Source organism: Roseobacter sp. GAI101 (assembly GCF_000156335.1).
Taxonomy (GTDB): Bacteria; Pseudomonadota; Alphaproteobacteria; order Rhodobacterales; family Rhodobacteraceae; genus Sulfitobacter.
The window spans coordinates 3,729,059-3,784,963 of the sequence record NZ_DS999213.1; the positions used below are offsets into that span (position 1 = coordinate 3,729,059).

Below are 55,905 nucleotides of genomic sequence, written 5' to 3' on the forward strand. Positions count from 1 at the left end.
GTGTCATCGGAATTCGCAAGCGGGCACAAGGATATGGGCGCGATCGTGACCTTTACCGGCATGGTGCGCGATTTGCCCGGTGATCCCCTTCAGGCCATGGAAATTGAACATTATCCCGGCATGAGGGAATAGGCGCCGCCCGTATTTCTTCATTGCGCGACACTTTACGCTACCTGACGATGCCTAACCTCGGGGGACGGTGCTGTTTGCGCAGGGGCAGCACGATCAATATCTTGCCATTCCAAATCGCCGACATAGCGTTGCGCCATATGGCCTTGGCCGTTCAGCAAGAACAGATGCAGCCAGCGGTTATCGAACAGGGCGCGCACCTGCGGGTGACGCGCAAGGATGTCCGTGACCGCATCGGCCGGAGCCTCCAGGCAGATTGACAGGCGCAACGGGTCATGGGCAAAATCCGTTCCGTCATGCACCGATTGCCACGGCAAACCCGTACGCAGGATGCCGCCGTTGCCTTCGACGACGCCGACACCGCCCGTCACGTTATGCAGCAGCTTGTTACCGGCCCCAAACGTGTCGGGGGCGACAACCGACCCATAATATTGCAGGCTGATCCAGCTGGCGACCACGACAGGGGCGGTCAGGATCAGCTCCAGCACACCAAAGCCTTCGTCCTTGGTCCAGTCGTAGTCATGCAAGAAAGCGCGCCCGTCCAAGGGCTTGCCACGGGTCCGATTGCGGGGTGCCGCGATAAAAGCACTACAGCCTGCCAACGCCCATTCGGGCCGCGTTTCGGCCCAGTCAATGCTGCGGGTCGCAATGGCCGCGCCTGCATCGGCACGCGGCAACCGCAATGCGCGTTCCGTCCGGGCGATCCTGCCTGCGGCCGCCAGCCAACCCCTGGCCTTGGCGATCAGCGCCTTGGGGGCCGCGCTGCCGGTATCGTTCTCGAAAAGGGTCACGTCGTCGGTGGTGGTATCGTGCAAACCGCCGATAAAAATCGTATCGTCCGGAATGGCGATCCCCAGCTGCGCCAGCCCTGGGCGCACATCGGCATCGTTCAGCATCCCTGCCAAAAGCCGGGCGTTGACGTCGCCTCTGTAGCCGCCACAAGCACCGCAGTGCAGGGTGCTGGCGTGGGGATTGTTCACGACACTGGCCCCGTGCCCGACCAGCAGCACGAGGGGCGCGAAGCTGTCGGTCAGCGACATCGCCCGCAGGATCGTCGCAGCCGCTATGATTTTATCCGCCGTGGCAAATCCATCGTCGAACCGCGGCTGCAATGCCGTTACCTTGGGCGCAGCCATCAGACTGAACGCATCGCGCAGCAGCTTGGTGGCATAGACCGGGCCGGTCGCCTCGACAAAGGCAAAGGACGATACGGCAGCCAGTTTGAACCGTCCCCACGCACGCTCCGCCCGCGCGCGCAGACGGGTGGACTGATCGGATTGCGCGTTTTCGGTGGTGGACACCGTGCTGTGCAATGCGGGTGTCAGCAGCACAGGCAGGCGTGCTTCGCCGATGTCGGATGCGAAATCGCGGTGTGACGTTGCCAGTCCGAAGAACCCGGCAAACCCAAGGGTCTGCACATCGGGATCAAGACTTTCCAGCGCCCGGCGAAACACTTCGGACCGCACGTCGATGCAAAACGCGGCTTGCAGGGCGGGGCGGCCTTGGGGGCTGGCATCGACGGGTGCGGATAGCGTGCGGCTCAGGGCGCGCTGCGCGGCTTGCTCTGCAGCGTCTTGCAATAGGCTGGCGGCGATCTGGGCGGCACTTGGTTCGGGGGCCGTTGCATGGATGGCACGAACCTCTGACCAACGCGTGGCGATCTGGGGGGCGTACTGCGCCAGCAACGCCTGTTCCCAGATCAAACGGATCGTCAGCATATCGGTCGTGGTTGCATCGGTCCCGCCGCGCAATTCTGCCTGCCACAAACGTTGGCGCGCCAGTTGCGACCAGCCGCCCATCCCCAACAACAGTTGGTGGAAATAGGTCGCCGAAGCGTCCGGCGTCAGGTGCAGCGCGTCACAGGCCAGCGACAGCGCCGCCCGCGACCACGCAGGTACATCGGCGACCGTGGCGGCAAAACCTGTAAGGCCGGTGATCTCTGGCGTGAGGTCGCGGCGCGCGAAAACCAGCCAGCTTTCAAAGGCATCGCGCCCCGGTGTCGCCTGCCACAACGCTTGCCCCGCATCGAAATACCCAACAGCCCATGTGCCGATGCGATCTTCGATCAGGCCGGGCCAGTCGATGCCGGAGGCCTCTTTTGCAAGCTCTGCGATGGTGGGCAACGCTATGGGGGCCTCATCAGGTGCTTTTGCTGCCGCTTTGAGCGCCGCAACGCTATCCGGCCCGCCCGCAGGGGCGCTGGCAAAGGCCTTCAGCAGATCCTCATCTGTGATCGTGCCGTCGGCGATGCGGGTCTGATACCAGCTGTTTGGCATCGTCACGCGGGTACCGGCAACGCGGGCCAGCACCGCCGAAACCTGCGCAAGGCTTTGATCGGTCTGACCCAGAAACGGATTGACTGCCACCGAAGACGACAGGGGCCAAAGCGGCGGAATAGTGCGGCTGGCCGCTTCGGACTGGGCGATGAATTCTAGATGGGTACCGGCAAACCCGGCGTGTGTATCCGCTTTCATGGTTTCGCTCCTGAATTGGTGGTGGTACGCGACCAGCCCCTCAGCAGGCGGTCTTCGATGGCGTTGATGTAAAATCCGTTGGTCAGATGAACGCGCAGCCCTTGGGCGGCCGGGTGATGCGACCACAGCGGCAAGGTGGATTGTGCCAAGGCGACGGCCCCGAAGCTGAACAGTGCGAGCAGGATCAGCGCCCATTCCAGCGGTCCGGCGATTGGCGCGGGCGGCAAGGCCCCGACCGTCAACCATTCCGCACCGCGTTGCAGGCCGATATAGGCCAGCGTTGCGATCACTGACATCAAGGCGGTTCTGCGGGTCAAGGCACGGGGGGCGGCATCGGCCAGCCCTTGCGCCAGCAAATAGGCAACCCCGAAGATCAGGATCGCCCCCAAGGCCACAGCCTGCGGGGATTTACTGCCAAAGCCGACCAGCGCGCCAGAACCCATATAGATCACCCCGTATATCGCAATCGCCATGGCAAAGGCGCGGGCAACGGCGCCAAGGTCGGGCACCGCCACAGGGCCGGGCTTGCGGCTGGCTGCGACCCGCTCAACGGCCCCGCCAGCGGACAGAAACGCATGGGCCTTGTAAAGGGAATGGGCAACGATGTGCAGCAGTGCCAGCGGAAACAGGGCCAGCCCGCATTGCAGGATCATGAACCCCATCTGCGATACGGTCGACCACGCCAAGGATACCTTGACCGTCGGTTGGGTCAGCATGACAACCCCGCCAAACAGCGCGGTAAATCCGCCAATCCCCACCAGAACCGCCAGCACAAGTGGTGACAATAGCACTACATCGGCAAAGCGGATCAGCAAAAAACCCCCGCCATTTACGACGCCCGCGTGCAGCAGGGCCGACACCGGGGTAGGGGCCTCCATCACCTCGGTCAGCCAGCCGTGGGTCGGGAACTGTGCGGATTTCAGCACGGCGGCAAGGGCCAGCAGGGCGGCGGCGGCGCTGGCTAGCCCGCCCCCGTCGCCATCTTGTGCCGCTGCCAGCATTTCCGAGATTTCGGTCGTGCCATAAGCTGCGATCAACAATGCCGTGGCGAGGATTAAGGCCGCATCGCCCGCGCGCGCCGTCACGAATTTCTTGTGGGCTGCCCGCTGCGCGGCTACGCGGGCGGGATAGAACAACAGAAGCTTGTGCAGGCACAGGCTGGTGGCGATCCACGCCCCGACGAACTGGAGGATATTGCCCGATTGCACCAATAGGACCACAGCGGCCAGTGTCGCCAGCAGCCAGATGGTGAAATTGATCTGGCCCGCCTCGCCATCAAGGTAGGTCCGGGCGTAGCGTACGACGATCCAGCCGATAAAGGTGACCAGCAACAGCATGGTCATGCTGACGACATCAACGCGCGCGGACAGGCCGACACCCGCCATTCCCAAAAGTGGACTGGTCCCGGCACCGTGAATGATCAGCATCCCCAGCGACAGGACTGCGATGAGCAGCGCACCAAGGGCTGACGCCTCGGCAAGGCGCGCGGCGGTTTGTGGCAGACTGACGGGTTTGTATTTTATCAATGCTGCCGTCCCCAGAAAGAGGGCAGCAGCAAGGAGCGGTAAAAGGTGGATCAGCATAAGGTCCTCCGACGGGGAAATTCAGTTGCGCTGTCTTACGCAGACCGTGATGAATAAAAAAATTCATTGTTCGCAATAAAAAGTTCGTCTAAAACGAACGATATGACAGAGATGAATTATAATCACCTGCGCTATTTCTGGGAGGTCGCCCATGACGGCAATCTGACCCGCACGGCTGCGCGCCTAAACCTGTCGCAATCGGCCGTCTCGGTGCAGATCCGCAAGCTTGAGGATCGCCTGGGCCAGCGCGTTTTCGAGCGTCGCAACAGGCAGTTGCATCTGACCGAAGCGGGCCGGATCACGCTGGACTATGCTGATACGATCTTTGGCGCGGGTCAGGAACTGATTGCCACGTTGCGCCGCACAGGTAATGCGCGGCAGGTGCTGCGCGTCGGCGCGCTGGCCACGTTGTCGCGCAACTTCCAGATTGAATTCCTGCGCCCTCTGCTGGGAAAGCCGCAGGTCGAACTGGTCTTGCGATCAGGCACCTCGATTGAGTTATTGCAGGGGCTTGAGACGCTCGGCCTTGATGTGGTGCTGACCAATCGCGCGCCTGCCGATGATGCGTTGACGTCGTTCATCGTGCATCCTGTGGCCCAACAACCGGTCAGCGTGATCGGCAAGCCGGAACGGATTGATGGCAATAAATCTCTGCTTGATCTGTTGGCGACGAACCCTGTTATCGTACCCACACTGGAAAGCCCGGTTCGGGCGGGGTTTGACGCACTATGCGCGCGCCTTGGTGTCCGGCCGGTTTTGGCGGCCGAGGTTGACGACATGGCGATGATGCGCCTGCTGGCCCGGGAGGACATCGGTCTGGCCGTGCTGCCGCCCATCGTGGTGAAAAACGAGTTGCAGACAGGTCTATTGAAGGAGGCCGATCATGATGTTGGCCTGTCCGAAAGCTTTTACGCGGTGACCGCGAAGCGCAAGTTTCCCAATCCGCTGTTGGCTGAAGTGCTTGAACCCGGTGGCGGGCCTTTTACCGGCTAGATTTCCGGCCCCGCCAAGGGCTACACCGCCAGATGCATCATGCGGCAAGGCCGCTGAGGGATATCGGGATGGCGCTTCCTTCCAATGTTTTTCCGCTTATATCACGCGCAAGCCAGGGAAGCGTTGGAAGCCAAAGCGATCACAGCGGCAGCCACACGAAGTGGCTGTAGGCGAGGGGCCTAGGCGCTTTTAGCGACCTGTTCCGAATGTTCGAAATCGGCCTCTGTCATGTGATCAATCAGATCGTCGGACCTGTGCATCGGCGCTTGGGAGGTGACGGATTTGGCCAGCCGGTATCCACGCCCCCGCTGCGTTTCGATGACATCCCGCGATGCCCCTGCATCGACCAGCCGCGACCGGATGTTCGAGAGGAACACATGGATGGCGACCGGTTCGCTGCCTTCCTCGACACCGTAAAGTTCGGCCATGATGACGTCCTTGCTGACCGCATAGGGCGCGGCAAGGCAGATGGTTTCAAAGATGTTGTATTGGGTCGGTGTCATCTCGACCCTTTGGTGCCCCCAATAGACGCGCCGGTCTTTGACGTTCATCTGCATCGGTCCAAAGTTGATTTTCACGCCTGAATGCCCGGCACGGCGCAGGGCGACCGCGCGGATACGGGCAGTGACCTCGCGGCCATCCATGTCCGGTGCGATGACGTCATCCGCGCCCAGGTTGAATGCTTTGGTCTGATCTGCAGCCGATTTATGACGGTTCAGGACAAGGATGCTCATGTTGCGGTTTTGTCGGCGCAGCTTGATGATACTGTTGGCCCAGTCCACATCCGGCAAATCGGTTTCCAGGATCACGATCGGGCGGCACATCAGGCTGAGCGATTCAAAAATGGCAGTGCCGTCTTTGGCGGCAGTGACCAGAAACCCGTCTTCTTGCAGATACTTCTGCACGAGGGTCGCATCCCAGCTGGTCACACTCATCAATACACGCATTGGTTTCACCCTATGAATGGGGTGTAAATCTGCGCGGGGGCCCCGAACAGGTCCACACACATGGCAGTCATTTCTATCGGTATCCGCCTTGGATACGGTGCCCTTGTAACATCGGATTTACCTATCTCAACGAAATCTCGAGATGAAGGTTAACAAGGGCAGCCGAAAGCCCCGTGGCAAGATGCGGGTATCAGCCCTGCAACAGCGCCTTTTGCACCGCATCATCCCAGCCCAGATAAAAGGCATCAGCGTCGCGGATGACGGGGCGGGCCATCACCTTGGGCTTGGCGGAAATCTGCGCTTCGGCCTCTGAGTTTTTCAGCCAGTCGTTCAGCGCGCGGTAGTCGTTTGACGTGCGGTCAACCAACCGATCGCCGAATTCCGCAATCAATTCAGCCAATTCCGCCTCGCTAAACGGATCTGCCCTGACATCACGGAAGTGCACGTCCTTGCCGTCTGCCTCCAACGCCTTGATGGCTTTTTGGCACAGCGAACAGGTGCTTAGTCCGTAGATGATCATGGCGCAGTCTCCTTTGGGCGCTGGTGATGCACCATCCGGCATTGCCCTGTGCAGGGCAAGCCGTTCCTGACGCTGCATCACCAAGCTTGGTTTCGGTCTTAAGCTTTAATCAGGTCCGGACGCCTGCGAATTTCTCTGCCCATTCCTCGCGTTGCTCGTCCGTGATCTTGGCAAACAGCACTTCGGGGACGTCAAAGGCATGACCGGGGGCCAGTTGCGCCAAGGCGGCGGGCACATCGTCGGGCCAGATAGGTTGGTCTACCCGGACGCATGACAACATACTGGCGGCGGCATCGGGGATAAACGGCGCGGACAGAACGGCGTAAAACGGGATCAGGTTCAGGGCCAGTCGTACTTGGGCGGCAGCCTTGTCCGGGTCGGTCTTGAACGTGGTCCACGGTGCTTCGGCTTGCAGGTATTCGTTGCCCGCAGCCCAGATCGCGCGCAATTCGGCGGCGGATTTGCGGACCTCCATCGCTTCCATCGCGGCTTGATAGCGGCTGACACGTTCGGACAGATCAGCGATCAGCGCATGTTCGGCAGGGCCATATTCGCCGGCTTCCGGCACGGCTTCGCTGAATTTCGAACGGCAGAATTTGGTGATCCTGCTGATGAAGTTGCCCAGAACGTCGGCCAAATCCTTGTTCACCGAGGCCTGGAAATTCTCCCAGGTGAACTCGGCGTCCGACGTTTCCGGCGCATGGCTAAGCAGCCACCAGCGCCATGTATCGGCAGGCAGGATTTCCAGCGCCTGATCCATGAACACGCCGCGCCCGCGCGAGGTCGAGAACTGCCCGCCATCATAGGTCAGGTAGTTGAAAGACTTGATGTAATCGACCAGCTTCCACGGCTCGTTTGATCCCATGATCGTTGCGGGAAAGCTGAGCGTGTGGAAGGGCACGTTATCCTTGCCCATGAACTGGGTATAGCGCACGTCGTCGGCACCTTTGTCGGTACGCCACCACCTTTCCCAGTCAGAGCCCTTGCCTGCGTCGACCCATTCCTGCGCGCAGGCGATATATTCGATGGGGGCGTCGAACCAGACATAGAACACCTTGCCCTCCATCCCCGGCCAGTCTTCGTCGCCGCGTTTGACGGGGACGCCCCAGCTAAGGTCGCGGGTGATGCCACGGTCCTGAAGGCCGTCACCGTCGTGCAACCATTTCTTGGCGATGGACGTGGTCAGAACGGGCCAGTCGGTTTTCGAATTGATCCAGTCGTCCAGCCGGTCCTTCATCTTGGACTGCTTCAGGAACAGATGCTTGGTCGCGCGCATTTCCAGGTCGGTGGCACCCGACACGGTCGAGCGCGGGTTGATCAGGTCTTCGGGGTCCAACTGCTTGGTGCAATTGTCGCATTGATCACCGCGCGCGTCCTCGAAACCGCAGTTGGGGCATGTGCCTTCGACATAGCGGTCGGGCAGGAAGCGGCCATCGGTCTCGGAATAGATCTGGCGCTGTTCGACCTCTTCGATCAGGCCCTCGTTGTACAACGCGCCCGCAAAATGCTGGGTCAGCCTTTGGTTCTGGATGCTGGAAGACCGTCCGAAATGGTCGAAGGACAGACCGAAACCGTCTGCAATCCGCGCCTGAACCTCGTGCATCTCGGCACAGTAGTCTTCGACCGGTTTTCCCGCCTTGGCAGCGGCGAGTTCGGCGGGGGTGCCGTGTTCATCCGTGGCGCATAAAAACAGCACCTCGTGACCGCGTGCGCGCAGGTAGCGGGCGTAAAGATCGGCGGGCAACTGGCTGCCGACCAGATTTCCCAGGTGTTTGATGCCGTTGATGTACGGAATGGCAGAGGTGATAAGGTGGCGTGTCATGGTAAATGGCCCCGTAAATGCTTTGGCATGTCTCTAGCGCAGGGACAGGCGAAGGGCTAGGGGGTGTGGTTGCCGTCGCGGTCGCGTTGGCGGCGCATCAGGCGGCCGATGGTGAAAGACGTGCGTGGCGCATAGACATAGGGTGTGCGCTTGCGTGCTGTGGGGCGGGCGCGCATGCGGGTCAGGCCAAAGATCAGCAGCACGCCGTGTCCGACCGATATCATGGTAAACAGCGCCGCTGGGCCATAGGTTTCGATCAGCACAGAGGCAAGGTACGGCGCAAAGATCGCGCCGACGGCAAACCAGAACATCAGCGCGGCTGACAGTTCGATCCGTTCTTCGCTGGTGGCGAAGTCATGGGCATGGGCGGCGGCGACGGAGTAGATCGGGAATGTCGTCAGCCCGAAAAGCGTCGCGGCCAGAAAGATCGCCTGCGTGCCAAGACCTGCCGACATGACGGTGACGGCACAACTGACGATGGATGCGCCCGACAACCAGATCAGCACCCAGCGGCGGTCGAATTTATCCGCCAGCCAGCCAATCGGGAACTGTGCCAGCGCGCCGCCCAGGACAAAAGCCGACAGGAACCACGCGATTTGACCGGCGGTCAGGCCGACCTCTTCGCCATAGATGGGGCCGACCATGCGAAACGATGCGCTGGACAGCGCCGCGATCACCACGGCGGCGGCGGCCAGCGGCGACCGGTCAACTGCCAACCGGGGCCGCAGACGCGGTTGCGCCGGGGTTTCGGGTTGCGGCAGCCGTGTCAGGGTCAGCGGGATCAGGGCCGCACAGCACAGGATCGCCAGCAGGTTGTAGGACACATAGGATGCGGGGCTGAGCACGCCGATGATCATCTGTGCGGCCAGTGATCCGCTCATGTCGACAACGCGGTAGGCCCCCATGGTGCGACCGCGGGTTTCATTGGTGACTTTTGCGTTCAACCATGCCTCGACCACGGTGTAGCAGCCTGCCACGCATAGGCCCGACGCGACCCGCATCAGCGCCCAGGCGTAAGGGTCCAGCACCAGCATGTGGGACATCAACCCGATGGATCCGGCGGCGGTAAAGGCGGCAAAGGCGCGGCTGTGCCCGACGCTGCCCATCAGGCGCGGGGCCCACCAGCAGCCGATGAAAAAGCCGACGAAATGCGCTGACCCTAATAGGCCGATTTCCTGATTGGAAAACCCAAGCTGGATGCCTGACAGCACGTCCAGCGGCCCCACACCGCCCGAAGACAGTTGCAGGAAGATCACGGAGAGGAACAGGGCGGCAAAGGAGATGAGCAAACGCATGAAAAATACTCTGTCGGGTTTGCGGGGCGAAACCAATGTGCAAAGCGACAGACGCTGAAAAAAACAGCGCAAGCCGGCTTTTGCGATGCCGCATGGAAAACCGCTTGCGATGGCGCGGGCGCTGCGAGAGTGTGGGCGCAAATCAAGCCGGAGAGACGCGATGAAGATGAATAAGCTGGGCCGTACCGATATCGAGGTGACGGATTTTTGTTTGGGGTCAATGACTTGGGGTACGCAAAACACGCCTGAGGAAGGCCATGCACAGATCGACCGCGCGTTGGAGGCGGGGATCAATTTCATCGACACGGCGGAAATGTATCCCGTCAATCCGATCAAGGCCGAGACCGTCGGGCTGACCGAACAGATCATCGGCCAGTGGATTGCAAAAAGCGGGCGGCGCAAGGATTTCGTGCTGGCCTCCAAGCATTCGGGCGAAGGGGCGGCAGTCCGCGACGGGGCGGGAATATCGTCAAAGACCATCCGCGATACGGTCGAAGGATCGTTGAAGCGGTTGCAGACGGATTACATCGATCTGTACCAGTTCCACTGGCCCAATCGCGGCAGCTACATGTTCCGCAAGAACTGGACCTACGACCCATCCTCGCAGAACCGCAGCGAGACGATCGCCCACATGGAAGACTGCATGGGCGCGCTGCAGGATGAGGTAAAGCGCGGCACGATCCGCAGCTTTGGCCTGAGCAACGAAAGCGCGTGGGGGCTGACACAATGGGCCGAGGCGGCAGAACGCACGGGCGGGCCGCGCCCCGTATCGGTGCAGAATGAATATTCGCTGCTGTGCCGTCTGGCCGATACCGATCTGGCAGAAACGTGCCACAACGAAGACATCGGATTGCTGTCGTTTTCGCCGCTTGCGGCGGGCATGTTGACCGGGAAATACCAGAACGGTGCGCTGCCGGACGGGTCGCGCATGGCGATCAACGGTGATTTGGGCGGGCGCAAGACCGACCGCGTATTTGACGCCACCGCCGCCTATCTGGACATCGCGCAGAAACACGGGCTGGACCCGACCCAGATGGCGCTGGCCTGGGCGCGCCAGCGGCCCTTCATGACGTCAATTATCTTTGGGGCGACGTCATTGGACCAGCTCGAGGTCGCTTTGGGTGCGATTGATCTGGAACTGAATGATGAAATCCTGGCTGATATCAATGCTGCGCACAAAGCGCATCCGATGCCGTACTAACCGCTTTTGAAGGAGCCTTACGATGCCTCTTACCATGAACAAGGACGTGTTTATCACCTGCGCGGTCACCGGATCGGGCGGCAGCCAGGACCGCAGCCATCATGTGCCCCGGTCGCCGGCCCAGATCGCCGACAGTGCGATTGCTGCGGCCAAGGCAGGTGCGGCCGTGGTGCATTGCCACGTGCGCGACCCTGAAACCGGCGTGCCAAGCCGCCGGTTGGATCTGTACCGCGAGGTCACGGAGCGCATCCGCGAATCCGAAACCGATGTGATCTTGAACCTGACGGCGGGCATGGGGGGCGATATCATCTTTGGGCCGACCGAAAACCCGATGCCCCCGATCGCAGGCACCGACATGATCGGCGCATCCGAGCGGGTCCAGCACATCGCCGAATGCCTGCCCGAGATTTGCACGCTGGATTGCGGTACGATGAACTTTGCCGAAGCCGATTACGTGATGACCAACACGCCGGGCATGCTGACGGCGATGGGGCAGATGATGACGCATCTGGGCGTCAAGCCCGAGATCGAGGCGTTTGACACCGGCCATCTTTGGTACGCCAAGCAACTGGTCAAAGACGGCGTGCTGGACAGCCCCGCGTTGGTGCAGCTGTGCATGGGCGTGCCCTGGGGGGCACCGGATGATCTGAACACCTTCATGGCGATGGTAAACAACGTGCCCGACGACTGGACTTTCAGCGCCTTCGGTCTGGGGCGCAACCAGATGGCCTATGTCGCCGCCTCCGTGCTGGCAGGTGGCAACGTGCGCGTCGGTCTCGAGGATAACCTGTGGCTGGACAAGGGCGTGCTGGCCGAGAACTGGCAACTGGTGGAACGTGCAGGCTCGATCATTGAAAACATGGGTGCGCGGGTCATCGGCCCGGCAGAGGTGCGCGAAAAGCTGGGTCTGACCAAACGGGCCCCAAAGTGAAATATGCTTTGCTGGCGTTGACCCTGCTGGCGGGCTGTGCGGCCCCTCTGGCCAAGGACGGTCTGGGGTACCGCGACACGACGGCGCTGATCGGGGCCACCGCGCGCTATGATGCCGACCGTTTTGCGGGGGCATGGGTGGTCCGGGGCAGCTTTGCTCTGGATGCGCCTGACCGGGTGGCCTTGGTCGACAGCACGGGCGGCCCGGCATTCCAGCTTTGTGATGATGCGGGGACGTGCGAGGCGCTTTGGCTGGCGACGGCAACAGGTCAGGGCCGCTATGCCCTGACCCAACCCGACGGCACCCCGCGCGATCTGTGGGTGCTTTGGGTAGACGAAGGGTTCCGCACCGCCGTGGTGGGCAACCCTGCAGGCGATTTTGGCTGGATTTTGGACCGCAAGCCGACGGGCGGCGCGGACCGGATCACGGCCGCACGCGAGATATTGGATTTCAACGGCTATGATATCAGCCAGTTAAGGATGCGAAAATGACGAAGATTGCGGCAATTATTGGCGGCGGAGTAATCGGTGGCGGATGGGCCGCGCGTTTCGCGCTGAACGGGTGGAACGTACAGGTTTTTGACCCCGACCCCCAGGCCGAACGCAAGATTGGCGAAGTCATGGCCAACGCCCGCCGCTCCATGCCCGGTCTGACCGATGTGGCCTTGCCGGACGCAGGCGCAATCAGCTTTCACGACAGCATTTCCGACGCCGTCGCAGGGGCGTCGTGGATTCAGGAAAGCGTGCCGGAGCGGCTTGAGATCAAGCACACGACCTTTGGTGCGATCCAGCAGGCCTGTGATCCGGATGCGGTGATCGGATCGTCTACCTCGGGCTTCAAACCCTCCGAATTGCAAGAGGGCATGGCGCGCCCCGATCAGATCATGGTCGCGCATCCATTCAACCCTGTCTATCTGCTGCCGCTGGTTGAACTGGTGCCGGGCAATGGCATCGACGGGCCGATGGTCGACAAGGCCAAGGCAACCCTGACGTCGATCGGGATGTACCCGTTGCACCTGAAGAAAGAAATCGACGCCCATGTCGCGGACCGCTTCCTTGAGGCCGTCTGGCGCGAGGCGCTGTGGCTGGTCAAGGATGGCATCGCCACCACCGAAGAAATCGACAACGCCATCCGCTATGGCTTTGGCATCCGCTGGGCGCAGATGGGTCTGTTCGAGACCTACCGCGTGGCAGGGGGAGAGGCCGGGATGAAGCATTTCATGGCGCAGTTCGGGCCTGCACTGGAATGGCCGTGGACCAAACTGATGGACGTACCCGAATTCAATGACGAGCTGGTTGATCTGATCGCGGGGCAGTCCGATGAACAGTCCGGCGCATATGGCATCCGCGATCTGGAACGCATCCGCGACAACAATCTGGTGTCGATGATGCGCGCGCTCAAGCAGCAGGACTGGGGCGCAGGCCGGTTGATGAAGCAGCACGAGGCGACGTTGCGCGCAGGCACGGCGCTGGCCGCGCGCGCCGACGACATCGAAGACGCCAGCCAGCCAGTGCTGACCGTACGCCGTGCCGTGCCGCTGGATTGGACCGACTACAACGGCCACATGACCGAAGCGAAATACCTGCAAGCCTTTGCCGATGCGACGGACCGCTTTATGGAACTGATCGGCTGTGATGCCGAATACATCGCCTCGGGTGGCAGCTATTTCACGGCGGAAACGCACATTCGTCATGTGGACGAGGTGCACGCCGGCGCCCTGATCGAGGTCCGCACGCGGGTGTTGATGGGGGCGGGCAAGAAGATGCACCTGTGGCACGAGATGTACGAGGGCGACCGCCTGCTGGCCACGGGGGAACATTTCCTGCTTCACGTCAGCTTGCAAACCCGCAAACCGTCCGACCCCAGCGACAAAATCGAAGCTGCATTGGTGCGGTTCGCCCAAGCCCACGCCAGCCTGCCTATGCCCGAAGGGGTTGGCCGCCACGTCGGCGCACCCCGGTGAAGCAGGTTCTGATCACCGCTGGCGCGTCAGGCATCGGGCGCGCCATGGGCGAGGCCTTTGCCGACGCGGGGTTCCAGGTCTGGGTGACAGATGTCGACGCCGCCGGCCTGGCCGATCTGCCCCAGACGTGGCATGGCCGTCAGGTCAGTGCGACGGATGAGGTCGCGATGGCCGATGTCATCGCGCAGATGGGCCGCATTGATGTGCTGTGTGCCAATGCGGGTATCGCGGGGCCAACGGCGCGGGTCGAAGACGTGGCACTGGATGATTTCCGCGCCTGCGTCAGCGTCAATCTGGAAGGGGCGTTCATCGCGGCAAAACATGCCGCACCCTTGATGAAGGCGGCACGCAGCGGGGCCATCGTGATCACCTCGTCAACCGCGGGCATCTACGGCTACCCCAACCGCGCGCCATACGCGGCGGCGAAATGGGCGATGATCGGCCTGATGAAGACCTTGGCGATGGAACTTGGCCCCTTCGGCATCCGCGCCAACGCGATCTGCCCCGGATCGGTCGAAGGCCCGCGCATGGAAGGTGTGCTGGCCCGCGAAGCTGTGGCCAAAGGGCATGACACGCGATCAGGTCTATGACGGTTATGCGTCGGGCACGTCGATGCGCAGCTTTGTCGAGGCGCGCGATGTCGCGAACATGGCGGTGTTTCTGGGCTCGGACGGGGCGCGGCTGGTATCGGGGCAGGTGATCGCCGTGGACGGGCATACGGAAAATCCCGACCCCAAACTGTGATTGAAGGCTGGCAAGGCGGCGCGAAACGCGCATAAGGGGCTGCATGACACATGCATTGCCCGACCTGTGGATCCTCGTCACGCTTGCCGCCGCCGTCTTTCAGACCGCGCGGTTCATGCTGCAAAAATATCTTGCGACCGCGACGCTTTCGGCAGCCGGGGCCACATTTGCACGGTTCCTGTATTCGGCACCGTTTATCATTGGCGGATTGGCCGCCTATCTTGGGGCAAGCGGGACATCTTTGCCGCAGATGGCCCCGCGCTTCTGGGCCTATGGGCTGCTGGGCGGCACGGCGCAAATCCTCGCGACGGTGTGCGTTGTCCTGCTTTTCAAGCAACGCAATTTTGCCGTCGGGATCACCTTCAAGAAGACCGAAGTGATCCTGACCGTTCTGATGGGATGGCTGATCCTGGGCGAAGGCGTCACTGGATGGGGATTTGCCGCAATCGGGTTAGGTGTGGTGGGGTTGCTGTTGCTTTCGGGCAAAAAGGGATCGACGGGGTTCCACCTTGGTGATCTGCGCAATCGCGCGGCAGGGCTGGGCATAGCGTCGGGTTTTTTGTTCGCGATTTCGGCGGTCACCTACCGGGGCGCAACGCTGGCGGTGACGTCGGAGTTGCCTGTGCTGCGGGCGGGTGTGACCCTAGCGGCGGTGGTCTGCATGCAGTCGTTGATCATGGCCGTCTGGCTGCGGTGGCGGGAGCCCGGCCAGATGGGGGCCGTTTGGCAGGCGCGCAACGTCGCGGTCTGGATCGGGCTGATGTCGCTGGGCGGATCGCTATGCTGGTTCATCGCCTTCACACTTGAGAACGCCGCCTACGTCAAGGCACTGGGGCAGGTCGAGCTGATCCTGAGCGTCGCGGCGTCGACGTTGTTCTTCCACGAGAAAATCACAGGCCGCGAATGGGCGGGCATGGCAGTGCTGGTCAGCTCGATCCTGATGCTGGTGCTCGTCACCTGAGGCACGCGCGGAATTTTACAAAATTCCGGACCGTTTTTTCGAAAAAGACAGCGACGCCAGCAGCGTCAGTCTGTCATCGGGCGACCGCGCAGGCGCAGGAAAAGGCTTTCTTCATCGTTGTTCTTGAAGAACGGGACAGACGCGGGCGGGGCCAGGTCCTTGGCGCGGGCTTCGACTTCGGCCAGCACAACCTCTGTGATGAAGGGCATGTCGAAGGATCGCGCGTCGGACAGGGCGACCCATTGCAGATGGGAAAGCTCGTCACAGGCGGCGTCGAAATCATCCAGGTCCGTCGCAATGTGGTCCGCATCGACCAGAAAGAACCGGGCATCAAAACGCCGCGGACGGCCCGGAGGGGTCAATGCGCGGAAAACAAATTGCAGCGCGGAGGCATCGGGCACATAGCCGCGTTCGGCAAAGCTTGCCCAGTCATCATGCGGTGTACCTTGCCAATCGCCCTTTTGGCCCAGGATCAGCCCGGTTTCCTCCCAAAGTTCGCGGATGCCCGCGACGGCCAGAGCATGGGCAAGCGTGGGATCGGCGTCCTCGGCCAGACGGTCGCGGCACATTTCGGGCAGAGGGCTGGCCAGGGCGATATCGGCGTCATCCTTGTCCACGGCACCGCCGGGGAACACGAACTTGTTGGGCATGAACACGGCTTTCGACCCGCGTTGACCCATCAGGATGCGCGGGCTTTCAAAGCGGTCGCGAATCACGATGACTGTCGATGCGTTGCGAATTTGTGTCTTGTCGATTGTCATAGGTCAGCCTTTGCCGTTGCGTTTGGGCCAAGGCGTCAAGGGTGCGGCTATCAGCCGTTGCCGAATCCACCCATGCCTTTTGCCCATTGGAAGCCGATCAGGGCCCCCTTCAGTCTGGGCAGAAGGTAAAGCGACAATCCAACGCAGCCAACAGCAAAGATGGTGAACAGCGTCAAAGGTTCGGGCCGCCAGTTCACGAATACGACGTGCAGCATAGGTGCCATCAGGTGACCGACGACGAGGATCGTCATATAGGCGGGACCGTCATCGGCACGATGGTGGAAAAACTCCTCGCGGCACGCTGTGCAGCTGTCATTGACCTTGAGATAGCTTTTCAGCAGCGCGCCGCCGCCACAGTTCGGGCATTTGCGACGCCAGCCGCGCAGCAGGGCGGTGGACAGCTTGCGGTCCTGCGGGTCGATCTGTTCAATTTCTACGGTTCGGTCGGTCATGGTGTATCCTTGTTCCTCCTCTACATGCGGGCAAACCACATCAAATGAAAGGGGCCAGTGTCGCGTTGCGGCGGGATGTCGCAAAACAGGCCTGACAAACTTTTTTCATATTTTTCCGACGGAAGTTTTAAGGCGCGCCGTTTGAACCGGTATCGCCACGCAGAAGACGTGGTTGAAACCAAGATCACCAAAGGAAAAACAAATGACTTACCGAGCAAATATTCAAATCGCAGTTCTCAGTGGCCTGATTGCTTTGGGGGGCAGCGCCTTGGTTGCGCAAGAGACCGCAAAGGATGCAGGCCCCAAGATGGACCGCTTTGCCGAGATGGACACCAATGGCGACGGTGCTTTGACCCAGGACGAGATGAAAGCCCACGCGCAGGCCCGTTTTGCACAGGCCGATACGGATGGCGACGGTTTCCTGACCGCCGAAGAAATGCAGGCCGCTGCAGCAGCCCGCATGACCGAGCGTGCCGAGCGGATGATGGCCAAGCTGGACAAGGACGGCAACGGATCGCTGTCGGTGGAAGAACTGCAAGCCATGGGCGAGGGCCGGATGGACAAGCGGTCCGCAAAGATGATGGAGCGCATGGATGCCAATGAGGACGGCAAGCTGTCGCCCGAAGAAATGGCCGGTCGTCATTCACCGGAAGAAATGTTTACCAAGCTGGACGCCGACAAGGACGGCACGGTGAGCGCCGAAGAATTCGCCAGGCCCGGATGGGTGGCATGCGCGCCGGACACGGTGGGCATGTCAAGCACGGGGAACATGGCAAGCGCGCCGGGCATGGTGACCATAAAATGCACGGCAAGGACCACGGCAAGGATCACGACGACAAGCCCGCGTCGGAATAAGATCATGGTGCAGGCGCGCTTGAATGGTGCGCCTGCACCCGCTAGCCGTGATGGGATGACGATGCACGTTTCCAACGATGCCGACGACGGGGGCGATCCGGATGCCGATTTGCTGTTGCGCTATGCGCAGGGCGATGCGGCGGCGGCACGGCTTTTGACCGTGCAGTTGACGCCGCGCGTTTTCGGGCACGCGTTCAGGGTGTTGGGGGATAGTAGCGAGGCCGAGGACGTGACCCAGGATGCGTTGATGCGCCTGTGGAAGATCGCGCCGGACTGGCGGATCGGCGAGGCGAAGGTGTCGACGTGGCTGTACCGCGTGGTGGCCAATCTTTGTACCGACCGTTTGCGGAGACGCGGGCGCGGGGTTGCGTTGGAAGACATCGCGGAACCCACCGACCCCACCGAAAGTGCAGAGGCGAAGATACAGCGCGGTGCCCGCCAGGAGGCGCTGCAAACCGCGCTTGATGCATTGCCGGACCGCCAGCGGCAGGCGGTGGTCTTGCGCCACATTGACGGCTTGGCCAATCCTGAAATCGCTGCCATCCTCGACATCGGTGTCGAGGCGGTGGAAAGCCTGACAGCGCGGGGCAAACGTGCGCTGGCGAAACGACTTGGCGGACAGCGTGACGCCTTAGGATATGATGATGACAAAACCTGACACAGATATGCTTGAAAGCCTGTTCCAAGATGCCCGCGCAGCGCCGCCGCAGATGCCCGCCGGGTTGATGGAGCGTGTGATGGCCGATGCCTTGGCCCTGCAATCAAGCCCCCCTGCGCGCGGCTGGCGTGGGCTGTGGCAGGCGATTGGCGGGGCACCGGCCCTGGGCGGTCTGATCACCGCCACGGCCGTGGGCTTTTGGATCGGGGTTGCGCCCCCCAGCGGTTTGCCGGAAATCGCGGCGCAGATCATCACCGGGGACACTTATGCCACCATCGGCGACGACAGCGTGAACGCGCTGACGGCCTTTGGCTGGGACATTGAGGAAGGTTAGGGCATGGCACTGAATGGGGAAAAGAACGGGGCACAACCGTTGGCACGCAAAGACAAAAGGATGAAATGGGCGTTGGGTCTGTCGCTGGGGCTGAACCTGCTTGTGGTCGGTCTGGTCGCAGGGGCAGCCTATCGGTTTGACGGGCCGCATGGCGGGCCGGGGGCCAGCCGGCATGACTTTGGCGCGCCCTATATCATAGCCTTGCCCGACGACCGACGCCGCGCGATTTTCAAGAACCTGCGCGCCGACAGGCAGGACAAATCCACTAGCCGCGCCGCACGCCGTGCGCTGTATGCCGAAGCCGTGGCTGCGATCCGGGCTGAACCCTTTGATCCTGCCCGCGTCACGGCCGTGCTGGACACACAGCGCGAGGCGACCTTGGGGGTGCAGCAAGCCGCCCAATCCGCATGGTTGGCCGAGATTGCATCAATGGACGCCGCCGCCCGCGACGCCTATGCCGACCGCTTGCAAGAGGTGCTTGCGCGCGGGCCGAAGCGGGACCGCGAAAAGGACAAACGCTAGGGCGCGGGGCCATTGTGCAGCGTTTTCAACATTTGGGCAAAATCAACGGGGCGTAAGGGGCGCGTTGACGATCATCCTTCGACAGCCAGAATTGCCGCTGCAAGATCGTTGGCCGTGAAGGGTTTTTGCAAAAGCGTCACCCCCTCATCCAGCCGTCCATTGTGGATGATCGAATTTTCCGTAAAGCCCGACATAAAGATCACCGCGGCTTTGGGATAAAATTCGGCAAGCCGTCTGGCCACCTGATTGCCGTCCATGCCACCGGGCAGGACCTCATCGCTGAGGATCAGATCGACATGGGGCAGGGTTTGCGCAATCTCGACCGCCGATGGTCCGTCCGCTGCGCTGTGCACACGGCATCCCATCCGGTCAAGCATCGCCCCGTAAGTCTTGCGCAGATCGGTGTTATCCTCGACGATCAACACGGTCATGCCCTCGAATTTCGCCCGCAGGGGGGTGGGCCTGTCGGGCCGTTTGTCTTCGTCTTGCGTCTTTGAACGGGGCAGATACAATTTGACCGACGTGCCTTTGCCGATTTCAGAATAGATCTTCAGATGGCCGCCTGATTGCTTGGCAAAACCGAATGCCATGGGCAGCCCCAGACCGGTTCCCTTGCCGACGCCTTTGGTGGTGAAAAACGGTTCAAGGGCCCTCTGGATCGTCTCGTCTCCCATGCCTTGTCCGGAATCCGTGACGGTGATGCAGACGTATTGCCCTTCTTTGACCTCGGCGTTGTGATTGGCATAATCCCGGTCAAGGCGCGTGTTACTGACCTCGATGCTCAGGGCACCCCCATCGGGCATCGCGTCACGCCCGTTCACCACCAGATTGAGCAGTGTCGTCTTGAGCTTTTCAGGGTCGGCAAATGCCTTCCACAGCCCGCCGCCCGCGACGATCTCCAGGTCGATCGCGTCCCCGACCGATGTGCGCAGCAGGGCGCTGGACTGCTTGATGACCATCGCGGCATCAAAGGATTCGGGCGACAGGGGCTGCTTGCGCGCAAAGGACAGCAGTTGGTGGGTCAGGTTCGCGCCGCTGGTGACCGCAGAGAGCGCGACCTCCAGATAGGACCTTTCGCTGGGGCTTTCGAGGGTCAGAAGCGTAAGTTCGATGTTGCCCGAGATGACAGCCAGCAAGTTGTTGAAATCATGGGCGACACCGCCGGTAAGCTTGCCAATCGCATCAAGCTTTTGCGCTTGCAAAAGTTGTTCTTCGGCGATGTGTTGATCGGTCACGTCCAGTGATACGATTTCGACCACCGGTTGGTCGGTGGCCGGGTTGGGCGTTGGATGCAGGATCTGCCGGACAAAGCGGACTTCGTTGTTGCCCAAACTGTATTTCACCACGGTTTCGACGGTCCGGCCATTGCGAAACATCTGTTCGTGGTGGTGTAGTTTCTCGGGGTCCTCGTCGCGCAATATGTTTCCGACAAAGTCACGCCTGACGTCCATCGCAAGCACCTGTTCGATGGTCATGTTGCAGCTTTCGGCAAAGAATTCGTCGCATTCCAGAAAGCGATCTTGCGCGACATCAAAGGACGCATACCCCAGACGGGTAAGTTTCGCGGCACGGGCCAGTCTTTTCTCGGAGGTTTCGCCGGCCATTTGCGCGGCCAGAACCTGATCGCGCATGGCATGGATCGCGTCGACCAGGACGGTCAGTTCGTCCGGTTGTCGCACCTGATGCCGGTCGGTCAGGTCGAGTTTCAGGTTCTGCCAGTCCTTGGGCAAATCCTTGAGGGTGTCGGAAATCTGCAGAATGGGCCGCAGCAGGCTGCGGTTCAGAAGGCGCAGAATGACCAAAGCTGTCAGGAACACAAAGCCAAGCGCGATCAAGACAGTCGCACTAAGCCGAAACAGGATGGTCTGCCATATCTCGGATTTGGAGGCTTTGAGACGCATCGTGCCGATCTGGCGCGCGCCTGACTGGCCCTGGCCAAACAGAGGCACCTCTAGGGAATAGGCTGCGCCGCTTTGGCCAAAGCGGCCGGCCGTCAGGTTGATTCCTTGGCCATCTGTGACCTGCGCCGCACTGATCACGCCAAGTTCGACATAGCTGTCGATCATTTCCTGCACGGTGCCAAGATCGTACTGCCAGAGATGCGTTTGGATCGGCACAGCATTTATCGCGGCCAAGCGATCCACCCGGTTTTCAAGGTCGGTCTGCGCCGCATCGTGATAGAAAAATGCGGGGATGATGCAGGCGACGACGATAAGTCCCGTCATCGGCAGCAGGATCGCACGCCAGATCTTTCCGCGCATGCCAGCCGGAAAGAACCGCAGCCTCATTCCTTCGGGCCTCCAAACTCGGAGGTGGCGACGATGTTCTGAAAGGTTCCATCCTCTTTCATGGATCTGATTGCGGCGGCCATAACAGGCGCAAGGTCTGCATGTTCGGGGTGCAGATACATGAACAGATCGTTGTTCACACGATAATCAGAGAAACGAATGTCATTGATGCCCCTTTGCCGGGCCAGTTCCCGCGCTTGTGAAAAGCGCATGTAGGCGACGTCGATCCGCCCCTGGAACAGCATCTCAAGCAACAGGTCGGCGGATGTTGCGGCGAAGATATCTGGATGGTCTGCCAACAACGTTTCAACAAATCTCCACCCCTTGATGTAACCGACACGATAGGAATTGAAATCTGCCACCGTGGTGATCTTGACGGCGTCGTTCAGGTAAACGCCGCCACCTTTTCCGGAAAAGACCACTTCCGGCACGCGAACCAGCGGCTGCAGGGCAGGCGCTTTAAGGACCGGCGCGGCGACGTAGCCATCAAATTCGCCCGCGAGCGCCCCGTACAACCCCCGCGGTGCCGTGGTGATTTCATAATCGAAGGCAATGTCTGCCCGCGCAAAGGCTTCGGTCACGATACGGTCGATATATCCATCTTTGGCCGGCGTGGTGTTCGGAGGATAAAGCGAGGTGGCGAGATGTAATCTGGTCTCCTGCGCGTGCGCGGCAGGCAGGGCAAAAGCGATGACAAACAAGATTGCGATGATCAGAGCGGGGCCCATCACGCCGCGAAAGAAAGCGCGTTCCTGCTGTGGCCCTTGCAGGGCATCGTGATCGGATGGAGCGTGAGAAATGATAGGGGCCGAAATCGTCTGACCTCCCAGTTTAGCGATGTGCTTTTTGAAGGCGGCGACGCTAGCGATCATTTTATTTCAACTTAAGGTATAGTTAAAATCAGAAAAAATCAACACTTACGCACGCGGGGCAGGGGACGCACCGGCAGCGATCACGAATAGCATTCCGCTTGCCAAACCGTGACCGGGCACGCTACGCAAGGCGACCCTCATGAAAGGCTTTGCAATGAACCTCGAATTTCCTGACAACGACGAAGTTTTGGCTACTGTGCGTGCCTCTGCGGGGCGGCGGTACACCGGGCTGCTATCGCTGGGATTTCTGGGGGTCTTCCTTGTCTACATGGCTTTCACCAGCTCTCCGGGGTTGGGCTGGCAGGTGGTTCTGATTATTCTGGGCGTCGGTGCCATCTGGATGGCAGAGAGGATGCGCCGCGCCACCAGCAGTGCGATCGAACTGACCTCGACCGTGCTGCGCGACAGTGACGGTACGGTCATTGCCCGGGTCGAAGACATCGAACATATGGATCGTGGCGTATTCGCCTTCAAACCTTCGAACGGGTTCTTGCTGCGGACCAAGGCAGGTACCGGCCGGGACCGCGTGTGGCGTCCCGGTCTGTGGTGGCGCATGGGGCGGCGGATCGGCATTGGCGGCATGACGCCTGGCCGTCAGACGAAATACATGTCCGAGGCGATCGCGACGATCATGGCAACCCGCGACCTTTGAAGGCCCAATGCAAAACCGCCCCCGCAATATGTGCAGGGGCGGTTGTTTTTTTGGATCAGGCCAGAGGCGGGGTCATACGCTGCCTTCATACAGCACACGCGGCGCATAGCGTGGTCGGGTGAAGACGAAGTTATCAATGTCCTGACGCAGCAGCCCGACTTTGAACGGCGGGTCGAATTTTGTAAAAGTCTCGGTGATGACGATATATTCACCATCGGCCAAGATCGGCACGCGCGACGTCCAGGTCGCGACGTCTGCATCGGACACGGGCGTCACCGATCCGCGGACACGGGACCAGTGAACGTAGAACCGTTTCTCGGTCGCGTTGTATTTCAGGGATGTGACCCGAATTGCGGGGTCGCCCGTTGAATGGGTCATGTAGCCCAGCATATCCTGCAAGCCGTCCATATACAGACCATCCAGCGGCAGGGTTTCGCGCGAAATCATATCACTGAGCGTATAGGCCGTTTTCTGGTTCACACTGTATTCCTGATAGGTGTGAAAGAACGAAAACATCGCCATGAAAATCCAGAACATCGCGGGGGCCATGATCAATGCCTCGAGCGACGCGCTGCCATCTTCCTTGCGGCGGAAATCGCTAAGCTTGAGGCGTGCTGATAGTGACTGCCACATTAGCTTGGCTCCTGTACGAAGGCCGAGATGGCGTAGACGCTTCCCTGACCGTTCCCGTCTTTGATGAAGTTGAACCCCAGTGGAAGGAACGTGGTGATCGAATCAAATTTCAGGCAAGCCCGGAGCAGCATCAGATCGTGTTGTTTGCCCAAGGCGAACCCACGTTCCGGTTCGATCGGCAGGGATTTGTCCACGCAATCGATTGTCGGATTCATCTGGGAGAACTGGCGCGGATTCACGTTTACCATCTCAAGGCGCAGCGTCGCAGCGCAGTCACCGGGATTGCCCGCGCGGTCGCAGACCATGTTCTTGATCTGGTCATGGGTCATCGGCGTGCTGGTGTTCAACCTGATAAAGCGGACGGCCTGTTCAAGGCCACGGTCAAGGTGCACCTGGCGCAGCGACGCCATGCTCATGTCGACCGACATCATGAAGACCGTAAAGATAATCGGCAAGATGATGACGAACTCAATCAGGAAAACCGACCCGTCTTCTGCTTTGCGAAAGCGCCGCAGCGCTTCCAAGCAACGGGTGATCATTGTGTCAGTCTCAATTGGTTGATTTGACTTGCGATTGCGCTGAACGCGTCAGTCAGTTCCACTCCTTCAACCCGAAAGAAATGGCTGGGCGAGGAGGCGCATTTCTTCATGACGTCGGCCCCTGTATCATTGACTTCGAAGCCGATGGTCCAGATCACAATGCCTTCGTCCTTTGCAGCACTGCAGATGTTGTCCATCAACGTGTTGCCTTTTTCCGCTGTGTAGCGGGTATAGTAATATCTGTGCCAATCTTTTTCTTTTATGTATTGGCTCAGGTAATAGTTGAAGTTCCATTTGGACCAGTGAACGACCTCGCTGCTGCTGTTATAATACGCAGTCGAGATGCGCTGCGAATTGCTGTTCTGGCCATCGGTCATCAGTACAATGGTCTTGAGCGTCTCTCGATCACTGTAGTCGGCAGGACGGTCGGCGAATGTTGATTCAACAACAGAATCCGAAACAAGGGACGCCGTTGTCTCACGAAAGCTCGGGTCGAGCAGCGCTGTGCCCCACTTCATGCCCATGTAGATGGCCGTACCGGCACGGGGCTGGAATAAATCTATCTGTGCCTTTAATGACGGGCCGTCTTGGCTGATCGGGCGCACACGCTCGTACACTGCACGAGGGCAGACGGTGTCATGAAGGGTGTTCTGCTGATATCCGGATTCTATTGAATAGGTGTTCCACTGGAAATGCTGCGTCTGGTCCCAGGGAAAGCCGGGCGTCATCTGGGTTTGAACGAAATGGCCATCGGGCACATCAATGCAATATGAAAAGTCGTGGCGCGTATCGACCCAAAGTGCGTTGAAGATATCAGGCCCGACATTGACCTGTTCGGAATAGGGGATCAAAGAAAGCGAGACGTTGTTCTTTGTCTCGGGGCGCAAAACCGTGTCGATAAAGGTTTTTGCCGCATCCTTCATGGTCGTCAGTTTCGAGTTATTCTTCATCGAGCCGGAGACATCGAGCACGAGCGAGATTTCGACTTTCTCAACACGTTCTTCAGCCTTGCTGAGAGCAGGCACGTCCAGCGTCGGAAAACCGAATCTTCCCAGAAACTGGGTTTTCATTTCGTTATTGGCTTTGACCGTCACCGTACGAAAGTTCAGGCCGTTCTCTATCGTCACCGAACTCAGGTAATCGGACATGCCCGATTTGGCGAAATATTCGTCCACGACATCAGCCGGTGCCAAAGTTTGATCCAGGTCTGCCGCCGCAAGTACCGCACGGTCTGCCGCCGCCTGCAGCTTTGTGCGCTCCATTTCGTGGCGCATGAAATCAAGCTGTATGCCGCCCACCATGACCATCATAATGATGATGAAGATGGTAAGAATCGTGATGGAGCCATCTTCGTGACGGGCAAAGCGCCCAAGCCTAACCCCAAGCGTGGATCGGACCCAGGCTTCTGTTGGTTTGAATAAAGACATCCCATGTTCCTCTTTACGCGGACTCCGTGGCCTTCTGACCCATCAGAGAGTGCGGTTCAGACACCGTATGCCTTTCGAAAATGGCCGAAATAGGGCGAAAACCTTGAAATAAGGTCATACTTGGCCCGCTTCGTCCGTCATCCCAACCGGTCCAGGGGCGCGCTTGAGGGCTGGGGGACGACGGCGTCGGCGCAAGAGTTTGAGCGCAGCGGGGTGATTCCCTTTGGCTCAAAGTTTTCTTTTCGCCTAAATAATGGGCAAAAACTACAGTCGGAGGGGATTTACGGGTTCTAAAGCTGCGGGGGGCATGTTCAAGATAAGGCGCGGTGAATCGCATTCAATTCAGGTCACTTCGCCAAACAGGAGCACCAAATGACCGACAGTACCGAACCAAGCTTTCGCGAAAGCGTAGACATGATGTTCAACAGGGCCGTCGGCCTGATGGATCTGTCTTCCGGGCTTGAAGAGAAAATTCGTGTTTGCAACGCCACCTATACGGTGCGCTTCGGCGTGCGCCTGCGGGGGGGAATTCACACCTTCACCGGCTATCGGTCCGTGCATTCGGAACATATGGAACCCGTGAAGGGCGGCATCCGGTACAGTCTTGGCGTCAACCAGGACGAGGTCGAAGCGCTGGCGGCGTTGATGACCTATAAATGCGCGCTGGTCGAAGCGCCCTTTGGCGGATCAAAGGGCGGGTTGTGCATTGATCCCCGTGCCTATGATGAACACGAGCTTGAGCTGATCACCCGCCGCTTTGCCTATGAGCTGATCAAACGCGACATGATCAACCCCGCGCAAAACGTGCCCGCCCCCGACATGGGCACAGGCGAACGCGAGATGGCCTGGATCGCTGATCAGTACAAGCGCATGAACACCACGGATATCAACGGCGTGGCCTGCGTGACGGGCAAGCCGATCAATGCCGGCGGCATCCATGGCCGGACCGAAGCAACGGGTCGCGGGGTGCAATTCGCGCTGCATGCGTTTTTCAAGGACGCCAAGGGGCTGGCGAAAGCGGGTCTTGAGGGCAAGCTGAAAGGCAAGCGGGTCATCGTCCAGGGGCTGGGCAACGTCGGCTATCACGCCGCCAAGTTCCTGAGCGAGGAAGACGGCTGCCTGATCACAGCGATCATTGAACGCGACGGGGCCTTGTATGACGAAACGGGATTGGACGTCGAAGCGGTGCATCACTGGATTGCCAAGCATGACACGATCAAGGGCTATCACGATTCCACGCTGATCGAAGACGGGGCGTCGGTTCTGGAAAAGGACTGCGACATCCTGATCCCCGCCGCATTGGAAGGGGTGATCAACCTGGGCAACGCCGACCGGATCAAGGCACCGCTGATCGTCGAGGCGGCGAATGGTCCTGTGACCTCGGGGGCCGATGAAATCCTGCGCGACAAGGGGGTGGTCATTATTCCCGACATGTATGCCAACGCAGGCGGTGTGACGGTGTCATATTTCGAGTGGGTCAAGAACCTGAGCCATATCCGGTTCGGCCGGATGCAGCGCCGCAACGAGGAAAGCCGTCACCAGCTTTTGGTGGACGAGCTTGAACGGTTGAGCGCGGACAGCGGCGTGGGTTGGCAGTTGAGCCCGAACTTCAAGGACAAGTACCTGCGCGGGGCGGATGAACTGGAGCTGGTGCGATCAGGTCTTTATGACACGATGGTCGATGCCTACCGGTCCATGGCCGATATCTGGCACAACCGCGATGACGTGACGGATCTGCGCACCGCCGCCTATCTGGTGAGCATTACCAAGGTTGCGGCAAGTTACCGCGCCAAGGGTCTGTAGGCCGGAATTGATGAAAGACTGTCGCGGACAGACCTGTCCGCGACGCAAACTGCCGCCGATCCCTTTTCCAGCCATTGCACCTTGTCTCCGGAGTTGATTGAGTGACAACCAAGGCGGATGGGCTGGGAGAACGGAATGCGGTTTTCAGGATTGCGCGTGCTGCGCGAAGGATTGACCGGAAACAAGGGATGGGCACCGCATTGGCGCGATGCCGAACCCAAGGCCGAATATGATGCGATCATCATTGGCGGTGGCGGTCACGGGCTGAGCACCGCCTACTATCTGGCCAAGGAACACGGCCTGACGAATATCGCCGTTCTAGAAAAGGGCTACCTCGGCGGGGGTAATGTCGGCCGCAACACGACCATCGTGCGGGCGAATTACTTTCTTCAGGGGAACTCCGAATTCTATTCCCATTCGCTGAAGCTGTGGGAGGGGCTTGAAGAAGACCTGAACTACAACGTGATGCATTCGCAGCGCGGTCTGATCAACCTGTTCCATTCCGACGGCCAGCGCGACGCCTTTGCGCGGCGCGGCAATGCGATGATCAATCAAGGCGATGATGCCGTGCTGCTGGATCGCGATGGCGTGCGCAAACATCTGCCCTATCTGGATTTCGACAATGTGCGGTTTCCGATCTATGGCGGCCTGCTGCACCCGCGCGGCGGCACGGCGCGGCACGACGCGGTGGCTTGGGGATACGCGCGCGGTGCCTCAGATCGTGGCGTTGATCTGGTCCAGCAATGCGAAGTCACAGGCATCGATATCGAGAACGGCCAGGTCCGCGGTGTTCAAACCACGCGCGGGGCGATCCGCGCCAAGAAGGTCGGTATCGTTGTCGCGGGGCGGTCAGGTCAGGTCGCGGCCATGGCGGGGATGCGCCTGCCGATCGAAAGCCACGTCTTGCAGGCCTTTGTGACCGAAGGCCTCAAGCCGTGTATCGACCATGTGGTCAGCTTCGGCATGGGGCATTTCTATATCTCGCAATCCGACAAGGGCGGATTGGTCTTTGGCGGCGATCTGGATTTCTATGCTTCCTACGCCAGTCGGGGCAACCTGCCCATGGCCGAACATGTGATGGAGGCGGGCATGACCCTGATGCCGATGATCGGCAAGGCCAAGGTGCTGCGCAGTTGGGGTGGTATCATGGACATGACCCCCGACGGCAGCCCGATCATCGACAAGACCGATACCAAGGGTTTGTTCATTGATTGCGGCTGGTGTTACGGCGGGTTCAAGGCGGTGCCGGGGTCGGGGTTCAGTTTTGCCCACCTGATGGCCACGGGAAACCACCATGCGCCTGCGGCGAAATACCGGCTGGACCGGTTCCGCAACGGGGTTGGCCTGATGGATGAAGAGGGCACCGGTTCTCAGCATAACCTTCATTGATGGCGCTTTGGGCATGGGGTTGGATTTGAGTATTTTTAAAAGGGTGAAGGGGCAGAGGCCCGTTCAGAGGGGCTTGGCATGAGACTGGATTGTCCGATTTGTGGAAGCCGTGACCGGCGCGAGTTTTATTATCAGGGGGATGCCGTGATGTTGGCGCGCCCTGCGGTTGATGCGGGCGAGGCGGCGTGGGACGGTTATGTGCATTTGCGGGATAATCCAGCGGGGCAGACGCGGGATTTATGGCAGCACGAAGCAGGCTGTGGCGCGTGGCTGGTGGTGACGCGCGATACGGTGACCCACGCGGTATTCTCGGTTCAATTGGCGTCGGACGTGAAGGGGACCACGGCATGAGGATCAAGGGTAAAGGTCTGATTGATCGGTCCAATACGGTTTCGTTCAGCTTTGACGGGCGCAGCTATGACGGGTTTGAGGGGGACACTGTTGCCTCGGCTCTGCTGGCAAATGACGTGACGTTGATGGGGCGGTCGTTCAAATATCACCGTCCGCGTGGCGTTTTGACGGCGGGCAGTGAAGAGCCGAATGCGCTGGTGACGGTTGGGAGCGGGGCCGCATCCGAGCCCAATGTGCGCGCAACCATGCAAGAAGTTTATGAAGGATTGCGTGTGCGCAGCCAGAACGCCTGGCCATCGCTGGATTTTGACCTAATGGCGGTGAACAACCTGGTATCGCCGTTTCTGGGGGCAGGGTTTTATTACAAGACTTTCATGTGGCCGCGGAAGTTTTGGGAGCGGTTCTATGAGCCGGTCATTCGGCGGGCGGCGGGTTTGGGCGGGCTGAGCGGCGCGCATAACCCTGATACCTATGAACGGGCCTTTGCGTTTTGTGATGTGTTGGTGATTGGCGCTGGGCCTGCGGGGCTGATGGCGGCACTGACGGCGGCGCGCGGCGGGGCAGACGTGATCCTGGCCGACGAAGACGCCTTGATGGGAGGGCGGTTGAATGCCGAAACCTATCTGATTGCCGGCAAGCCGGGGCATGTCTGGGCGGCCGAGGCTGTGGCCGAGTTGGCAGGTATGGACAATGTCCGGCTGATGTCGCGGACCACGGTCACGGGAGCGTATGATCAGGGCACGTTCGGCGCGTTGGAGCGGGTAGGGCAGCATCATGGCGTCCGCAGCAAGGGTGCGCCGCTTGAGTGTTTCTGGCGGATCGTGGCCAAGCATTCGATCCTGACGGCGGGCGCGCTGGAGCGGCCGATCGCGTTTCAGAACAACGACCGGCCCGGCATCATGACGGCGGGGGCTGTGCGCGCCTATCTGAACCGCTGGGGGGTCAGCCCGGGCAAGGCGCTGACGATTTTTGGCAATAACGACGATGCGCACCGCACGGCGCGTGATCTGGCCGATGCCGGTGTACGGATTGCTGCGGTAGTGGACAGCCGCACCGACGTCGACGTCAAGGGGGATTTCCCCGTCTATCGCGGTGCGCAGGTCTTTAACACAGGCGGTGGCAAGGAGTTGGAGAGCATTTCCATCCGGACCATCAGCGGGGTGGAGAAAATCCAGACCGATTGTCTGGCGATGTCGGGCGGTTGGAACCCGACGGTGCATCTGACCTGTCACATGAACGGGCGGCCCACGTGGCGGCCTGACATTCAGGCGTTTGTTCCCACTGCAGGGGCCATTCCGGGGATGGTCGCGGCAGGGGCGTGCAATGGGACGTTCTCGACCCGTGGTTGCCTGGCAGAGGGGGCCGACGTTGCCGGTAAGGTTCTGGGAACGCTGGGCAAGAAGGTGCCGGATGTGGCGCTGCCGCAGGCCGAGGACGCACCTTACAGGATGGAGCCACTTTGGGCTGTGGCGGGCAAGGGGCGTGCCTGGCTGGATTTCCAGAACGACGTGAGCGTGAAGGACGTCGCCCAGGCGGCGGTCGAGAATTTCCGGTCGGTCGAACATATGAAACGCTATACCACCCAAGGGATGGCGACGGATCAGGGCAAGAATTCGAACGTCGGTGCCTTGGCCGTGCTGGCCGATGCCACCGGGCGCGGGATACCCGAAACCGGGACGACGACATTCCGGCCACCCTATTCGCCGGTTACTATTGCGGCGATGGGGGCGGGGGCGCAGGGCAAGGGCTTTGCGCCGCAGCGGTTTACCACTTCGCACAGCGCCAGCGTCGAGGCGGGTGCACCGATGATCGAGGCGGGGTTGTGGTATCGCCCCAGCTATTTCCCCAAGGCAGGGGAAAAGACGTGGCGGCAATCTTGTGACCGCGAGGTGGGCTATGTCCGCAAGGCTGTCGGGGTCTGCGATGTGTCCACGCTGGGCAAGATCGATATTCAGGGGCCGGATGCGGCGGCTTTGCTGGATTTCGTCTATACCAACATGTTTTCGACGCTGAAGGTCGGGCGTGTGCGCTATGGTCTGATGCTGCGCGAAGACGGCACGGTGATGGATGACGGCACCTGCGCACGGTTGGGGGATCATCATTTCGTGATGACCACCACGACCGCCGCGGCTGGCACGGTGATGAAGCATCTGGAGTTCGTCGCACAATGTCTGCACCCCGAATGGTGCGTTGCAATGACATCGGTGACCGAACAATGGGCGCAGTTTGCCGTGGCGGGGCCAAAATCGCGCGAGTTGCTGAACGGGGTACTGGATGCACCGATCGACAATGACAGCTGGCCGTTCATGGCCTGTGGCGACACGTCGGTTCTGGGCGTCAAGGGGCGGCTGTTCCGGATATCGTTCTCGGGTGAGCATGCGTATGAAATCGCGGTGCCTGCACGCTATGGGGAGAGCCTGTTTCGAGAGTTGGTTGCCCGTGCGCAAGGGCTGGGGGGCGGAGCCTACGGGATGGAGGCGCTGAATGTGCTGCGCATTGAGAAGGGGTTCATCACCCATGCCGAGATCCACGGGCGCACCACTGCGTTTGATGTGGGCATGGCGGGGATGATCAGTGCCAAGAAGGATTGCGTCGGCAAGGTCATGGCCGCGCGGCCCGGTTTGGTTTCGGCGGATCGCGAACGCTTGGTCGGGATGAAACCTGTGGGCGCGGTCAAGATGCTGAGCGCGGGGGCGCATATCTTTGGAAAAGACGCGGAAGCGGTGCGTGAGAATGATCAGGGCTATGTCACTTCGGTCTGTTTCTCGCCCGAGGTTGGCACCTACATAGGCTTGGGGTTCGTCAAGAACGGGCCCGAACGATACGGCGAGGTGATGCGTGTGGTGGACCATCTGCGCGCGTTGGACGTCGAGGTGGAGATTTGTCCGCCTGTGTTCTTTGACCCCGAGGGAGGGCGTGCGCGTGGCTGAATTGAAGGCGAGAACCCCTTGTGGGGATATGCTGCCGGTAACCCACGGGGCGGCGCAGTTGGTCGAGCTTGATCTGGGTATCGTGACATCCGTGATGGTGACCGGCGATGAAGATGCCCTGTCAGACGCGCTGGAGGCAGCCCATGGTGTGGCCTTTCCAAAGCCGAACCGGGCGTCGGGCAAGGGGGGTATTCGATGTGTCTGGTTCGGACGCAATCAGGCGCTGTTGATCGGGGCCGCACCGGATGCTTCGCTGGCGGCTCATGGCGCGCTGGTGGATCTAAGCGACGGTTGGTGCGCAGTCCGCCTGAGCGGTGGCGCGTCGGAGGATGTGCTGGCGCGGTTGGTGCCGGTCGATCTGCGGGCAGGTCACTTCAAGCGCGGACACACGGTGCGCACATTGGTGGGGCATATGACAGCCTCGATCACGCGCACGGGGGGCGAGGATTTCATGATCCTTGTATTCCGGTCCATGGCCTCTACCTTGGTGCATGAGGTAAGCGAAGCGATGTTGAGTGTAGCATCGCGCGAATCCTGAGCCGCCAGAGGTGGCATAGTTGATATTTGGAGAGTTGAAGATGAAATTTGTTTCAGGTGTGACCGTGGCTGCTTTGCTTGGTGGCGCTGCGCCGGTATGGGCGCAAACGGCAGCAGAGGTCGATTGTGGCTATCAGGCGGCAGTCGTCGAAGCGGTGCGCCAGGCGCGGATCGAGCGCGTGAAGGAGCGGAAGGTTCCGGAGCATGTGGCGGCATCGGCCCCGACCTGGCCCGAGAAATACAATGCGGTCGTGCCCTTGGTCGCCCCTTGGGTCTACGAGATGAAGATGCGCGATGTGAAAGCCAACGATCTGGGTGCGGCCTGGAACGAAATGTGCCTGGCCCGCTGACCGCACGCGGTTGATCAGACGGGGTGTGGGGGCCAGCCCCCATTGCCCCAAGGGGCAATTCCCCCGGAGTTTATCTGGCAAAATGAAGCGGGGTCGGGAACTTTGGGTTCTGGACTCTGCCGGGTACGGGCCAATATATGAAGCTATGAGCTTACCTCCTGGATTTTTGGATGAATTGCGTAGTCGTGCCAGCCTGTCTCAGGTGGTGGGGCGTAAAGTCATGTGGGATGCGCGCAAGTCCAATCAGGGCAAGGGCGATATGTGGGCACCGTGCCCGTTCCATCAGGAAAAATCCGCCAGTTTTCATGTCGATGACCGCAAGGGGTTTTACTATTGCTTTGGCTGTCACGCCAAGGGCGATGCCATTTCCTTTGTGCGCGAGACGGAGAACGTGAGCTTTATGGAGGCTGTCGAGATTCTGGCGCGCGAGGCGGGGATGCCGGTGCCGCAACAGGATCCGCGTGCGCAGGAGAAAGCCGACAAGCGCACCCAGCTTGCGCAGGTGATGGAGCAGGCGGTGCAGTTCTTCCGGTTGCAGTTACAGACCGGGGCTGCGGGGGCCGCGAGGGATTATCTGGCGCGGCGTGGATTGAATGCGCAAGCGTTGGAGCGTTGGGAGATCGGCTTTGCTGCGGACCAGTGGCAGGGGTTATGGGACCATTTGAAGGCCAAGGGCGTCGAGGATGAGTTGATCTTTGGCGCGGGGCTGGCCAAGCCGTCGACAAAGGGCGGGCGGCCCTACGATACGTTTCGAGGACGGATCATTTTTCCGATCCGTGACGCGCGGGGGCGGGCGATTGCCTTTGGCGGTCGTGCGATGGACCCCAATGACAACGCGAAATATCTGAATTCGCCTGAAACTGAGTTATTCGACAAGGGCCGCAGTCTTTACAACGTAAAGGACGCACGCACGGCGGCAGGGCAGGGGCAACCGCTGCTTGTCGCCGAAGGGTACATGGATGTCATCGCCCTGGTGCAGGCCGGATTTGGTGCCGCCGTGGCACCGCTGGGGACCGCAATCACCGAGAGCCAGTTGCAGATGTTGTGGCGGATTTCGCCTGAACCGATCATTACGTTGGATGGCGACACGGCCGGACAGCGCGCTGCGTTGCGTCTGATCGATCTGGCGTTGCCGCTGTTGGAGGCGGGGCAAAGCCTGCGCTTTGCCGTGATGCCCGAGGGGCAGGACCCAGATGATTTGCTGCGCGCCCATGGTGCGCCGGCGCTGCAAAAGCTGTTGGACAATGCGATGCCCATGGTGCGTCTGCTCTGGCAGCGTGAAACGGACGGGCGCGTTTTCGACAGTCCTGAACGCAAGGCGGCGCTGGATAAATCGCTGCGCGAAAAGATAATGTTGATCAGGGATCCGTCGATCCGCAGCCATTATGGCCAAGAGATCAAGGACCTGCGCTATCAGCTGTTCCGGCCGCAGCAGGCCAAGAAAGCCTTTGCCCCCGGTGCCCGCAGTGCCGGGCAGGGGCGTTGGAACGCCGCGCCGCAAGGACCCTCGCCCAGTGCGAAATCTTCGATCCTTGTGACTGCCGCGGGATTGGGGGCCACTGAGCATTTGCGCGAGGCGGTGATTTTGTGTGCGCTGCTGGGCTGTCCCCAGCTGGTCGAGGAGTTCGAAACCGGGGTGGCCGCGATGGCGTGTCAGGACCCTGATCATGCCGTGATCAGGGATTTGATGTTAAGATATGCGCATAGGTCACCGGAGGCGTTGCACGAAAAGATTTGCGACGCACTGGGGGCGCAAGCCCTTGAAAATATGACCACGCAACGCCACGTTGCCATCACGCCCTGTATACGGAACCCCGGCAACATCGAAATGACCCGTATGACGGTGGCCGAAGAGCTGGGAAAACTTGAAGCCGTACGGGGGTTGGACGCTGAAATCGCCGACGCCGTCGAGGATTTGAGCGGCGTGGCGGATGAGGGCCTGACCTGGAGATTGAGCGAAGCGGCTCGAAACGCCGACCGGGCGCAGCGCAGCGGGCAGGAAGATACGGCGGAATATGACATCGGTGACAACGGTGCCCATATCAGCCGCGACGAACGCAGCGCCTTTGATGCACTGATCGGATCGATCCGCGGGGGCGATTCGAAAGACAAGAAATGAACCCGGCGTGGCTTTTTCGCCGGGATGTTGAACAAAAATAAGGGTAACGGGTTTAAGAATCACCCGGAACCCCGCATGATTCGAAATAATCGAATCACTTTAGGTGATTCGCGCGCATTCGCTGGAGGAAGTTTTCATGGCCGCCAAAGATACCAACGAAGATACAAAGTCTGACGACCAAGAGGCTGGCCATTCGCTGGACATGAGCCAGGCCGCCGTCAAGAAGATGATCGGTGACGCCCGTGAAAAGGGTTATATCACCTACGATCAGCTGAACACGGTTTTGCCGCCTGATCAGGTCAGCTCGGAACAAATCGAAGACGTGATGTCGATGCTCTCTGAAATGGGCATCAACATCATTGAAGATGAAGACGCCGAAGAAGAAGAAGCCAAAGGTGGTACGGATCTGACCACGACGGACAGCAACCGTGACGTCACGCTGTCCAGCGGCACCTCTGAAAAGCTGGACCGGACCGACGACCCCGTGCGGATGTATCTGCGCGAAATGGGGTCGGTGGAATTGCTGAGCCGCGAGGGCGAAATCGCCATCGCCAAGCGGATCGAGGCTGGCCGCAACACAATGATCGCAGGGCTGTGCGAAAGCCCGCTGACGTTCCAGGCGATCACGATCTGGCGCGACGAACTTCTGTCCGAAGATATTTTGCTGCGCGATGTCATCGACCTTGAGGCGACGTTTGGCACCCAGATGGGTGACGAGGATGAAACGACACCCGTCGTGCCGGTGGTTTCCGGTACCGAGGCAAAAACCAACGAAGACACCAGCGAAGTCGATGCCGATGGCAACCCGATCGCCAACGATGATGACGACGACGAGGACGAACAGGCCAATATGTCGCTGGCGGCAATGGAAGCCGCTCTCAAGCCGCAAGTGCTTGAGGCGCTGGACATTATCGCCGACGACTACGTCAAGTTGAGCGAAATTCAGGACAGCCGGATTTCGGCCACTCTGAACGAGGACGGGTCGTTTTCGAAGAAAGACGAAGAAGAATACCAAAAGGTCCGGTCGGAAATTGTTTTGCTGGTCAATGAACTGCACCTGCACAACAACCGTATCGAAGCGTTGATCGACCAGCTTTACGGCATCAACCGCCGCATCATGCAGATCGACAGCGCCATGGTGAAGCTTGCCGATCAGGCGCGCATCAACCGCAAGGAATTCGTGGATAACTACCGCGGCTACGAACTTGATCCGAACTGGATGGAGCGGATGGCCGAAAAATCCGGCCGTGGCTGGCAGATGTTCATCGAACGCTCTGCTGACAAGGTAGAAGAACTGCGCTCTGATATGGCGCAGGTCGGTCAGTATGTCGGTCTTGATATTTCTGAATTCCGCCGCATCGTGCAGCAGGTTCAGAAGGGCGAAAAAGAAGCGCGTCAGGCCAAGAAAGAAATGGTCGAGGCAAACCTTCGCCTCGTTATCTCGATCGCCAAGAAATACACGAACCGTGGCCTGCAGTTCCTTGATCTTATTCAGGAAGGCAACATCGGTCTGATGAAGGCCGTGGACAAGTTTGAATACCGTCGCGGCTATAAGTTCAGCACATATGCGACGTGGTGGATCCGTCAGGCGATCACGCGCTCCATCGCGGATCAGGCGCGTACCATCCGTATTCCGGTGCACATGATCGAGACGATCAACAAGCTGGTCCGCACCGGCCGCCAGATGCTGCACGAGATCGGTCGCGAACCGACACCTGAGGAATTGGCAGAAAAGCTGCAAATGCCTTTGGAAAAGGTCCGCAAGGTGATGAAGATCGCCAAGGAACCGATTTCGTTGGAAACGCCGATCGGCGATGAAGAAGACAGCCAGCTTGGCGATTTCATCGAGGACAAGAATGCCGTGCTGCCTTTGGACAGCGCGATCCAGGAAAACCTCAAGGAAACCACCACGCGGGTTCTGGCGTCGCTGACGCCGCGCGAAGAACGCGTCTTGCGGATGCGGTTCGGCATCGGCATGAACACCGACCACACGTTGGAAGAAGTCGGTCAGCAGTTCAGTGTGACACGCGAACGCATTCGCCAGATCGAAGCGAAGGCGCTGCGCAAGCTCAAGCACCCGAGCCGGTCACGCAAGTTGCGGTCTTTCCTGGATCAGTAACGTCAGGCCGGACATAAATTTGAAAGGGCGGGGGGCAACCTCCGCCCTTTTTTCGTGGACGCATCTTTTAGACGTCAGCCGTAAATGGGGTATATCACCCATCTGTGACTTGGTGACCGGCCTGTTCGGACTATCCTTTAAGCAACAACCTCATTGTCAGGAGTATCTCATGCGCGCGCTCATCCTTGCGGCCTTTTGTGCCGGTCTTCCCCTTGCCGCCGCTGCCCAAACCTATCAGGCAGTCAATCTTTTGTATGTGTTCCCCGTTGCCGGAGGGGATTTTGAAGTGGTCGAAGATCACGGAGAAGGCCCGCGCGGCATGTGGTGTGCCGCCGCCAGCTATGCGCAGGACCGCCTGGGGGCATCGGGCAGCGCGCGGCTTTACGTCAAGACGGCGCGCGGCCCGTCGGTCAGCGTCAGCGGTAAATCCGGCGCTGTCTTTACCTTGGATGAAGCGTCATTGACGGTCCCGCCGACACGGTCGTATTCCGTTTCAGTCAGAACGCCGGGCCTGAACCTGCCGGTTGGGCACGCGGTCGAATTCTGCAAGGATTTCATCCTTGAACTCCAGGGCCTCTAGGGCCCGACAGCTTTGGCTTGCTGCTGTGCCCTCTGCGGCATAGCATCAAGCCGATGAACACTGATTTCGAAATCACCACCCACGGTCCCGGTCTGTACGAATTTACCCGCGATGTCGCACGCTGGATTTCCGGGCAGGGCGATGGCGTGGTGACATTGATGGTGCGCCATACCTCTGCCTCGCTGCTGATCCAGGAAAACGCCGACCCCGAGGTGCAGACCGACCTGGTCAATTTTTTCAATCGTCTGGTGCCGCCTGCCACGGATCCTGCGATGTCCTATCTGACCCACACCTATGAGGGGCCGGACGACATGCCCGCGCATATAAAGGCCGCATTGTTGCCAGTCAGCCTCTCTATCCCGGTGCGTGCGGGCAAGATGGCCTTGGGCACATGGCAGGGCATCTATCTTGTCGAACATCGTAGCGCGGCCCATGTCAGGCAGGTTGCAGCGCATTTTAATTGAGTTTCGGCGCGGGGCCTGCCCTTCAAAGCTCTGCATCTTGGGGGCGCAATTGCCCTCTACCCAAACCCTAGGGGCTGTCCTATAGTGAAAGTGAATTTGATGGGAACCGACCCAACCACCTGAGGCAGATCAGAAAATAAGGGGACAGGCCATGCGCTGCCCGTTTTGCGGAAATATCGATACCCAAGTGAAAGACAGCCGCCCGGCAGAGGATCACGTATCCATTCGGCGCAGGCGTTTCTGCCCTGCCTGCGGGGGGCGCTTCACGACATATGAGCGTGTGCAATTGCGCGATCTGGTGGTGATCAAATCCTCGGGCAAGCGCGAAGATTTCGACCGCGACAAGCTTGAACGCTCGATCCGCATCTCGATGCAAAAGCGCCCGATTGATCCCGAGCGGATCGATCAGATGATTTCCGGCATCGTGCGGCGTCTGGAAAGCATGGGGGAAACGGATATCGGCTCCAAACAGATCGGCGAGATCGTGATGGAGGCGTTGGCCCGCATCGACACCGTCGCCTATGTGCGCTTCGCAAGTGTGTACAAGAACTTCCAGGCGGCGGATGACTTCGACAAATTCGTTCAGGAATTACGTCCCGACGTCCCGCCAGAAGAGTGAGCACAGCCGCAGATACGCGCTTCATGGCGCTGGCCCTGTCCTTGGGCCGGCGGGGGCAGGGGACCGTGTGGCCCAACCCCGCTGTGGGCTGTGTGATCGTGCAGGGCGACCGTATTGTCGGGCGCGGCTGGACGCAGCCGGGTGGTCGGCCCCATGCCGAACCCGAGGCCTTGGCGCAAGCCGGTGCGCAGGCCGTTGGCGCGACGGTCTATGTCACACTGGAACCCTGCGCCCATACCGGTAAAACGCCGCCCTGTGCGCAGGCCCTGATTGACGCGCAGGTGGCGCGGGTCGTGATCGCCTGTGCCGACAGTGATCCGCGCGTCAGCGGCAAGGGCATCGCCATGCTTCAGGCCGCAGGGATTGCGGTCGACACAGGCGTTCTCGAGGACGAAGCCCGCAAGGATCACATCGGGTTTCTGTCCAGGATTGATATTGCCCGTCCCATGGTCACGCTTAAACTGGCCAGCAGCTTTGATGGACGGATCGCAACCGCCACCGGCGAAAGCCAATGGATCACCGCTGGCCCGGCACGTCGTTTGGTCCACGCGATGCGCGCGCGCCACGATGCGGTGATGGTGGGCGGCGGCACGGCACGGCAGGATGACCCCAGCCTGACGGTCCGCGACATCGGTATTACCCGTCAACCTGCCCGCATCGTGGTCAGCAGCCGCCTCGACCTGCCACTATCCGGAAAGCTGGCGCAGACGGCGGCGTTGATCCCCGTGATCCTGTGCCACGCAACCAGCGCCGATCCGCATCTGGTCACCACATGGCAACAGCTTGGCGCGACGCTGATCCCCTGCGCGACCCGCGCGGGTCAGCTTGATCCGGCGGACATCCTGCGTAAACTTGCCGACCACGGTCTGACCCGTATCTTCTGCGAAGGCGGCGGCGGTCTTGCCGCCTCCCTGCTCCAGGCGGACCTCGTCGATCATCTGGTCGGCTTCACCGCCGGTCTTGCCATCGGCGCAGACGGGTTGCCGGCCATCGGCCCCTTGGGCCTCTCGCAGCTCGGCAAAGCGCCCCGTTTCAGCCTTGAATACACTAGGGCTATCGGTCCCGATATCCTGCACAGCTGGTCCCGGACGTAACGCTTCGTCCTTCCAAATGGTCCCAAATCCCGGGGGTCTGGGGGCTGGCCCCCAGTCCGGTCATCACCCCTTGCGCCACAAATGGGCCTTGCCCGCAAAGGCCCCTTGCACTTTTGCCAGCAGCCGGTTGCCAACGCCGGGATAGGGCAGATCCCCCTCTGCCAAACGCTGCATGACAATTTCTACCGGGCAGGCCAACCCGCTGAGCGGATCGACGTAGCGCGGATAATCGATCAACGCGGCATGCACCAAGCCTTCCAGATCCACATCTGCCCGTCGTCGCGGCGGCACATCGCCCCGGTCGTCTGTCAGCCCCCAACCCGCATAAAACGGCGCGCCAACGGCCACCACCCGCACCCCGCGCACCAATGCCTCGAACCCCAGAAGCGATGTCATTGTCCAGACCTCATCGACATGAGCCAGAAGGCTGACCGGGTCCGTCCGGGCCATCACCCTGTAAGCCAGACCGGTGGCATCAACCGCACCGGGGCGCAGGCCCGCTTCGACATCCGGATGGGGTTTGTACAGGATCACCGCGTCGGGATTGGCGGCGCGTGCGGCCTGCAGCAGCCCCAGATTGGTTGAAACATGGTCGGTACCGGTCTTGACCGACGCATCATCCTCGACTTGGCCGGGCACCAGAATGCGGCGTCCCTCTGGAAGCCCGTCCAATGATACGGCACCCCCAAGGTTATATTTGCTCAGGCCTGTCGCCCGCAGTCTTTTGATCAGACGCTCGGCCCTGCGTCTTTGGTCCGGGCGCAGGCTGCACCGGGTCGCGATCCATTCCTCCAGACGGCTGGGCTGTCGGGGATCGTAGTAGATGCCCAGATCATCGCACACCAGCGAGAGCGGGGGTATCAGATCGGCACCCAACCCGCGCGAGCGCAAGAAGCCGTCTTCGACCCGCATCGCATCCCCATGACCTACGTCGGCCTTGCCGGCCCAAACCATCCACGCCTTGCCGCTGGCGCGTGCTCGGGGCGGGTCCTCTTCGAACACGACCGGGGACCATGTTCCGAAAAACCGCTGCAAGGGGCCGCGTTTCCAAAGACTCATCCCCGAGGCGACCCAGCCATTGTGGTCTTCGCGCCACGCGCGGGTGGTCGCGGCCAGCGCCTCGATCGTGGTTTCCAGATCGCAAAGCCGGTCGCGGTGGGGATCGTACCATTTGGGATAAAGGATCATCGCGGCGGCGAAAATCTGGGCGCGCGTCAATGTGCGCTGGCGGCGCTGGACGGGAAATTCGTCTTCGGTCAGCCCCCAGCCCGCATAAAACGGTTGGCCAAAGACCCGTGGTTTGTGGCCTGCAAAGATCGCCTCGAATCCCATTTGCGAAGACACGGTATAGACGCGCACAGCCCCTTCAAACAGGACCCAAGGACTTATGGGCCCGGTCAGCAGCGTGATGCGGGCGTTCTCGTCTTCGGGGCCGAAATGACCGGTTCGGTAGCCCTTTGCCGTTTCGGGATGGGTCTTGATCACGATCCGCGCGCCGGGGTTTTCCTGCTGGGCAAAAACCAGCATCTCCAGAAACCGTGACCTGTCGGCCCCCGACGCGGTGACGGATGCATCGCCGCGCGTCTGATCGATCACCAGCACATAGCCGGGGTCGGGGGGCGGGGTGTCCACCCTAAATGCCGTATATTTCGTCAGATGTGCCTCTTGGATGCGGGCGATGCAGCCACGGGCACGGTCCAGCAGGGCGGTGTCGTCCAAAGGATGCGTGGCCAGCAGCGTTTCCAGATCGGACGGTTGGCGGGGATCGAAATGCGCGCCCTTGTGGTCGATCAGCAACCCAATGGGCGGCTCACCCGCGCGACCGGGGAACAGCGATCGCAGCATGGCGTCTTCGACCCTGACCACCGGCACGCCGCGCCTTTGCGCCACGGAAAGGCCGCGATGGGCGGTGGGCGAATTGCCCCAGACAGCCACCGCATCGCCTGCGCGCGGCAGTCCCAGATGCAGCGAATGGCCCGCCAGTTGCAAGATCCGGCGGATCCGCCGCTGGGTGAGAAACCCGCCATTATACACGAAAAGCCGCCGGTCCTTTTCAGGGCCGGCGGCGGGGGTATCATATATTTCAGGCCCGAGAGCCATGGGACCGGATCAGTTTCCGGCCAGGGTAGAGCCGACGGTCCCGATGCTGTTCAAGGAACTGGCCGAGCCTGTGATCGACGAGATCACCTTGCTCCACTGGGTGAACGGCGCTTCAGTAACGTAAAGCGTATCGCTGTCACGGATCACGAAATCACGCGCCATAAACAGGCCGTTGGGCTTGGTCAGGTCCAGCACGTAGATCATCCGCTGCGCGCCGACCAGATCGGTGCGGCCCAGCACCTGTTCAACGACTTCCTGCGGTTCGTTGCGGAAGATGAACACGCCCGTCGGGTCTGCGGTGCCTGCATTCAGACCACCGACCTGCGCGATGGCTTCGAGCGCGGAGAGCGTCTGGGATTCAAACGCCACTTTCCGTTGCGACCCGGTGGCCCCGAGGGCGGTGAACGAGCGGGAATCTTCTTCGATCAGGATCCTATCGCCGCCGCGTAACGCGATATCAAGTTCGGGGTGCTGGTACAGGTCTTCGAACCAGATTTGCCCCTTCATGTTGCCACGCAACACGGTCACTTGCGCGATTTCCGGCACGATGGACACACCACCGGCCCGCGCCAGCATTGTCGACAGGGTCCGTGTCGGACGTTCGATCGCATAAACGCCTTGCGCGCTGACGGCACCGATCAGGGACACTGTGGCACCGTCGCCAGCGATGCGGCGCACCTGAACCTGCGGATCAGGCGTTTGTTCGGACAGACGTTGGGTGATGATCCGGCGGATCGCTTCGGGTGAATTTCCCGCGGCCCTGATGCGACCTGCATAGGGTACGAAGATAAAGCCGGACCCGTCGACCTGTACTTCCTCGAGCAAGGTGGCGTTCCCGCCTTGGGCAGCCAACAGACCGTCATCGACGTTTTCCCAGATCGTCAGGCCCAATGTGTCGCCCGCGCTGATGGTGTCCGACCCAAGCGTGGCGGCATTGATGAACGCCTGACTGAAGCCGAGGGCAGGGGTCACCGCCGTGGCGCGGCTGACGCGGTCATTTACGGCAACGACAAAGGCATCGCCCTCTTGTTGGACGGAACCTTTGTAGATTTGACGCTTGTTCGGGCCAACCTGCGGCAAGCCACATGAAGATACCACGGCCATTGCCGCAAGTAGTGCGATGGGACGCGCCCACCGAAATGTCTCGGATTTCACTGCCCGGTCTCCTCGACCTGTTCTAATTCTGCCTCAGATTCATCGATTTTTTCGACGTAATTACGCCAAGGCTAACCCAGTTCAGATCAAAAAGCTACTGTTTGGGGACCAATCGTTCAGGTGACAGCCCGCAACTGTTGCCGTGGTGCCGCGGTCCCTGATTCAAGGGCATCGTAGGGGTCTTCGACGGCCAGCATCATATCGACCACCTGCCGCATCAGTTGCGTGCGCGCGCGGGCCGCATAAAAGCCGCCGGGGATCTGGGATGTCTCAAGCAGATAGCGGCGATAATCCTTGTAGGCCTTGTTGTCGGGCCGCGAGGCTGCGGCAAAAAAATCGGTCAGGGGCTGGTCGGACACGAATTCCGGTTTGGCATAGACTGCACTGCCAAACACCTTGAGCGGGATGCCCCGCCACAAAACCTGTTGGCCCGCGGTCGAATTGACCGTCACCGCCGTGCGCGCATCATTCAACAACTGCGCCAGCTTGCCGCCACGGACATAATGCACCCGGTGGGACACACCCAATTCACGCGCAAGACGCTTGATGTCGCGGCGCAGCGGGACGCGGCCATCTTCAAGGGGGTGGGCCTTGACGACCAGATGATGGTGACGCGGCGCGCCCTTGGCAAAGCCTTCGATCACGACGCGCAGGAAATCCGACATCGTGTCGAAAGGGGAGTGATCCTGAAAGGCGCTGTCATGCTCAAGCTGAAGCAGCGCCAGATGGTAGGGAAAGCCGCCCAGACGGATGCGCAGTGTCGCGACCAGCCGGTTTGTCGCCAGCGCGGGCATCAGGAAAAGGCGTTTGATATACAGCTGGAATTCCTTGGTCACCGGGATTTTGCGGTGGGGGCGGAAATTGCGGTAATCCCCGTTCCGGAACAGGACGAACCAGTGATAGAGCGCGCCGTAAAAGATATGCTGGCGCATGTCGCCCCAATGGCCGGGGGGCAAGGGAGCCTCCATATCGGAATTGGCCAGCGCGGTTTGCATCTGTTCGATGGTCATGTCCATCAGGCGCGAATTGCCGTTCGTACCGCCGCGTTCATAGGTGACCCAGTAGGGGCGCATGTAGCCTTCTTCGAAGACATGCACGGTCAGGCCAAGCGCCTTGGCCTGTGCCACGGCCACGGCATGGATCGGGCGGGTATCTCCGTACAGAACAATATCAGTGACACCTTTGTCGGCGAGCAGCGCAACAAAGGTGTCTTTCCATGCATCAGCGGTTCCCCGGTAGGGGATGTAACTGCGCGGATGGAACCAGAAGGCGCGGTCGCCTGCGTTAAAGCCCACGCGCCACACTTCTGCCCCGGTCAACCGCAGCATCTTGCCGAGACGGTTGAAGAAGGGACCATGCGGCCCTTGCAGAAACAGGAATACCCGGCGTGCGGGTGCGGCGGCAGTCATGGCGGGTCTTTGCGTTATTATCGTCGCTAAATGAAAAATCATGCGATACGGGCCAAATTGCGGCACCTCTGCGGACTTGTCATGTCCCGGGCAGAAGATTACTTCGGAGGTGTGACATTTATAGAAGGGCAGGCCGATGTTTACAGGGATTATCACGGATGTTGGAAAGATCGCGTCGCTAGCCCAAGAGGGTGATTTGCGGGCGCGGATCACGACGGGATATGATACGGACCGGATCGATATGGGGGCCTCCATCGCCAGTGACGGCGTGTGCCTGACGGTCGTGGATATGGGGCCGGATTGGTACGAAGTGCAGATCAGCGCCGAAACGGTGGAAAAAACCAACCTTGGCGGCTGGGTTCCGGGCAAGCGACTGAACCTTGAACGCGCGCTGAAGGTGGGTGACGAATTGGGCGGTCATATCGTGTCGGGCCATGTGGACGGTGTCGCCGAAGTGGTCGCCATGCGCGACGAAGGCGACAGCACCCGCGTGACATTACGGGCACCGCAGGCGCTGGCGCGCTTCATCGCGCCAAAGGGCTCGGTCGCGCTGAATGGCACGTCGCTGACGGTGAACGAGGTCGATGGCTGTGATTTCGGCATCAACTTCATCCCCCACACCAAAGAGGTCACGACCTGGGGCGATGTGGCGGTGGGCGACCTGATCAACCTCGAGATTGACACGCTGGCGCGGTACGTCGCGCGACTGGCGGAAATGTCATGATCGCTGGTATCGGTCACAACATGGGCCCCACGATGGAGCGCGGCCAGAAATGGCGGGCGTTTCAGTGGCAAAAAGCGCGTGAGGCAGCGATGCCGTCGGCGATTCCGTTGATGGTGGTAAAGATGCGTGTGGCGCGGGCGCGTGCCCTGGGGCTGGATTACAAGGCCTATGCGGCGATCCGGCAGGCCACCGGGCGCGATATTCTTGCGCTGCTGTTCTCAAGCAATGCGCTGCGGGTCGTACGCGCGGATGCACCGCAGATGCCCGTGCGCGAGACCGAGATTCTGACCGCCGTGCAGGGCGCGCAAAAGCTGGCGCTGGTGCATCGCCCGCTGTCAGGCGATGCGGTCCAGGGGGCGAACCCGGTGCTGGATCACGTCGCGTCGGCCCCGCGGTTTACCGACAGTTGGGCCGACATGCGGGACCACCTGTCGGGCGTGATGCAGGGCCGCCGGCTGGTTGGAGATCAGGTTCTGATCATCGGCGACACCGGGCTCGAGCGTGATTGGTCCGGCGCGGCAAAGGCTGCGGGATACCTTGAGGCGGCACGGTATTTCGGGCGCGACGTGCAGGCCTAGAAGACCTGCGGGCCCAAAGATTGAACGCCGCTGTTTGCGCGCTGATATTGCAGTGGGATTGAGTTTATTTGGCAAAATGAAGATGCGGGCGTCTGCGCGCCGCATTTTGCCTTGAGGGGCAGGGTCGGCTGATGTTGGGTTGATCTTGTTGACGGGGCGCGCCGATGTTATCTGGGCGTTGACGCTTTTGGCCTAACCATCCGGGACAGGCGCGCTGTCTTAACGGAGTATACTTCATGGCTGCTGGAAACCATACGACCCTAGTTACACCGACATTCGACAAGCCTGTGAAGGTGCTGATCGTCGTGTCTCCCTATTATTCCGACATCGCAGCAGGCTTGCTGAAAGGGGCCAAGGCCGAGATCGAAGCCGCAGGGGCCGAATGGGACGTAGTCGAGATGCCCGGCGCGTTGGAAATTCCGACGGCCATCGGGATTTCAGACCGGAAAAGCAATTTCGACGGCTATGTCGCCCTTGGCTGCGTGGTGCGCGGCGAAACGACCCATTACGAGACCGTGTGCAATGACAGCAGTCGCGCGCTGCAATTGATGGGCTTGCAGGGGCTTTGCATCGGCAATGGCATCCTTACGGTTGAAAACCATGAACAAGCAGCGGTGCGCGCAGACCCTGACGGGCAGAACAAGGGCGGCGGTGCGGCCGCTGCGGCCTTGCATCTGATCGCACTCAGCCGTAAGTGGGGCGACATTCGCAAAGATATCGGTTTCAAGCCGCGCTCAGAGGACTATCTGATGGCGGGCGACAATGATGGACCCACAACAGCATGACTTCTACCGCCGGCCTTTCGGGCAACCAAAAACGCAAGATGAAATCCGCTTCCCGGCTTTATGCCGTGCAGGCCCTGTTCCAGATGGAGCATTCATCCCAGAGCTTCGACACGGTCCGTACCGAGTTTCTTGAGCACCGTTTCGGGGCCACCTATGACGGGGCCGAGATGATTGATGGTGATATCCGTCACTTTGCCGATGTGCTTGAAACGGCTGTGAATTATCAGGCGGCGATTGACCAGATGACCGACCGCGCGTTGGTGGCCAAATGGCCCATCGCCCGGATCGACCCGACATTGCGCGCCTTGTTCCGTGCCGCAGGGGCGGAACTGCGCGACACCGGCACGCCGCCCAAGGTGGTTATCACCGAATATGTCGACGTAGCCCGCGCGTTCTTTGAGGGCAGTGACGAGCCAAAGTTCGTCAACGCCGTTCTGGACCACATGGCCCGCGAAGCACGGCCTGAGTCGTTTTAAGACTTCTTTGAAAATCGAACAGTGCGTCAAAGAGGAGCCGGCTTTTCCAAAGTCCGGCCCTTTTCTTGCCGATGCAGGCTGTAGGCGGCGCATGCCGATGCCGAACGGCTGGGGATGCACAAGCGAAACAGGGAATGTTTTAAGGATTAGATCGATGCATCCGACGACATTGCAACTGCATGAAGTCCAGATCATCTGATCATGGTCGAGTGTGACGGAACCACCGCTGCCGTTTAGTTGTATATTCCCGAGGACCTGTATGTACAGGTGGGCGCCAGATAATCGAACCAGGGCTCGAACAGAGCCAGCTCCCTCGGATTTGCTTAAGGCCACTGGAATGTAACTTTTACAAACAGGGCAGAACCGTCACGCGATACAGGTAGGCTTGGGCATGGGCTACGGCAAGGGGTATCTCGGTTGTGTGGTAAAATTTACCTGAAAGAGTAGGGGCAGGTTTTGACCTTCTACCCCCATTGGCCGGGGCATATCCTTTGGTTCATGGCTGTTCGGGGAAGATCAGCGGCGTTGGCAATGACGCCTTGGGGTGCGCATTGGCGTCGCTTGGCCAGATGCGCGCGTACCGTCTGATGCGGACCAGCGACGACCGCCCCACAGGCATCTTCCCACGATTGGGGCCCCGGCTTCGCTTACTCTTCAGTGAAACCGTAGCGGGTCAATTCTTCGGGCAAGAGGACGTAGATCTCATTTGGCGGGGTGACCAGCGCGTGCTGCATTACCAAAGGGTCAATGCCCATGCCATCAAGATAGGTCATGACCTCACCCTGGCCGCGCTGGATGTCATCGACCGCGACGAACGCAGGCAGCAGCGTGCTTTCACCGAAATAATGTTGATGCACCCCGACGGAGGCATCGTCGGGGATCGTCCGGCTTGTGCCTGCCGCCAGCAGATAGGGGCAGGCGGAATAGCAGATGTCGCCGCTGCGCAGGGCCGTCGTCAGCTCGGCTTGCCGCAAATACCGCCCAAGCATCAGCGCGTCTTGGACCGATCCGCCCGGCGAATTCAGGATCACACCTTCGGGTTTTGGCGCAAGGTCGGCAAGTTGCTTTTCTATGCGTTCGGCGTCACCGGGGAGGATGCCCCCCTCAAGCAAGGCGCGATTGCCGCCTTCCACCACGGTCAGCGTCAAACGGTCGGGCAGAGGCGATGACGGCATCGGACGTCCCCCCGGCGGGGCGCGGTCGGGGTCAAAGCGCCGGGTCTGGTCGCCCGGTCGCACCGGTTCGGTAAGCTGCGGTGCACGCGGGCCAAACCCGGGCAGGCGCAGCCCGTCGCGCAGGTCACCCCAGAACAGCAACCCCGCGAGGGCAAGTTGAAAAAACAGCACCCAGACCAGAACCCGCCCAATCGGGTTGCGCTTTGGCGACACGCTTTCGTCGGTCATGTGGATTTGATCGGTGTGACATGAGCCGGGGGCTCATGCGGCGGGGCCGTGGGTTCTACAGGGCCCTCATCGGCGGTACCTTTCATCGCGGCATCCATGTCGCGCACGGCGTTCACGGCGGCGCGCAATTCCGCAAGGGTCAGGGTTTCTTCGATGGCGCTGCCTTCGCGCCCTTCGCGGATCGCAGTCTGGGTGATCGCAAGGATGAACACCAGCACGGCGGGCAGCAGGTCGATCGCGATGGCACCGGCCCAGGAGGGCACGAAATTACGCGCGTATTTGATCACCGCATCGGCGCTGGAAATCGGTGTGTAAGTGGTTTCGGTGGGCGGCGGCATGGCCAGTACGGCTTGGGCCGCGCGCTCCAGGGTGGTGGCGCGTTGGGCCAGAACCTCAAGAACCGACGTGATCGTGGATGCCTGATTGCCGCGCTGTTCCACCGTGCCACCGTCCAGTTCGGGCAACACGACCGAGGCCGACAAATCCTGCGCCGCCCGCTCGACAAGGGACGCGACGGACAGTTGCCGCAGTTGGGTGATCAGCCCGGCCAGACGCACGGCCTGCTCGGAAAACTCGACCGACCGGGCTTCTACCGGTCCGGGCTCAACGGTGAGGGCGCGCATCCGGCTGAGAATCTGGTTGCCCTCTACAAAGGCGGCCGCGACCAGCGGTGTCTGCGTGGCAATCTGCGCTTCCAGCCCGGCCAGCTCGGAGGATTTCTGCCGCAGCACGCGAAAGACTGCCCCGCGCCCGGCCATGCCGGACAGGCCGCCCGTGGCTTCCTGCTCGCTCAGATCCTCAAAGCTCTGGCGCACACGGGCAACGTCCCGCTCAAGCCCTTGCGCGGAAAGGGCAGTCTCGTGGGCGCGCTCCAGCGAGCCTTGGTAGTCCTGCACTGTTTCAGCCAGATGCTGTTCAACCGCCGCCGATCCGGCAAGCGCCGCAGCGTTCAGCCAGCTCGACATGGCGATGATCGCGACCGATCCCAGACCCATCGCCCCCATCAGACCGGCCCGCGCCCGTGCGCCCCGCACAGCGGGAAAAAGCCGCAACATATAGGACCAGAATACGAAGATACCGACAGACACCGCGACGGAATAGGCGATCGCGGCAAAGGCGGACATTGCACCGTTATCGTCCAGCAGGGACGAAACCCCCAGATAGGTATAGATTCCCGACGCAACGGCCAGCACCCCAAGGGCAGTGCCTGAAAACGTCTCGAGCCAGGTCAAATGCCCCTCAAGGTCGCGCGCGTAGCGCACGCCGCGCTGCTGCGCGTTGGACTGATCTTGCGATTGTGACATCTTCCACCCCCTAAACTCAGATGCCTAAGATAAGGCGGGAGGCCGCAATTACAAAGTCATCTTGTGGTCCTTGTCAGATGTTCACTAATTGTTCATAACTCGGTCATGTCTTTTGATGATCCAAATCTCACCCAGCCGGGCCAATTCTTGGCCCGCGGTGTTGCGCGCCACCTTGCTTCACTGGGCTTTGTCACGGTCGAAGAACTTGTCCCCGCCCGTGGCTTGCGTGTGGATGTGATGGCCCTCGGCCCGAAAGGCGACATCTGGATCGTCGAATGCAAATCCAGCCGCGCCGATTTCATGTCTGACAACAAGTGGCACAGATATCTCGAATGGGCCGACCGTTTTTTCTGGGCGGTTTCTTCTGATTTTGACGTGGATTTGCTCCCGACCGAATCGGGCCTGATCATCGCTGACGGGTATGGTGCCGAAATCCTGCGCACGGGCGTGGAAACTCGCCTTGCACCTGCACGTCGCAAAGTGATGATACAGAAATTTGCCACCCACGCTGCCCGCCGTCTTCAGATGCTCAGGGATCCCAACGCAGGTACGATCTGGGGGTAGGCCTCGATTTCCAAATGGATCAAAATCCCGGGGGGCCGCGCCTTGGCGCGGTGGGGGCTGGCCCCCGTGCATGGCCTGATCCAAGCTCTAGCGCTTGGACTTACCACCTTTTCCTGCCCGGTGGGCGGCCGCCATGATCTCTTCTGCGATCTCGACAGCCTCGTCCGGGGTAAAGTCCATCGGGATCTCGATTCCGCCATCGGCTTCGACGAACAGGCGGACCATGCCGTTTTCGGTCGGGCCGATTTGCAGGTTTGCTTCAATGTCGCGTTCGGTGTCGATGCCCATAGGTCCCTCCGGAATGATGTGGCAAGCCGTAGCGCGGGCTTCGACAAAACGCAAGTTGGACCAGAACGGCTTTATGGCGAGGGCCGTCTGTTTTTTGGGCCATCAAATGAAAAACTGTCGTCTTAGGGTATTGCAATCTTTTTGCGTGGGCGGTAGATCGCCAGCAGTGCCGCCTTAGCTCAGTTGGTTAGAGCGCCTGATTGTGGATCAGGAGGTCCCTGGTTCGAGACCAGGAGGTGGTACCACCAACCCCCTAAAATATTTAACGCTGGATATCGACGGTTTGACGTAACGTGCCGCTCATCCGGTCAAAGATCAGTATCTGGTCGTCAGCCGTCACCACCGCATACCAATCGGGGCCTTGCGTGAAGGCGACAGGCTTTTCCCCGCCTGGCAGTGCAATGACATCAGGCAAATCGGGCGCTTTGCCAGAGAAGCGGATGACAAGCAGGCCAATCACGACTAGAAGGCCGCAAATCATTGTGGCGGTCAGCACCGTCACCAGCCGCCGCAGGAATTTTATGTTTGGGGGCTCGGAAGGATCAGTCATGTCGCACCGTCGTATCAGTTTCATCATCGCGGACACGCCGCCGCCCCGCCTTGATAAGGCGCTTGCCCGCGATGTGCCAGAGGACGCGAACCTGTCGCGCACCCGTCTGGGACGCTTGATTGCGGATGGTTCGGTTCAGGTGGACGGGATCGTCGTGACCGATCCGCGCGCGCGCATTTTCGAAGGCCAAGAAATTACGGTGGACGTGGAAGAAGCCGAAGACAGCCATATTTTGGCCGAATCGATCCCGCTCGAGGTGGTCTTTGAAGACAGTGACCTGATCGTGATCAACAAGCCTGCGGGCATGGTGGTCCATCCTGCGCCCGGCAGTCCGTCCGGCACGCTGGTCAATGCACTGCTGGCGCATTGTGGAGACGACCTGTCCGGAGTCGGCGGCATGAAGCGACCGGGCATCGTGCACCGCATCGACAAGGACACCTCGGGTCTTTTGGTCGTTGCCAAATCCGATGCGGCGCATCACGGGTTGGCCAAGCAATTCGAAAAGCACACTGTGGAACGGTATTATCAGGCATTGGTCTACGGTGTCCCGGATGCCAACGACCCGCGCCTGCGTGGCATCAAGGGGACCAGCTTTGAGCCGGGTAATATCCTGAAGATGACCACCCAGCTGGCGCGCCACCGCACCGATCGTCAACGTCAGGCGGTGCTGTTTCAGGGCGGGCGTCACGCCGTGACCCGCGCGCGCACCATCAGCCGGTACGGCACGCCGCCTGTGCTGGCTTTGATGGAATGCTGGCTGGAAACCGGCCGTACGCATCAGATTCGCGTGCATATGGCCCATGCGGGCCATTCGCTGGTCGGCGACCCGACTTATGGTGGCAAGCGCAAGCTTCCCAAGACGGCCCTGCCTGAAATCGCCTCCGATGCGGTGCGCGCCTTTCCGCGTCAGGCGCTGCATGCGGCGGTTCTGGGCTTTGAACACCCCGTCACCGGCGAGATGGTCCGGTTCGAGGCTCCGCTGCCTCGCGATATGACCGATCTGCTCGATTTGGTGGCGCTGGCACAGGCGTAGCAGCCAAATTTGGCGCATCATACGATCAGGTAACTTTTTATTCATCCAGTTTAGGCTGATATTAACCGCTCGGGCGACAGCGTAGCACTTGAAATAATGTTAGCGCTCTCCATATCTATGTTAAGCTCAATAACATGAGCCCCTGATAAGAAGGGAAGGGACATTAAAATGGCTAATTATGCAAATCTGCCAGCACCAACACCCGAAGGCGGTCTGAACCGTTATATGCAGGAAATCCGCAAGTTTCCGCTGTTGGAGCCTGAAGAAGAATACATGCTTGCCAAGCGGTGGGTCGAAGAACAAGACACCGAAGCAGCGCATCGCATGGTGACATCGCACCTGCGATTGGCCGCCAAGATCGCAATGGGCTATCGTGGCTACGGTTTGCCGCAAGCCGAGGTGATCTCGGAAGCGAATGTCGGTCTGATGCAGGCGGTGAAACGCTTTGATCCGGAAAAAGGCTTCCGCCTGGCGACCTACGCCATGTGGTGGATTCGCGCGTCGATTCAGGAATACATCCTGCGCTCGTGGAGCTTGGTGAAACTTGGCACGACCTCCGGTCAGAAAAAACTGTTCTTCAATCTGCGCAAGGCGAAAAACCGCATCGGTGCGTTGGAAGAAGGCGACATGCGCCCTGAAAACGTGTCGCGGATCGCGACTGATCTGGGCGTGACCGAAGCCGAAGTCGTGTCGATGAACCGCCGGATGTCTGGCGGAGACGCTTCCCTGAACGCGACCGTCGGGTCCGAGGGTGAAGGCACGATGCAATGGCAGGACTGGCTCGAGGACGAAGACGCGGATCAGGCGGGCGACTATGAAGAGCGCGAAGAGCTGGAAACCCGTCGCGAGATGCTGGCCGAAGCGCTGGAGGTGTTGAATGACCGTGAAAAAGACATTTTGACCCAACGACGTCTTTCGGATGAAACCATCACCCTTGAAGACTTGAGCAGTCAGTATGACGTCAGTCGCGAGCGTATCCGCCAGATCGAAGTGCGCGCGTTCGAGAAACTGCAAAAGCGCATGGGCGAACTTGCCCGCGAAAAAGGCATGGCAGTGACGGCCTGATCGTTCTGCCAATTCGCAACAATCTCCCCGCAGACGGCGCGTTTGCGGGGATTTTTTATGCAAGCCCCTTTGCTTGCAGTGAATTCCGCCTAGACTGACTGTGAAGAAGGGGACTGTTATGAAGACTTTACGCTGGGGCATTTTAGGAGCCGCGAAATTTGCGCTAGAACATATGGGGCCTGCGATCCATGCTGCACGCGGTGCGCAGCTTGTGGCGCTGGCCACGTCGAGCGCGCAAAAAGCCGAACCTTTTCAGGCCTTCGCGCCCGGTCTGACTGTCCATGACAGCTATGATGCGCTGCTGGCTGACCCGACGATCGACGCGGTCTATATCCCGCTGCCCAACCACATGCATGTGGAATGGACGATCAAGGCGCTTGAGGCAGGCAAACATGTGCTGTGCGAAAAGCCGATGGCGCTGAACGCGTCCGAATTCGACCGGCTGATCGCCGCGCGCGATGCGTCGGGGATGCTTGCCGCCGAGGCGTTCATGATCGTGCATCATCCCCAGATGATCCGCGCCCGCGAGATTATTGCATCTGGTACCCTTGGCCGGGTCCGGCATGTGGGGGCGACGTTTTCCTTTTATAACGACGACACGACGAATATCCGAAACCAAGCTGCCGCAGGCGGTGGCGGCTTGCCCGATATCGGCGTCTATACCTTTGGGTCGGTCCGGTTTTTGACGGGTCAGGAACCGGTGTCGATCCCCTATGCCAAGATCGATTACGCAAATGGCGTTGATACCTTTGCCCAGGTTGCAGCAAGCTTTGACGGGTTCGATTATTCCGCGACCGTGTCAATCCGGATGTTCCCGCGTCAGGAAGTCGTTGTGCACGGCGAAAAAGGCGTTCTGCGGCTAAGCTGCCCGTTCAACGCGGGGGTCCATGCCCAGGCGGAACTGCACCTTGAGACTGCAACCAACGTCATGACCACTGAACGCTTTCCCGGTGCCAACCAATACGTGCTGCAGGTCGAAGCCTTTGGACGCTCTGTCACCGAAGGTGCAGCTTATCCGTGCCCGCTGGAATTCAGCAAGGGAACCCAAGCGATGATCGACATGGCGTATGCAGCCGGAAAGGGGGCCTGACATGGCCGGAGGATGGGCAAAGGACGGTGCCGTAAGCGAGCAGATCGAGGCATCCATCAACGACGAACTTGCCCGCCTCAAGGCGCGCAAGGCGCTGCAGGGCGAAAGCCTGACCCATTGTGCCGAATGCGAAGAACCGATCCCCGAAGCCCGCCGCGTGGCCCTGCCGGGCGTGAAGCTGTGCATCGACTGCGTGAACGAGCGTGACAATCGACCTGATCGGCGGGGCGGGATCAACCGGCGGGGAAGCAAGGACAGCCAGTTGAAATAGCGGGGCTAGGTCCGCCATCTGAACCCGAAAGGGGCTACTGACGCGGACATGCACCCCGACCGGGTCTAGCCGGGCTTGTCGACAAAGCGGATCTTGGTGATCGGGCGCACGATGCTCGCATGGGGCCCTTCGTCGGCGTCTTTGGCATCGACGCTCAGTTCAACCGTGTCGCCTTCGTTCAGATCGTCATACCCGTTTCTGACAACGCTGTTACGGTGAAAATAGACCAGCCGCCCATCTGTCGTCGATATCTGCCCGCTGTTGGTATACCCATCCAACACGGCAATCCGTCCTTGCAGAGGTGCTGCATGAATTTCGGGTCTGCCCTTGTGTTGATCCTGCCACCTTCGCAGCTGCCGCTCCATCGCGTTGAAGGCATCCCGGATCGCGACATAGATATCGGTATGGGCGTGATCGTCACCGGGATGTCGGTCGATATGCAGGGTCGATCCGGGCATTTGAAGGCTGATGTCAATGATGTACTCCGTCCCTTTGTGACGGCGGTGCGGGGCCCTGACCCAAACCTGACATCGTATAATTTCAGGACTCATTGCCTCCAGTTTATCGACCCTCTCACGAACGCGCGCTTCGATCGCGTCGGAATGATCGATATCCTTGAAGGTCACTTCAGCAGGGGTTTCCATAGTCAACTCTCCCATTGTCACATGGAAAGCCTACTGCGCCTGATCTGCGGGAGTTTTGAGCCACGTCAATTCTGCGTGCAACCGAAGGTATAATTACGGCGGTGCGTGGCGGAAAACCGATAACGCTGTTTTGCTGCGCTGATCACGTCTGAGCATTCTCTTCAAGCGGCAGCTAAACCCAGCTTAGCTGCCGCTTGAAATTTTACTCTTCCATCGCTTCCAATTCGTCGATGAAGCCCGAGATCATCGACAATCCCTTGTCCCAGAATGCGGGATCGGAAGCGTCCAGCCCGAAGGGGGCCAGCAGTTCCTTGTGGTGCTTTGACCCACCGGCCTTGAGCATGTCGAAATACTTGTCCTCAAAGCCCGGCGTACCTTCGTCATAGACGGCGTACAGGGCGTTCACGAGGCCATCGCCGAAGGCATAGGCATAGACGTAGAAAGGCGAATGCACGAAATGCGGAATATAGGCCCAGAAGGTCTCGTATCCGTCCATGAATTCGAATGCCGGTCCCAGGCTTTCGGCCTGCACGGACATCCACAGCGCGTTGATGT

At 60.2% G+C, this 55,905-nt stretch carries 53 protein-coding genes, 1 tRNA gene, 1 other RNA gene and 3 pseudogenes (1 of these 58 running past the window's edge); 35 read left to right on the top strand and 23 right to left on the bottom strand.

Features of this window, described 5'->3' with window-relative positions; all coding sequences use genetic code 11:
* Positions 1 to 129: pseudogene (locus tag RGAI101_RS21670) on the top strand (molybdenum cofactor biosynthesis protein MoaE); the annotation flags it as partial.
* Between the two features lie 35 nt (positions 130 to 164).
* On the opposite strand, the gene RGAI101_RS17665 reads toward RGAI101_RS21670, so the two are convergent.
* Both RGAI101_RS17665 and RGAI101_RS17670 read right to left on the bottom strand, forming a co-directional pair.
* A complete protein-coding gene (locus RGAI101_RS17665; RefSeq protein ID WP_008225038.1) occupies positions 165 to 2,603 on the bottom strand; it encodes a YbcC family protein in 2,439 nt (812 codons plus the stop codon).
* A complete protein-coding gene (locus tag RGAI101_RS17670) occupies positions 2,600 to 4,186 on the bottom strand; it encodes a proton-conducting transporter transmembrane domain-containing protein (RefSeq protein WP_008226044.1) in 1,587 nt (528 codons plus the stop codon). The genes RGAI101_RS17665 and RGAI101_RS17670 overlap by 4 nt, the downstream gene beginning before the upstream one ends.
* 102 nt (positions 4,187 to 4,288) lie before the next feature.
* Here RGAI101_RS17670 and RGAI101_RS17675 point away from each other — a divergent pair, with 102 nt between their 5' ends.
* Positions 4,289 to 5,179 (top strand): LysR family transcriptional regulator, encoded by an 891-nt coding sequence (locus tag RGAI101_RS17675; RefSeq protein ID WP_008227790.1) that lies wholly within the window; start codon positions 4,289 to 4,291, stop codon positions 5,177 to 5,179.
* 179 nt (positions 5,180 to 5,358) lie between these two features.
* Here the strand turns inward: RGAI101_RS17675 and RGAI101_RS17680 are convergent, their stop codons facing one another.
* From RGAI101_RS17680 to RGAI101_RS17695, 4 genes are all read right to left on the bottom strand, one after another.
* Complete coding sequence (locus tag RGAI101_RS17680) at positions 5,359 to 6,126, bottom strand: response regulator transcription factor (protein WP_008227843.1); 768 nt, start codon at positions 6,124 to 6,126, stop codon at positions 5,359 to 5,361.
* Positions 6,127 to 6,316: 190 nt separating this feature from the next.
* Positions 6,317 to 6,646, bottom strand: a complete 330-nt coding sequence (locus RGAI101_RS17685) for an arsenate reductase family protein (RefSeq protein WP_037228685.1) — start codon at positions 6,644 to 6,646, stop codon at positions 6,317 to 6,319.
* Between the two features lie 109 nt (positions 6,647 to 6,755).
* Positions 6,756 to 8,468 carry a methionine--tRNA ligase gene (metG, locus tag RGAI101_RS17690; protein ID WP_008225098.1) on the bottom strand — a complete coding sequence of 571 codons (1,713 nt, stop codon included), beginning with the start codon at positions 8,466 to 8,468 and terminating at the stop codon, positions 6,756 to 6,758.
* Positions 8,469 to 8,524: 56 nt separating this feature from the next.
* A complete protein-coding gene (locus tag RGAI101_RS17695; protein WP_037228687.1) occupies positions 8,525 to 9,763 on the bottom strand; it encodes an MFS transporter in 1,239 nt (412 codons plus the stop codon).
* 160 nt (positions 9,764 to 9,923) lie between these two features.
* On the opposite strand from RGAI101_RS17695, the gene RGAI101_RS17700 reads away from it, so the two are divergent.
* From RGAI101_RS17700 to RGAI101_RS17725, 6 genes and pseudogenes are all read left to right on the top strand, one after another.
* Positions 9,924 to 10,964 carry an aldo/keto reductase gene (locus tag RGAI101_RS17700; RefSeq protein ID WP_037228690.1) on the top strand — a complete coding sequence of 347 codons (1,041 nt, stop codon included), beginning with the start codon at positions 9,924 to 9,926 and terminating at the stop codon, positions 10,962 to 10,964.
* Between the two features lie 22 nt (positions 10,965 to 10,986).
* Positions 10,987 to 11,895: a 3-keto-5-aminohexanoate cleavage protein gene (locus tag RGAI101_RS17705; protein WP_037228693.1), complete on the top strand. Its 909-nt coding sequence runs from the start codon at positions 10,987 to 10,989 to the stop codon at positions 11,893 to 11,895.
* Entirely contained in the window at positions 11,892 to 12,386 is a 495-nt protein-coding gene (locus tag RGAI101_RS17710; RefSeq protein ID WP_008228478.1) for a lipocalin family protein, read from the top strand. Before RGAI101_RS17705 ends, RGAI101_RS17710 begins: the two co-directional genes overlap by 4 nt.
* Positions 12,383 to 13,858, top strand: a complete 1,476-nt coding sequence (locus RGAI101_RS17715) for a carnitine 3-dehydrogenase (protein ID WP_008227347.1) — start codon at positions 12,383 to 12,385, stop codon at positions 13,856 to 13,858. The genes RGAI101_RS17710 and RGAI101_RS17715 overlap by 4 nt, the downstream gene beginning before the upstream one ends.
* Before the next feature lie 44 nt (positions 13,859 to 13,902).
* Positions 13,903 to 14,602: pseudogene (locus tag RGAI101_RS17720) on the top strand (SDR family oxidoreductase).
* Positions 14,603 to 14,645: 43 nt separating this feature from the next.
* Positions 14,646 to 15,563, top strand: a complete 918-nt coding sequence (locus tag RGAI101_RS17725; protein WP_008227962.1) for a DMT family transporter — start codon at positions 14,646 to 14,648, stop codon at positions 15,561 to 15,563.
* A 65-nt stretch (positions 15,564 to 15,628) separates the two neighbouring features.
* Here the strand turns inward: RGAI101_RS17725 and RGAI101_RS17730 are convergent, their stop codons facing one another.
* Positions 15,629 to 16,324: an NUDIX hydrolase gene (locus tag RGAI101_RS17730; protein WP_008225381.1), complete on the bottom strand. Its 696-nt coding sequence runs from the start codon at positions 16,322 to 16,324 to the stop codon at positions 15,629 to 15,631.
* A gap of 50 nt (positions 16,325 to 16,374) precedes the next feature.
* Positions 16,375 to 16,776 (bottom strand): DUF983 domain-containing protein, encoded by a 402-nt coding sequence (locus tag RGAI101_RS17735; RefSeq protein ID WP_008225207.1) that lies wholly within the window; start codon positions 16,774 to 16,776, stop codon positions 16,375 to 16,377.
* A gap of 325 nt (positions 16,777 to 17,101) precedes the next feature.
* On the opposite strand from RGAI101_RS17735, the pseudogene RGAI101_RS22470 reads away from it, so the two are divergent.
* From RGAI101_RS22470 to RGAI101_RS17750, 4 genes and pseudogenes are all read left to right on the top strand, one after another.
* Positions 17,102 to 17,464, top strand: a pseudogene (locus tag RGAI101_RS22470) (EF-hand domain-containing protein); the annotation flags it as partial.
* 228 nt (positions 17,465 to 17,692) lie between these two features.
* A complete protein-coding gene (locus tag RGAI101_RS17740; RefSeq protein WP_037229804.1) occupies positions 17,693 to 18,289 on the top strand; it encodes an RNA polymerase sigma factor in 597 nt (198 codons plus the stop codon).
* The gene (locus tag RGAI101_RS17745) at positions 18,276 to 18,623 is read left to right on the top strand and encodes a hypothetical protein (protein WP_254655288.1); all 348 of its coding nucleotides are present in this window, start codon (positions 18,276 to 18,278) and stop codon (positions 18,621 to 18,623) included. The genes RGAI101_RS17740 and RGAI101_RS17745 overlap by 14 nt, the downstream gene beginning before the upstream one ends.
* Positions 18,624 to 18,626: 3 nt before the next feature.
* Entirely contained in the window at positions 18,627 to 19,145 is a 519-nt protein-coding gene (locus RGAI101_RS17750; RefSeq protein ID WP_008225115.1) for a periplasmic heavy metal sensor, read from the top strand.
* A 71-nt stretch (positions 19,146 to 19,216) separates the two neighbouring features.
* Here RGAI101_RS17750 and RGAI101_RS21330 read toward each other — a convergent pair whose 3' ends face one another.
* Both RGAI101_RS21330 and RGAI101_RS17760 read right to left on the bottom strand, forming a co-directional pair.
* Positions 19,217 to 21,433 (bottom strand): response regulator, encoded by a 2,217-nt coding sequence (locus RGAI101_RS21330; RefSeq protein WP_008226104.1) that lies wholly within the window; start codon positions 21,431 to 21,433, stop codon positions 19,217 to 19,219.
* Positions 21,430 to 22,305, bottom strand: coding sequence for a substrate-binding periplasmic protein (locus RGAI101_RS17760; RefSeq protein ID WP_037228696.1), 876 nt, complete (start codon positions 22,303 to 22,305; stop codon positions 21,430 to 21,432). Before RGAI101_RS17760 ends, RGAI101_RS21330 begins: the two co-directional genes overlap by 4 nt.
* Before the next feature lie 139 nt (positions 22,306 to 22,444).
* On the opposite strand from RGAI101_RS17760, the gene RGAI101_RS17765 reads away from it, so the two are divergent.
* The gene (locus RGAI101_RS17765; protein WP_008228861.1) at positions 22,445 to 22,957 is read left to right on the top strand and encodes a hypothetical protein; all 513 of its coding nucleotides are present in this window, start codon (positions 22,445 to 22,447) and stop codon (positions 22,955 to 22,957) included.
* Between the two features lie 72 nt (positions 22,958 to 23,029).
* Here RGAI101_RS17765 and RGAI101_RS17770 read toward each other — a convergent pair whose 3' ends face one another.
* The 3 genes from RGAI101_RS17770 to RGAI101_RS17780 are packed head-to-tail and all read right to left on the bottom strand — an operon-like array spanning position 23,030 to position 25,556.
* Entirely contained in the window at positions 23,030 to 23,590 is a 561-nt protein-coding gene (locus RGAI101_RS17770; protein ID WP_008225960.1) for a hypothetical protein, read from the bottom strand.
* Positions 23,590 to 24,129, bottom strand: coding sequence for a TadE/TadG family type IV pilus assembly protein (locus RGAI101_RS17775; protein ID WP_037228698.1), 540 nt, complete (start codon positions 24,127 to 24,129; stop codon positions 23,590 to 23,592). Before RGAI101_RS17775 ends, RGAI101_RS17770 begins: the two co-directional genes overlap by 1 nt.
* The gene (locus RGAI101_RS17780; protein WP_008225945.1) at positions 24,126 to 25,556 is read right to left on the bottom strand and encodes a pilus assembly protein TadG-related protein; all 1,431 of its coding nucleotides are present in this window, start codon (positions 25,554 to 25,556) and stop codon (positions 24,126 to 24,128) included. The genes RGAI101_RS17775 and RGAI101_RS17780 overlap by 4 nt, the downstream gene beginning before the upstream one ends.
* A gap of 372 nt (positions 25,557 to 25,928) precedes the next feature.
* Between RGAI101_RS17780 and RGAI101_RS17785 the strand changes: the two genes are divergently transcribed.
* The 12 genes from RGAI101_RS17785 (at position 25,929) to ribD (ending at position 39,911) form a co-directional block, all read left to right on the top strand.
* Entirely contained in the window at positions 25,929 to 27,359 is a 1,431-nt protein-coding gene (locus tag RGAI101_RS17785; protein WP_008226505.1) for a Glu/Leu/Phe/Val family dehydrogenase, read from the top strand.
* Between the two features lie 135 nt (positions 27,360 to 27,494).
* The gene (locus tag RGAI101_RS17790) at positions 27,495 to 28,748 is read left to right on the top strand and encodes a sarcosine oxidase subunit beta family protein (protein ID WP_037229817.1); all 1,254 of its coding nucleotides are present in this window, start codon (positions 27,495 to 27,497) and stop codon (positions 28,746 to 28,748) included.
* 78 nt (positions 28,749 to 28,826) lie between these two features.
* The gene (locus tag RGAI101_RS17795; RefSeq protein WP_037228700.1) at positions 28,827 to 29,099 is read left to right on the top strand and encodes a sarcosine oxidase subunit delta; all 273 of its coding nucleotides are present in this window, start codon (positions 28,827 to 28,829) and stop codon (positions 29,097 to 29,099) included.
* Complete coding sequence (locus RGAI101_RS17800; protein ID WP_008226300.1) at positions 29,096 to 32,029, top strand: sarcosine oxidase subunit alpha family protein; 2,934 nt, start codon at positions 29,096 to 29,098, stop codon at positions 32,027 to 32,029. The genes RGAI101_RS17795 and RGAI101_RS17800 overlap by 4 nt, the downstream gene beginning before the upstream one ends.
* Complete coding sequence (locus tag RGAI101_RS17805) at positions 32,022 to 32,567, top strand: sarcosine oxidase subunit gamma (RefSeq protein WP_037228704.1); 546 nt, start codon at positions 32,022 to 32,024, stop codon at positions 32,565 to 32,567. Before RGAI101_RS17800 ends, RGAI101_RS17805 begins: the two co-directional genes overlap by 8 nt.
* A 40-nt stretch (positions 32,568 to 32,607) precedes the next feature.
* On the top strand, positions 32,608 to 32,916 hold the full coding sequence (locus tag RGAI101_RS17810; protein ID WP_037228707.1) for a hypothetical protein: 309 nt from the start codon (positions 32,608 to 32,610) through the stop codon (positions 32,914 to 32,916).
* Between the two features lie 145 nt (positions 32,917 to 33,061).
* Complete coding sequence (gene dnaG, locus RGAI101_RS17815; protein ID WP_037228708.1) at positions 33,062 to 35,035, top strand: DNA primase; 1,974 nt, start codon at positions 33,062 to 33,064, stop codon at positions 35,033 to 35,035.
* Positions 35,036 to 35,171: 136 nt separating this feature from the next.
* Positions 35,172 to 37,154: an RNA polymerase sigma factor RpoD gene (gene rpoD / locus RGAI101_RS17820; RefSeq protein WP_037228710.1), complete on the top strand. Its 1,983-nt coding sequence runs from the start codon at positions 35,172 to 35,174 to the stop codon at positions 37,152 to 37,154.
* A gap of 169 nt (positions 37,155 to 37,323) precedes the next feature.
* Entirely contained in the window at positions 37,324 to 37,734 is a 411-nt protein-coding gene (locus RGAI101_RS17825; RefSeq protein ID WP_008229061.1) for a hypothetical protein, read from the top strand.
* Between the two features lie 53 nt (positions 37,735 to 37,787).
* Positions 37,788 to 38,198, top strand: a complete 411-nt coding sequence (locus tag RGAI101_RS17830; protein ID WP_008228930.1) for a secondary thiamine-phosphate synthase enzyme YjbQ — start codon at positions 37,788 to 37,790, stop codon at positions 38,196 to 38,198.
* A 151-nt stretch (positions 38,199 to 38,349) separates the two neighbouring features.
* The gene (gene nrdR / locus RGAI101_RS17835) at positions 38,350 to 38,817 is read left to right on the top strand and encodes a transcriptional regulator NrdR (RefSeq protein WP_008225048.1); all 468 of its coding nucleotides are present in this window, start codon (positions 38,350 to 38,352) and stop codon (positions 38,815 to 38,817) included.
* 23 nt (positions 38,818 to 38,840) lie between these two features.
* The gene (ribD, locus tag RGAI101_RS17840) at positions 38,841 to 39,911 is read left to right on the top strand and encodes a bifunctional diaminohydroxyphosphoribosylaminopyrimidine deaminase/5-amino-6-(5-phosphoribosylamino)uracil reductase RibD (protein WP_008226283.1); all 1,071 of its coding nucleotides are present in this window, start codon (positions 38,841 to 38,843) and stop codon (positions 39,909 to 39,911) included.
* A 63-nt stretch (positions 39,912 to 39,974) separates the two neighbouring features.
* On the opposite strand, the gene RGAI101_RS17845 is transcribed toward ribD, so the two are convergent.
* The 3 genes from RGAI101_RS17845 to RGAI101_RS17855 form a co-directional block, all read right to left on the bottom strand.
* Positions 39,975 to 42,011 carry a capsular polysaccharide biosynthesis protein gene (locus tag RGAI101_RS17845; RefSeq protein WP_008225060.1) on the bottom strand — a complete coding sequence of 679 codons (2,037 nt, stop codon included), beginning with the start codon at positions 42,009 to 42,011 and terminating at the stop codon, positions 39,975 to 39,977.
* Between the two features lie 9 nt (positions 42,012 to 42,020).
* On the bottom strand, positions 42,021 to 43,115 hold the full coding sequence (locus tag RGAI101_RS17850; protein WP_008228288.1) for a polysaccharide biosynthesis/export family protein: 1,095 nt from the start codon (positions 43,113 to 43,115) through the stop codon (positions 42,021 to 42,023).
* A 167-nt stretch (positions 43,116 to 43,282) separates the two neighbouring features.
* Positions 43,283 to 44,575: a capsule biosynthesis protein gene (locus tag RGAI101_RS17855; protein WP_008226012.1), complete on the bottom strand. Its 1,293-nt coding sequence runs from the start codon at positions 44,573 to 44,575 to the stop codon at positions 43,283 to 43,285.
* Positions 44,576 to 44,711: 136 nt separating this feature from the next.
* Between RGAI101_RS17855 and RGAI101_RS17860 the strand changes: the two genes are divergently transcribed.
* The 4 genes from RGAI101_RS17860 to nusB all read left to right on the top strand — a co-directional run bounded on the left by RGAI101_RS17860 (position 44,712) and on the right by nusB (position 47,138).
* Positions 44,712 to 45,299 carry a riboflavin synthase gene (locus RGAI101_RS17860; RefSeq protein ID WP_008229321.1) on the top strand — a complete coding sequence of 196 codons (588 nt, stop codon included), beginning with the start codon at positions 44,712 to 44,714 and terminating at the stop codon, positions 45,297 to 45,299.
* A complete protein-coding gene (locus RGAI101_RS17865; protein ID WP_037228714.1) occupies positions 45,296 to 45,877 on the top strand; it encodes a hypothetical protein in 582 nt (193 codons plus the stop codon). Before RGAI101_RS17860 ends, RGAI101_RS17865 begins: the two co-directional genes overlap by 4 nt.
* A gap of 236 nt (positions 45,878 to 46,113) precedes the next feature.
* The gene (locus tag RGAI101_RS17870) at positions 46,114 to 46,662 is read left to right on the top strand and encodes a 6,7-dimethyl-8-ribityllumazine synthase (RefSeq protein WP_037228717.1); all 549 of its coding nucleotides are present in this window, start codon (positions 46,114 to 46,116) and stop codon (positions 46,660 to 46,662) included.
* Positions 46,659 to 47,138, top strand: coding sequence for a transcription antitermination factor NusB (nusB, locus tag RGAI101_RS17875; RefSeq protein ID WP_008228496.1), 480 nt, complete (start codon positions 46,659 to 46,661; stop codon positions 47,136 to 47,138). The genes RGAI101_RS17870 and nusB overlap by 4 nt, the downstream gene beginning before the upstream one ends.
* 213 nt (positions 47,139 to 47,351) lie before the next feature.
* Here the strand turns inward: nusB and ssrS are convergent.
* The 3 genes from ssrS to RGAI101_RS17885 form a co-directional block, all read right to left on the bottom strand.
* Positions 47,352 to 47,505: non-coding RNA, 6S RNA (gene ssrS, locus RGAI101_RS21680), on the bottom strand.
* 280 nt (positions 47,506 to 47,785) lie between these two features.
* Positions 47,786 to 48,541: a hypothetical protein gene (locus RGAI101_RS17880; protein ID WP_008227620.1), complete on the bottom strand. Its 756-nt coding sequence runs from the start codon at positions 48,539 to 48,541 to the stop codon at positions 47,786 to 47,788.
* Positions 48,538 to 49,845 (bottom strand): hypothetical protein, encoded by a 1,308-nt coding sequence (locus RGAI101_RS17885; RefSeq protein WP_037228720.1) that lies wholly within the window; start codon positions 49,843 to 49,845, stop codon positions 48,538 to 48,540. Before RGAI101_RS17885 ends, RGAI101_RS17880 begins: the two co-directional genes overlap by 4 nt.
* A 105-nt stretch (positions 49,846 to 49,950) precedes the next feature.
* Between RGAI101_RS17885 and RGAI101_RS17890 the strand changes: the two genes are divergently transcribed.
* Entirely contained in the window at positions 49,951 to 50,409 is a 459-nt protein-coding gene (locus RGAI101_RS17890; RefSeq protein ID WP_008228378.1) for an MmcB family DNA repair protein, read from the top strand.
* 87 nt (positions 50,410 to 50,496) lie between these two features.
* Here the strand turns inward: RGAI101_RS17890 and RGAI101_RS17895 are convergent, their stop codons facing one another.
* Entirely contained in the window at positions 50,497 to 50,697 is a 201-nt protein-coding gene (locus RGAI101_RS17895) for a DUF6324 family protein (RefSeq protein ID WP_008226246.1), read from the bottom strand.
* A 168-nt stretch (positions 50,698 to 50,865) separates the two neighbouring features.
* On the opposite strand from RGAI101_RS17895, the gene RGAI101_RS17900 reads away from it, so the two are divergent.
* Positions 50,866 to 50,942 (top strand) — tRNA-His (locus tag RGAI101_RS17900).
* A gap of 17 nt (positions 50,943 to 50,959) precedes the next feature.
* Here RGAI101_RS17900 and RGAI101_RS17905 read toward each other — a convergent pair.
* Positions 50,960 to 51,247: a DUF6476 family protein gene (locus RGAI101_RS17905; RefSeq protein ID WP_037228722.1), complete on the bottom strand. Its 288-nt coding sequence runs from the start codon at positions 51,245 to 51,247 to the stop codon at positions 50,960 to 50,962.
* Between RGAI101_RS17905 and RGAI101_RS17910 the strand changes: the two genes are divergently transcribed.
* From RGAI101_RS17910 to RGAI101_RS17925, 4 genes are all read left to right on the top strand, one after another.
* Positions 51,246 to 52,280, top strand: coding sequence for an RluA family pseudouridine synthase (locus tag RGAI101_RS17910; protein WP_008225944.1), 1,035 nt, complete (start codon positions 51,246 to 51,248; stop codon positions 52,278 to 52,280). The genes RGAI101_RS17905 and RGAI101_RS17910 overlap by 2 nt on opposite strands.
* Before the next feature lie 168 nt (positions 52,281 to 52,448).
* Positions 52,449 to 53,345 (top strand): RNA polymerase sigma factor RpoH, encoded by an 897-nt coding sequence (gene rpoH / locus RGAI101_RS17915; protein ID WP_008226665.1) that lies wholly within the window; start codon positions 52,449 to 52,451, stop codon positions 53,343 to 53,345.
* A gap of 118 nt (positions 53,346 to 53,463) precedes the next feature.
* Positions 53,464 to 54,435, top strand: a complete 972-nt coding sequence (locus RGAI101_RS17920) for a Gfo/Idh/MocA family protein (protein WP_008225878.1) — start codon at positions 53,464 to 53,466, stop codon at positions 54,433 to 54,435.
* 1 nt (position 54,436) lies between these two features.
* Entirely contained in the window at positions 54,437 to 54,706 is a 270-nt protein-coding gene (locus RGAI101_RS17925) for a DksA/TraR family C4-type zinc finger protein (protein ID WP_008226727.1), read from the top strand.
* Between the two features lie 65 nt (positions 54,707 to 54,771).
* Here the strand turns inward: RGAI101_RS17925 and RGAI101_RS17930 are convergent, their stop codons facing one another.
* Together RGAI101_RS17930 and RGAI101_RS17935 are read right to left on the bottom strand one after the other, a co-directional pair.
* A complete protein-coding gene (locus RGAI101_RS17930) occupies positions 54,772 to 55,350 on the bottom strand; it encodes an HPF/RaiA family ribosome-associated protein (RefSeq protein ID WP_008226798.1) in 579 nt (192 codons plus the stop codon).
* Between the two features lie 202 nt (positions 55,351 to 55,552).
* Positions 55,553 to 55,905, bottom strand: the end of a protein-coding gene (locus RGAI101_RS17935; RefSeq protein WP_037228724.1) for a M3 family oligoendopeptidase. It continues 1,468 nt past the right edge of the window; 353 of the gene's 1,821 nt are visible here — the last part of the coding sequence; its start codon lies off the right edge, out of view; it ends in the stop codon at positions 55,553 to 55,555.

Bases quoted from the DNA above. Each gene is read 5' to 3' on its own strand.
- RGAI101_RS17910 (WP_008225944.1), top strand. From the start codon at position 51,246: ATGTCGCACCGTCGTATCAGTTTCATCATCGCGGACACGCCGCCGCCC.
- RGAI101_RS17760 (WP_037228696.1), bottom strand. From the start codon at position 22,305: ATGATCGCTAGCGTCGCCGCCTTCAAAAAGCACATCGCTAAACTGGGA.
- RGAI101_RS17880 (WP_008227620.1), bottom strand. From the start codon at position 48,541: ATGACCGACGAAAGCGTGTCGCCAAAGCGCAACCCGATTGGGCGGGTT.
- RGAI101_RS17730 (WP_008225381.1), bottom strand. From the start codon at position 16,324: ATGACAATCGACAAGACACAAATTCGCAACGCATCGACAGTCATCGTG.
- RGAI101_RS17740 (WP_037229804.1), top strand. From the start codon at position 17,693: ATGCACGTTTCCAACGATGCCGACGACGGGGGCGATCCGGATGCCGAT.
- RGAI101_RS17855 (WP_008226012.1), bottom strand. From the start codon at position 44,575: ATGACTGCCGCCGCACCCGCACGCCGGGTATTCCTGTTTCTGCAAGGG.
- nrdR (WP_008225048.1), top strand. From the start codon at position 38,350: ATGCGCTGCCCGTTTTGCGGAAATATCGATACCCAAGTGAAAGACAGC.
- RGAI101_RS17700 (WP_037228690.1), top strand. From the start codon at position 9,924: ATGAAGATGAATAAGCTGGGCCGTACCGATATCGAGGTGACGGATTTT.
- RGAI101_RS17765 (WP_008228861.1), top strand. From the start codon at position 22,445: ATGAAAGGCTTTGCAATGAACCTCGAATTTCCTGACAACGACGAAGTT.
- RGAI101_RS17890 (WP_008228378.1), top strand. From the start codon at position 49,951: ATGTCTTTTGATGATCCAAATCTCACCCAGCCGGGCCAATTCTTGGCC.
- RGAI101_RS17665 (WP_008225038.1), bottom strand. From the start codon at position 2,603: ATGAAAGCGGATACACACGCCGGGTTTGCCGGTACCCATCTAGAATTC.
- RGAI101_RS17800 (WP_008226300.1), top strand. From the start codon at position 29,096: ATGAGGATCAAGGGTAAAGGTCTGATTGATCGGTCCAATACGGTTTCG.
- RGAI101_RS17770 (WP_008225960.1), bottom strand. From the start codon at position 23,590: ATGTGGCAGTCACTATCAGCACGCCTCAAGCTTAGCGATTTCCGCCGC.
- RGAI101_RS17775 (WP_037228698.1), bottom strand. From the start codon at position 24,129: ATGATCACCCGTTGCTTGGAAGCGCTGCGGCGCTTTCGCAAAGCAGAA.
- RGAI101_RS17685 (WP_037228685.1), bottom strand. From the start codon at position 6,646: ATGATCATCTACGGACTAAGCACCTGTTCGCTGTGCCAAAAAGCCATC.
- RGAI101_RS17745 (WP_254655288.1), top strand. From the start codon at position 18,276: ATGACAAAACCTGACACAGATATGCTTGAAAGCCTGTTCCAAGATGCC.
- RGAI101_RS17825 (WP_008229061.1), top strand. From the start codon at position 37,324: ATGCGCGCGCTCATCCTTGCGGCCTTTTGTGCCGGTCTTCCCCTTGCC.
- RGAI101_RS17790 (WP_037229817.1), top strand. From the start codon at position 27,495: ATGCGGTTTTCAGGATTGCGCGTGCTGCGCGAAGGATTGACCGGAAAC.
- rpoD (WP_037228710.1), top strand. From the start codon at position 35,172: ATGGCCGCCAAAGATACCAACGAAGATACAAAGTCTGACGACCAAGAG.
- RGAI101_RS17860 (WP_008229321.1), top strand. From the start codon at position 44,712: ATGTTTACAGGGATTATCACGGATGTTGGAAAGATCGCGTCGCTAGCC.
- RGAI101_RS17725 (WP_008227962.1), top strand. From the start codon at position 14,646: ATGACACATGCATTGCCCGACCTGTGGATCCTCGTCACGCTTGCCGCC.
- RGAI101_RS17750 (WP_008225115.1), top strand. From the start codon at position 18,627: ATGGCACTGAATGGGGAAAAGAACGGGGCACAACCGTTGGCACGCAAA.
- RGAI101_RS17780 (WP_008225945.1), bottom strand. From the start codon at position 25,556: ATGTCTTTATTCAAACCAACAGAAGCCTGGGTCCGATCCACGCTTGGG.
- RGAI101_RS17850 (WP_008228288.1), bottom strand. From the start codon at position 43,115: ATGGCCGTGGTATCTTCATGTGGCTTGCCGCAGGTTGGCCCGAACAAG.
- RGAI101_RS17930 (WP_008226798.1), bottom strand. From the start codon at position 55,350: ATGGAAACCCCTGCTGAAGTGACCTTCAAGGATATCGATCATTCCGAC.
- ribD (WP_008226283.1), top strand. From the start codon at position 38,841: ATGGCGCTGGCCCTGTCCTTGGGCCGGCGGGGGCAGGGGACCGTGTGG.
- RGAI101_RS17865 (WP_037228714.1), top strand. From the start codon at position 45,296: ATGATCGCTGGTATCGGTCACAACATGGGCCCCACGATGGAGCGCGGC.
- RGAI101_RS17870 (WP_037228717.1), top strand. From the start codon at position 46,114: ATGGCTGCTGGAAACCATACGACCCTAGTTACACCGACATTCGACAAG.
- dnaG (WP_037228708.1), top strand. From the start codon at position 33,062: ATGAGCTTACCTCCTGGATTTTTGGATGAATTGCGTAGTCGTGCCAGC.
- RGAI101_RS17785 (WP_008226505.1), top strand. From the start codon at position 25,929: ATGACCGACAGTACCGAACCAAGCTTTCGCGAAAGCGTAGACATGATG.
- RGAI101_RS17695 (WP_037228687.1), bottom strand. From the start codon at position 9,763: ATGCGTTTGCTCATCTCCTTTGCCGCCCTGTTCCTCTCCGTGATCTTC.
- RGAI101_RS17895 (WP_008226246.1), bottom strand. From the start codon at position 50,697: ATGGGCATCGACACCGAACGCGACATTGAAGCAAACCTGCAAATCGGC.
- RGAI101_RS17795 (WP_037228700.1), top strand. From the start codon at position 28,827: ATGAGACTGGATTGTCCGATTTGTGGAAGCCGTGACCGGCGCGAGTTT.
- RGAI101_RS17885 (WP_037228720.1), bottom strand. From the start codon at position 49,845: ATGTCACAATCGCAAGATCAGTCCAACGCGCAGCAGCGCGGCGTGCGC.
- nusB (WP_008228496.1), top strand. From the start codon at position 46,659: ATGACTTCTACCGCCGGCCTTTCGGGCAACCAAAAACGCAAGATGAAA.
- RGAI101_RS17845 (WP_008225060.1), bottom strand. From the start codon at position 42,011: ATGGCTCTCGGGCCTGAAATATATGATACCCCCGCCGCCGGCCCTGAA.
- RGAI101_RS17715 (WP_008227347.1), top strand. From the start codon at position 12,383: ATGACGAAGATTGCGGCAATTATTGGCGGCGGAGTAATCGGTGGCGGA.
- rpoH (WP_008226665.1), top strand. From the start codon at position 52,449: ATGGCTAATTATGCAAATCTGCCAGCACCAACACCCGAAGGCGGTCTG.
- RGAI101_RS17735 (WP_008225207.1), bottom strand. From the start codon at position 16,776: ATGACCGACCGAACCGTAGAAATTGAACAGATCGACCCGCAGGACCGC.
- RGAI101_RS17675 (WP_008227790.1), top strand. From the start codon at position 4,289: ATGACAGAGATGAATTATAATCACCTGCGCTATTTCTGGGAGGTCGCC.
- RGAI101_RS17925 (WP_008226727.1), top strand. From the start codon at position 54,437: ATGGCCGGAGGATGGGCAAAGGACGGTGCCGTAAGCGAGCAGATCGAG.
- RGAI101_RS17830 (WP_008228930.1), top strand. From the start codon at position 37,788: ATGAACACTGATTTCGAAATCACCACCCACGGTCCCGGTCTGTACGAA.
- RGAI101_RS17705 (WP_037228693.1), top strand. From the start codon at position 10,987: ATGCCTCTTACCATGAACAAGGACGTGTTTATCACCTGCGCGGTCACC.
- RGAI101_RS17670 (WP_008226044.1), bottom strand. From the start codon at position 4,186: ATGCTGATCCACCTTTTACCGCTCCTTGCTGCTGCCCTCTTTCTGGGG.
- RGAI101_RS17905 (WP_037228722.1), bottom strand. From the start codon at position 51,247: ATGACTGATCCTTCCGAGCCCCCAAACATAAAATTCCTGCGGCGGCTG.
- RGAI101_RS17920 (WP_008225878.1), top strand. From the start codon at position 53,464: ATGAAGACTTTACGCTGGGGCATTTTAGGAGCCGCGAAATTTGCGCTA.
- RGAI101_RS17680 (WP_008227843.1), bottom strand. From the start codon at position 6,126: ATGCGTGTATTGATGAGTGTGACCAGCTGGGATGCGACCCTCGTGCAG.
- RGAI101_RS21330 (WP_008226104.1), bottom strand. From the start codon at position 21,433: ATGAGGCTGCGGTTCTTTCCGGCTGGCATGCGCGGAAAGATCTGGCGT.
- metG (WP_008225098.1), bottom strand. From the start codon at position 8,468: ATGACACGCCACCTTATCACCTCTGCCATTCCGTACATCAACGGCATC.
- RGAI101_RS17810 (WP_037228707.1), top strand. From the start codon at position 32,608: ATGAAATTTGTTTCAGGTGTGACCGTGGCTGCTTTGCTTGGTGGCGCT.